Origin of the sequence: Dysosmobacter sp. Sow4_B12 (assembly GCF_052116665.1) — a bacterium.
Classification (GTDB): Bacteria; Bacillota; Clostridia; order Oscillospirales; family Oscillospiraceae; genus Oscillibacter.
On sequence record NZ_JBQKKR010000013.1, the window covers coordinates 1 to 52,851 of the forward strand.

Below are 52,851 nucleotides of genomic sequence, written 5' to 3' on the forward strand. Positions count from 1 at the left end.
GCGGAAATGGAATGACTCTGTCCATTTCCTGTTCTCAATTCTATTTCCCCGAATTTGCGCTGAAACCCCGGTTGCTGCCTAATGCACAACCGGGGTTTCTCGACAGGCTGACATTCCCCGGCCAGATGGCCGGGGAATGTTTTCATTTCAAAAATTTTTTCACCCGGCGGCTCAGCACCGCCGCCAGGGCCAGCTTGACGAGGTCGGGAACGATGTAGGGGAACACGCACCAGCCCAGAGCGGTGGTCAGGCCCACGGGCCCCACATTTCTGGCGTAGACCACCAAAAACCAGGCGGTTCCGAAGGCGTAGCACACCGCAAGGCCCAGCACGCAGGCGGCGGCGGAAACCGGCAGGGATTCCCCCAACCTGGCCGTTACCAGCCAATATACCAGCGCGGCGGCCACAAAGCCGATGATATAGCCGCCGGTGGTGTCCAGCAGGACGCCCATTCCGCCCCGGAAGCCGGAAAATACCGGCATGCCCACGGCGCCCAGCAGCAGGTAGACCACCATGGCGTACAGCCCCCGCCGTCCGCCCAGGACCAGCAGGGCCATGAACATGGCGAAGGTCTGCATGGTGAACTGCACCAGGGGCTTTGGCAGGGGAACGGTGATCCAGGCGCACACCGCCATCAGTACGGCGAACAGCGCGATGTAGGCAAGATCCAGCGTCCGGAACCGGGACGCGGCGGTATTGGCGGAAGATGTCATGTGCAATGCCTCCTTGTACTCGTTGCCCATGAGCATACACGGATACAGCCGAATTGTCAACCGTTAAAATAAACAAGGTTAACAATTCCCAAAAAGAACGCCGGGAGGGCTGCCCTCCCGGCGCACATCAAATTTCCGTATGGGTGCACAGCTCCCGCACCTTGGCCTGGATGGATTTGAGGTCCTCAAAGGTCTCCGGCCGCTTGGATACGTCCCGCAGCAGGGCGGAGGGGTGGTAGATGGCGGTCATCTGCACGCCGTTTCGCTGGAACCACTGGCCATGCTCGGAGGTGATGCGGAAGTCCTCCTTGATGATGACCTTGGCGGCGATGCGGCCCAGGCAGACGATGACCTTGGGACGCAGCAGCGCCGTCTGCCGCCGGAGCCAGCCGATGCAGGCGTCCTGCTCCACATTCAGAGGGTCACGGTTGTTGGGCGGGCGGCACTTGACGATGTTGGCGATATAGACCTTGGTGCGGTCCAGGCCGATGATCTCCAGCATGTCGTCCAGCAGTTGGCCGGCACGGCCCACGAAGGGGACGCCCTGCTCATCCTCGTGCTGGCCGGGGCCCTCGCCCACCAAAAGGATCTCGGCCTCCCGGTTTCCCACGCCGAACACCACATGGGTCCGGGTGTCCGCCAGACCGCAGGCGCGGCACTGCGTGCATGCGTGCTCCAAAGCTTCCCAATTGTCCGGCATGCGCTCACCTCCTGGATGTTTCACGGCCAGTATACCACGAAACGGCCCCGGGCGCAATGCGGAATGAAGAAGGGAAAAGTGGGGAAACTGGCGGCAGGGGGATGATGGGTATGGCGCTCTGGCGCTTTTGGCTGTATAGCTTTCTGGGGTATCTTCTGGAGAAGGCCTTCGCGGCGGCCACTGCTTCCCCCCATCAAAAGCGCAAGTGTTTTTTGCTGCTGCCGCTGTGCCCGGTGTACGGTCTTGCGGTGCTGGCGGTGCTGGCGCTGCCGGCGGAGCTTACAAATGGCTTCTGGCGCCTGGCCTTTTGGGGCGGCATGGCCGCCACCGCTGTGGAATACGCCGTCCACTGGCTGTATGAATGGGCGGCAGGCGTGCGGTTCTGGGACTACAGCGCCCTGCCCGGAAACCTCCGGGGCAGGGTGTGCCTGCCCTTTTCCGTTATCTGGGGGCTGCTGTTGGCGGCGGGACTTCCCTGGGCGGAGGGGGTGCTGGTGCCGCTTCTGGCCCGGGTGCCGCCCCTTGTCACCTACGGGCTGCTGCTGGTGTTCACGGCGGACGCCGTGTGTTCTCTCCGGTTTTTGCAGGTGACCGGCGATGTGGACGCCCTGTGAGCTTACACGGCGGCCGCCGCGGGAATATGCCGCTCCAGCCAGCGGCACACGTCCGCGTACACCGCCTTCCGGCACGCTTCGTTTAAAATCTCGTGGCGCAGGCCGGGATAGAGCTTTATGGATACCTCCCGCATCCCCGCCTTTTGAAAGCTGCGGCAGGCCCGCCGGACACCCCGGCCGAACTCGCCCACCGGGTCCATGGAGCCGGAGACGAAGAAGATGGGGGTGTTGGCGTTCATTTTCCGGAGGTTCTCCGGACGGGTCATGAAGGCGATGCCGGAGAGCATCTCCCGAAACAGGCCCATGGAGGGATTGCCTCCGCACAGGGGGTCTGCTATGTAAGCGTCCACATTGGCTCTGTCGGCGCTGACCCAGTCAAAGGCGGTGCGGTTGGGGGCGAAGGCGCGGTTGTAGGTGCCGAAGGAGAGCTTTGTCACGGCGTCACTGGGGCGGGTCTCCCCGACTCTGCGGATCTCCCGCCCGACAAACAGCCGCCCGGCGGCCACAAAGGCGGAGGTCATATGGCCTGTGCCCATAATGACGGCGCCGTCCACGGTGCCGGGGTAGCGGATGAGGTAGGCGCGGGCCAGGAAGGAGCCCATGGAGTGGCCCAGCAGGAAATAGGGCACGCCCGGGAAGCGTTTGCCCGCCAGGCACCGGCGGGTGTACAGGTCCTCCACCACCCAGTCCCAGCTTCCCCTGGGGCCGAAGTACAGCCGGGGAGCACCCTCCGCCACGGAGGCGCCGTGGCCCAGGTGGTCGTGTCCCACCACGGCGAAGCCCCGCTCCGTCAGGTAGGCGGCGAAGGGCTCGTATCGGAGTATGTACTCCGCCACGCCGTGGGAGATCTGCAAAACCGCCCGCACCGGGCCGTCCGGCAGCCACTCCACCGCGTGGATGGAAGTTCTGCCGTCGGCGGAGGGAAAAGTGAATTCGCTGCGCACCATAGAAAACCGCGCCTCCGTGTGATATAATAATAGCAATGATCTGTTATCCCTGTCTTACAATGAGCACATCATACCATACCCGGCGCCAGAATACCAGAAAAAAGTGCGTCAGCGAAATACAGAAAGGGAAGTGTCCTATGGAACCCTATGTGATCGCCCTGGACCAGGGCACCACCAGCTCCCGTGCCATCCTGTTTGACCGGGCGGGGAATATCGTCTCCCGGGCCCAGCATCCCTTCCACCAGATCTATCCCCAGCCCGGCTGGGTGGAACACGATCCCCTGGAGATCTGGGCCACGGAAAAGCGGGCCCTGGCGGAGGCGGTGGATACCGCCCACATCGACCCCAAGAAGATCGCTGCCATCGGCATCACCAACCAGCGGGAGACCACTATTTTGTGGGACGCCCGGACCGGCGAGCCGGTCCACAACGCCATTGTCTGGCAGTGCCGCCGCACCGCCGCCCTCTGCGACCGGCTGAAGGCGGAGGGGCTGGGACAGGCGGTGACGGAGAAAACAGGCCTTTTGATCGATGCCTATTTCTCCGGCACGAAGATCCGCTGGCTGCTGGACAACATCCCCGGCGTCCGCCGCCGGGCGGAGAGCGGAGAACTGCGGGCAGGCACCGTGGACAGCTGGCTCATCTGGAACCTCACCGGCGGAAAGGTCCATGTGACAGACTACTCCAACGCATCCCGGACTATGCTCTTCAACATCCATACCCTCCGGTGGGACCGGGAGCTGTGCGATGCACTGGACATTCCCATGTCCCTGCTGCCCACACCCTGCCCCAACAGCCAGGTGTACGGCACGGTGGCTCCCGGCATCCCGGGGCTGGAGGCCCTGGCGGGCATTCCCATCTGCGGCAGCGCCGGCGACCAGCCGGCGGCCCTGTTCGGTCAGGCCTGCTTCCAGCCCGGCCAGGCGAAAAATACATACGGCACCGGCTGCTTCACCCTCATGAACGTGGGAGGCGAACCGGTGCGGTCCAGCCACGGACTGGTGACCTCCGTGGGCTGGTGCCTGGAGGGGCGGACCACCTACGCCCTGGAGGGCAGTGTGTTCAACGCCGGCAGCGCCATCCAGTGGCTGCGGGACGAGCTGGGCCTCATCCAAAGCGCCCCGGAGTGTGACCGGCTGGCGGAGAGCGTGCCCTCCTCCGGCGGCGTCATCGTGGTGCCGGCCTTCACGGGCCTGGGCGCCCCCTATTGGGACATGTACGCCCGGGGCGCCATTCTGGGGCTGACCCGGGGTTCCACAAAAGCCCATGTCGCCCGGGCGGTGCTGGACTCCATCGCCTATCAAGTGACGGACCTGGTCCGGGCCATGAACGAGGACGCCCCCTGTCCCATCACCACGTTGCGGGTGGACGGCGGCGCCTCTGTCAGCGACATCATGATGCAGACCCAGGCGGACCTGCTGCGGCTGCCAGTGGACCGGCCCGCCCAGGTGGAGACCACCGCCTTCGGCGCCGCGGCCCTGGCGGGGCTGGCAGCCGGTGTCTGGAGCGGCACGGAGGAGCTGGAAGCCCTCCGCCGCAGCCAGTTCGTGTTCCGTCCCCAGCGGGACGCGGCGGCCTGTGACGCCGATTACGCACAATGGCGGCGGGCGGTGTCCCGCGCCTGCGGATGGATTGAAAACGAACTGTAAACATCTATTGAAATTTATTGCGCTTTCCCGGAAAGTGGGGTATACTGACCACAACCAGACAAATTGGAAGGAAACGGAATTCCACCTGCGCGATGAAACGAAAGGAGTTTTTCAATATGGCTTTTTTTGATGAACTGACCAAGAAGGCAAAGGATGTGGCCAACCTGGCCGCGGACAAGGCGAAGGACGCCGCCGAACTGACGAAGATCAGCGTTGCCATCGCCGGCGAGCAGAAGGAGATCGACAAGAATTACCGTACCATCGGCGAGTGGTTCGTCAACGAGTACGAGGGCGAGATCCCCGACGCGGTCCGTGACCTGGTGGAGGCTGTCGCCGCCGGCAAGGCCAAGATCGCCGAGCTGGAAGCCAGCAAGCCCGTCAAGGAGGAGGCGCCCGCTCCCGAGGAGGAAGCGCCCGCCGGTAAGAAGTGCCCCATCTGCGGCGCCGAGTCCGACAGTAAGTTCTGCCCCCAGTGCGGCGCTCCCATGGAATAAACCGTGCAGGTCCCCGGCCGACAGCCGGGGACTTTTTTTAAAAAAGTAGCATTTGCAACGGGAAAATTTTGAAAGAATCTGGTAAGATAAGCAAAAATCAATTAAAGGAGGTCCACAAAATGCCGCTGTTTGAAATGAAGTCACAGTCCGCCGCCTGCTCGCTGGAGGGAGCGGAGAGCGATTACCGTGCCGCCCGGCGGGTGGCGCAGTACCGGGTAGGGGCCCAGGCCGCCTATTTCCCCGCGTTTCCGGGCACCAAATACCTGCCCTACGCGGCGGTGGACCGGGTCATCAGCAAAAACTCCGCCCTCAGCGTCACGGGCTGCTGCGGCAAGCAGCTGCCGGTGGTGCGGGTCCGCCTGTTTTACGACGGGGAGTTTTACCAGGAGTTCATGTTTGAAAAGCAGAAGCAGGCGGACGTGTTGCTGGACGCTGTGGCCGCCGCCCGTCCGGACGTGCCCCTGGTGCGGGACACCACGCCCTTCGGCGCGTAAAGAACACGCAAAAAAGCCGCCCAAACGGGCGGCTTTTTTCTGCGGAACAGGGAAACGGCGGAAATTCCTTGCACTTTCCACCGGGGTCTGGTACAATACTATGTCGAAAATACGGCAAAGGAGATTTTGCTTTTATGAAATTAGGTATCGTGGGTCTGCCCAACGTGGGCAAGAGCACTCTGTTCAACGCTATCACCAACGCCGGCGCCGAGAGCGCAAACTATCCCTTCTGCACCATCGACCCCAACGTGGGCATGGTAGCCGTCCCCGATGAGCGGCTGGACAAGCTGGCGGAGATGTACGAGCCGGACAAAAAGACCCCCGCCGTCATCGAGTTCGTGGACATCGCGGGCCTGGTGAAGGGCGCCAGCCAGGGTGCGGGCCTGGGCAACAAGTTCCTGGCCAACATCCGGGAGACCGACGCCATCGTCCACGTGGTCCGCTGCTTTGACGACGAGAACATCATGCACGTGGTGGCGGACGCCGGCACCAACGTGCCGGTGGACCCCCTGGGGGACATTGAGACCATCGACCTGGAGCTCATCATGGCGGACCTGGAAATGGTGAACCGCCGCATCGAGAAGGCCGCCAAGGCCGCCAAGGGCGATAAGAAGTTCCTCCACGAGGTGGAGGTGTTCAAGGCCCTGGCGGAGCATCTGAACGCCGGCAAGTCCGCCCGGACCTACGAGTGCAGCGAGGACGACATGGCCCTCATCGCCACTTCTGACCTTTTGAGCCTCAAGCCCATCATCTACGCCGCCAATACCGACGAGGACGGCTTCACCGACCTGGAGCACAACCAGTATTACCAGCAGGTGAAGGCTCTGGCGGAGAAGGAGGGTGCCCAGGTGCTGCCCATCTGCGCCCGCATGGAGCAGGACATCGCCGAGCTGGAGGGCGAGGAGAAGCAGATGTTCCTGGAGGAGCTGGGTGTGCAGGAATCTGGCCTGGACCGGCTCATCAAGTGCTCCTATTCCCTGCTGGGCCTCATCTCCTTCTTGACCTACGGCAAGGACGAGTGCCGGGCCTGGACCATCAAGAAGGGCACCAAGGCGCCCAAGGCCGCCGGCAAGATCCACACGGACATCGAGCGGGGCTTCATCCGGGCGGAGGTCATCGCCTATGACGATATGATGAAGTGCGGCAGCGTCAACGCCGCCAAGGAAAAGGGCCTCCTGCGCAGCGAGGGCAAGGAGTACGTCGTCCAGGACGGCGACATGATCTACTTCCGCTTTAATGTCTGATCTGGAGCGTTTGGCGGCCTATGACCGCATGTACGCCGATTTGTTGAAAGAGCGGGACAAGGTGCTCGCCGACATGGACAAGCTCCGCGCCGCCGGGAAGAACAGAGGCGTTACCTACCAGCAGCTGCTGGCCCAGAAACTGACGGTCCAGAATCTCATCGGCAGGTTTGAGATCTACGGCATCAAAGAAACGTAAAAAGGAGGGCGGACGCCATGCGTCCGCCCCTTTTTTGTATTAATCATGGATGGTCAGCTCCAAAACGTCCGGCCGGGAATAGTGACCGCAGGCGTCGAATTCCATGCGGCTGGCGGGAACCTGCTCCATATCCAGGTCCGCGTAAATGATGGCCTCCCGGTCCCACACCGGCTCGGTCACGTAGTGGCCGTAGGGGTCCACCACGCAGCTGCCTCCCCGGCAGACGATGTCGTTCAGGCGGGCAATCTCTTCCGGGCAGTGGAGGTCCTCGGGGTACATATCCCGGGTGAAATACATGTCGCAGTTGATGAAGTAGCAGTGGCCTTCAATGGCAATATGGCGGATGGTGGCCTGCCACTCCTCGTTGTCGTTGGTGTTGGGAGAGAGATACAGGGTCACGCCCTTTTTGTACAGGGCAACCCGGGCCAGCGGCATATAGCTTTCCCAGCAGATCATACTGCCCATGGGGCCCCAGGGCGTCTGCGCAATGGGGAAGTAGTCTTTGTCCGCATCGCCCCACACCACCCGTTCGGCGCCGGTGGGTTTCAGCTTGCGGTGGACAGTGGCGAGAGCACCGTCGGGAGAGAATACCAAATTGGTGTTGTACAGCGTGGCGGAAAGGGGGTCACGTTCGGAAACACCGATGCTGACCCAGGCTCCGGCCTCTTTGGCGGCCTGGCCAAGACGATCCGTCTCCGGGCCGGGAGCCAGGATGGAGTTGTCGTAATAGCGCTTCCAGTCTTTGCGGCCGTCGGCGGTGCGGCTGCCGACGGTAAAGCCGAAGGTCATGCCGTAGGGATAACAGGGGATGAACAGCTCCGGGAATACAATGAGCTCGGCTTGATGGGCCGCTGCTTCGCGGATGAGGGACACGGCCTTTTCCACGCAGGCGTTCTTGTCAAACATGACAGGCGCGGCCTGGATCACAGCAATTTTGCAGATGTTTTTCATGTCTTTCATAGAGATGCACGTTCCTTTCCCGTTGGCGTTCTGATGTGCTTACTTTTATTTTAAATGAAATCATTTGATGGTACAAGGTCGTTTCCCAACAGGGATTATTGACTTTTTCGGGGGTCCGCTATCGAATATTTCGATAACATAACATTTCGCCCAGGAAACATTTCACTCCCGGTGGGCGTGTTATGAGTGAAAGCGCTTTTATGCAAAAGAAAGGAGACATTGCATGACTGAAGGCTTCCTGTGCAATGCCATGGCTGACTACGGCGGCGCCGTGTACCGGCTGGCCCTGTGCCGGACCCAGTCGGTGCCGGATGCTGAGGATGTATACCAGGACGTATTTTTGCGCCTTTTGGACCAGGAGGCGGAGCGCTGGGACGGAGAGCGGCTGAAGGCATGGCTGCTGCGCTCAGCCATGAACCGCTGCGCTGACCTTCACCGCTTCCGCCTGCGGCGTCCGGTGCTGGCGCTGGAGGACATCCCGGAGATGGCTCAGAGCGCGGATGAAAGGGATGCGGAACTGTGGGACGCGGTGGCCCGTCTGCCGGAGAAGCTCAGGACCGTGGTGCACCTGCACTACGCCGAGGGGTATTCCACGGAGGAGATCGCCGCGCTACTGAACATCCCCGCCGCCACGGTCCGCACCCGGCTCCGCCGGGCAAGGCTGAAACTGAAAGACCTGTTGGGAGGTAACGAAGATGAATGACTACCGCAAGCTGATGGAGGATATTTCTGTTCCCCGGGAATTGGAGGCCAGGGTGCTGCTGGCGGCCCAGCAGCGGAACACGGAGCCGGCGGCGAAAAGGAGCTGGCGCCCGGCGCTGCGGGGCGCGGTGTGTGCCGCCTGCGCCCTGGCGCTGGTGCTGGGCAGCGTGCGCCTGGTGCCCCGGGAGGGAGCCGCGCCGGGAGCGGCGCTGGACTACGCCTTTTGTCTGACGGCCTATGCCGCCGAGACGGGAGAGACCGTCATGCCCAACGCAAACGGCGGGCTGGCGCTTGCCGGTTCAAAGGGCAAAGAAGTCGTATATACAGTGCTGGACAGGGAGACCATGGAGCAGGGCATTTTCACCAGCTACCGTTTTCAAATCAGCGGTGGTAATATTCAGACGGTGGAACTGTCCGTCGACCGGGGGGGCTTATACCGCTTGAATGGCACGGGGGAGATGGAGTCCCTGGGGAGCAGCGTACGGGAGCCTTATGACCAGTCGGTCAGCTATGGGCTCTGGATAGCGCCGGAGGAGCTTCGGGAAGGAACGGCGCTTTTTGACGGCGCGGAGCTGCAAGTGACCGCTGTTTTCTCCGACGGAACGGAGAAAACAGGGAGCTACCGCCTAACCAGGGAGCGGCTGCGGGCGTTTCAAAATGAGGACGGAACTGTGACGCTGGTCCCGGGGGTGGCGGGAGACGAGCAGGCGGATACCACTGGCCTGTACGCTGCCTGGATGGATGGATGCTGGCTCCAATGGCCGGTCCGGGACAGCCGCACCGTCAGTCTCAGCTATCCCTACGGCCTCATCAACGGCAAGGCCCACAACGGCATCGACATTCTTGCCGGCCAGGGCGCCGATGTCCTGGCGGCGGCGGACGGCACGGTCACTGAAGTGGAATATGACCGGGAGCGGGGCAACTACCTGGTTTTGGACCACGGGAACGGTTTGACCACCGTGTACGCCCACTGTCTCAGCGTCGGGGTGAAAACAGGCGACACCGTGAAGGCGGGAGAAACAGTGGCCGCCGTGGGCGCAACGGGCATGGCCACCGGCCCCCACCTCCACTTTGAGGTCCGCCAGGACGGTAAGGCCCAGAATCCCGTGGCTTACTTCGACAGCGCCATCCGGGACACGCTGGCGGCGGAATGAGAGAAAATGAAGCCTTTCCATCTGGAATGGCTTCATTTTTTTGAAGAAAAAACAAAACTTGACTTTCATAAAATTAAAGTTTATATTAATTTTATGAAGGGGGGCGTGGGCATATGACGGCGATTCCCGGCTGGATGGCGGAGCTGGAGGGCGAGGACCTGGCCTTCATCAAAAAATTCGTGCTGGCCTCCGGCTCGCTGAAGGAGGTGGCGGCGCAGTACGGCGTCAGCTACCCCACAGTGCGGCTGCGGCTGGACCGGCTCATTCAGAAGATCAAGCTCAGCGAGACCGTGGAGGCGGACCCCTACGTGTCGCTGGTGAAGCGCCTGGCGGTGGACGATAAGCTGGACTTTGACACGGCCAAGCTGCTCATTACAGAATACCGAAAGACAAAGGAGGAGCCGTGAAATGCTGCTCGCAAACAAAGCGATCATTTTGATGCTGGTGCTGCTGGTGGGCGTGCCGGTCTTGCAGGTTTTTCTCTCCAGACGGGAAAATCGGTGGCCGGGGCTGCTGCTGCCGATGCTGACGTTCCTCTATTCCCTGGTGATGGTGTGCAGCGTCACGGCCTACGAGGGCGGCATCCCCTGGGGACCCATCCTGGCGTCGCTGATTTTGGGCAACATCCCCACGGCGGTGCTGCTGGTCATCTACTTTGCCTGCCGGGAGAAGTTCCGCCGGCGGAGCGAGGTGGACAAAACGCGCATTGAGGACCTGTGAAAAAAGAGACTGCGAAAGCAGCCTCTTTTTTTAATCGTGGGCCCGGGGAAGGTTCCAGCGGTAGTGGGCGGAAAGGCCCCGGATGAGGACTACCAGGCTGCCGCCCAGCAGCATGGCGGTCATCTCTCCCAGAGGGCGCCACGCCAGGGCGCAAACCAGGGCTCCCGCCAAAGAGGCGCTGGCGTAAACGTGCTTGACGAAGATATAGGGCGTGTCTCCGGCCATCATGTCCCGCAGGACCCCGCCGCCCACGCCAGTGACCACGCCCACGAACGCCAGCAGAAACACCGTGGCCTGGGGCACGAGGGTGTAAGCCGTGCGGATGGCCACTACGGTAAAGATGGCAAGGCCCGCCGTGTCCATCCAGAACATGGCCCTGTCAAACAGGACAGTGTTGTGCATCAACAGGCGGCGCACCCGGGAGAGGAACAGCACCAGCGCCGCCGCCAGGGCCACAGCGGCGTAGATGGGATTCCGAAAAGTGGCGGGCGGGGTGTTGCCCAGAATGACATCCCGGATGACGCCGCCGCCCACGGCGGTGGTGAGGCCCAGGATGCACACGCCGAAGATGTCCATGTTCTTGCGGATGCCGGTCATGGCGCCGGAGGCGGAAAAGGCCATGGTGCCCACCAGCTCTAAAATGAGAATAAATGTTTCCACGGTGCCTCCTTACGCGCCGGCGCCCTGGCGCACCATCTCCATAAAGGCGGTGGCCGCCGCCGTGGGTGCCACGTCCCGGAGGGTGCACATGTCCACGCTGCGGGCGGGAATGGTGAAGTCTGTTTTCAAAAGGCGGATGTCCCCGGCGTCCAGGGCGTCCTGGACAAATTCCAGCGTCACCCCCGCCACCCCCAGGCCGATGCGGGCCAGGGACACCAGCAGCTGCCGGGAGGAGAGCTCGATCTCCGGAGTCAATGTTACACCGCTTTTCAAAAACTCCTGCTCCAAAAACACCCGGCTGCTGGCCTTCCGCTCCAGCAGGATGAGGGGGAAGTCCGCGATCTCCTGGCGGGTATGGGCGTGGTCGAAGTCGCAGGGATACTGGCTGCCGGCCACGAACACGGAGTGGGTGGCAAAGCAGGGCCAGCTGTCCACGGCGCTGTCGGCGGGGGAGGAGGCGAAGGCGATGTCCACCGCGCCGGATTTCAGCAGGCTCAGCACCTTGGCGCTGCGGCCGCTGACGATCTTCAGCCGGATGCCGGGGTGCTGGCGGTGGAACTCGTCCAGATAGGGGGTCAGAAACCAGCTGGTGACGGTGTCGCTGGCGCCGATGACCAGGGTGCCCAGCAGCAGCTGCTGGGCCTGGGAGAGCTTGTCCTCCCCGGTGGCAATGAGCCCCAGGGCGCTGCGGACGTACTGGTAGAGCATCTGCCCCTCTCCGGTGAGGGTGACGCCTCTTGGGCTGCGGGCGAAGAGCCGGGCCTGGAGGGCGGTTTCCAGCTGCTTGATGGACTGGCTCACCGCCGATTGGGAGATATAGAGGTTTTTAGCGGCCACGGAGATGTTGCCGGTCTCGGCCACCTCCTTGAACACACGGTATAATTCCAGCTTGACTGCCATTGAGATCCCTCCAGTGATTAGAAATGCTTATTTATGATAAACCTATTATAAGCAGTCACGGAGGGAAAGGCAACAGATACCGCGAATTTTTCGGGAATCCTTTGCAAATCCCGGTGGGTTTGCTATACTAATGCACGATCGAAACGAAACGGGAGGACGCCTATGCGCTACGACAGCATCATCTGGGACTTTGACGGGACCCTGTTTGACACCTACCCGGCCATGTGCCGGGATTTGCGCCGCACCATGGAGGGCCTGGGCTTTTCCTTTACGGAGGCGGAGCTGCTGGAGCGCTTCACCGTCTCCCGGGGCGCGGTGCTGGCGTACTGCGCCGAAAGGACCGGCATGACCGCCGAGGAAGTGGACAGGGTCTACCGGGCCTGGGTGACGGAGCACGGCCAGCCCACGGCGTATCCTTTCCCCGGCGTGCCGGATTTTCTGGCCCGGTTCCAGGCGGCGGGAGGGCGGAATTTTGTCTTTACCCACCGCAGCGGCTCCGTTCATGACTACCTGGCCGGGGCGGGGCTGACCGCGTATTTCACGGAGGTCACATCCGCCGGCACCGCTTTTGCCCGGAAGCCGGACCCGGCGGGGAATCTGTACTTGATGGAAACGCACGGCCTGGACCCCCGCAGGACCCTGGCGGTGGGGGACCGGGAGCTGGACATCCTGGCGGGAAAGCGGGCTGGGGCAGACACCTGCCTGTTTTCCGCTGCGCCCGGGGAGACGGCGGCGGACTATGTCATCACGGACCTTTCGGAGCTGTACGCTCTGGTGGGCCTGGAGGAATAAAGGAGGACCCATGGAATACCACATTTTAGCGGTGGGGGACGTGGTGGGCGAGCCGGGACTCAAACACCTGGAAAAAAACCTGCGCCCACTGAAAAAGCTGAAAAACATTGCCTTTACCGTGGTAAACGGCGAAAACGCCTCCGGTGTGGGGCTGACGGAGGAGCAGGCTTGGCGCATCTATGACGCCGGCGCCGATGCCGTCACCTTGGGGAACCACACCTTCGGCAAAATGCAGATCAGAACCATGCTGGAGGACACCCCCTGGCTGCTGCGCCCTGCCAACTACTCCGGCCGGGCCCCCGGCCGTGGCTGCGGCATTTTTGACCTGGGCGGCGCCCGGGTGCGGGTGGTGAACCTCATCGGCCGCTGCGACCTGGACTGGAAGGCGGCGGACCCCTTTACCACGGCGGACCGCCTGCTGAAGGAGGGGGATGCGGACTTCACCCTGGTGGACTTCCACGCGGAGGCCACCAGCGAAAAGCTGGCCCTGGGCTATTACCTGGACGGCCGGGTGTCCGCCCTGTGGGGCACTCATACCCACGTGCCCACCGCTGACGAGGGGGTATATCCCAAGGGCACCGGCTATTTGACGGACCTGGGGATGACCGGGCCCATTGAATCTGTCCTGGGCATTGAGCCGCGGCAGTCGGTGGAGAGCTTCCTGGGGGGCCTGCCGGGCCGGTACAGGGCGGCGGAGGGGCCCTGCAAGCTGCAGGGAGCCGTGTTCACCCTGGACAGCGCCACGGGCCTGTGCACCGCCGTGGAGCGCGTCGACATCCGATAAAGCCATTTATTTATAGAGAGAAGGAACCAATCATGTCTATCCAGAAAGTCAGAGCGTATTTTGAACAGTTCGGCATTGCCGACCGCATCCGGGAGTTTGACGTCTCCTCCGCCACTGTGGACCTGGCGGCCATTGCCGTTGGCGTGGAGGGGGCCCGCATCGCCAAGAGCCTCAGCTTCAAGGTGGATGACCAGCCCATCATCATCGTGGTGGCCGGCGATGCCAAGGTGGACAACAGCGCCTACAAGAAGTATTTCCATACCAAGGCCAAGATGCTCACCCATGAGGAGGCCCACGAGCTCATCGGACACGACGTGGGCGGCGTGTGCTCCTTTGCCCTGCCGGAGAATGTGAAGGTGTACCTGGACGTGTCCTTGCGGCGGTTCAGTACCGTATTCCCTGCCGCCGGCAGCAGCAACAGCGCCATTGAGATGACCTGCGACGAGCTGGAGAAGTACTCCTCTAACTTCGTGGAATGGGTGGACGTGTGCAAGGGCTGGCGGGAAGAGGCGTGAGGAGAGCGCCTTGCCGGAGCGGACAGTGACGGAGGACTGGTGATGTTCAAATTCATCCATGGGGCGGACTTTCATCTGGACAGCCCCTTCGGCGCCCTGCCGGCGGAGCAGGCGGCCCACCGGCGGCGGGAGAGCCGGCAGATGCTGGCCCGCCTGGCGGACTATGTCCGGGAAAACGGCGTGGACCTGGTGCTGCTGGCGGGGGACCTGTTTGACGGCGCTGGCGCGTTCCGGGACACCGGAGAGCAGCTGGCCCGGGCCCTGGAGCGGATGGAGGTGCCGGTGTGCATCGCCCCCGGCAACCACGACCCCTTTGTAAGGGGCGGCGTGTGGGAGTCGGTGCGCTGGCCGGAGAATGTCTGCGTTTTCCGCAAGAACACCATGATGTCGGTGGAGCTGCCCCGGTGGAACGCCGTGGTCCACGGTGCCGCCTTTACGGGACCGGAGCAGGGCAGCAGCCTGCTGGCGGGCTTTCACGCCCCGGCGGACGGACGGGTCCACCTGGGCCTGCTCCACGGAGAGGCGGAGGCGGCGGAGGACCGCTACGACCCCCTGGGCGGCGAGGAGATCGCCGCCAGCGGCCTTGCCTACCTGGCTCTGGGCCACATCCACAAGCGGGGGCAAAAGCAGTATGGCCCTACCCTGTGCGCCTGGCCCGGCTGCCCGGAGGGGCGGGGCTTTGACGAGCTGGGGGAGAAGGGGTTTTACGAGGGCACCGTCTCTGACAGCGGTGCCGTGTCCTTGACCTTTGTGCCCTTCGCCCGGCACCGCTACGAGGTGGTGACGGTGGATGTCACCGGAAAGTCTCCCCTGGCCGCCGTGGAGGAAGCACTGCCCAAGCAGGGGACGGAGGGGGATCTGTACCGGGTGGTCCTCACCGGAGAGACCGGCGAGGGCGGCGGAGACGCCGGGGCCATCCGGACAGCCCTGGCGGAGCGGTTTTACGCCCTGGAGGTCCGGGACAACACCCGCCTGGCGGAGGATGTGTGGCGCCGTGCGGAGGAGGACTCCCTCCGGGGCCTGTTTCTGCGGTCCCTGCGGCAAAAGCTGGACAGCGCCGCGGACGAGGCGGAGCGGGAGAGTATCGCCCGGGCGGCCCGGTTCGGCCTGGCGGCCCTGGACCACCGGGATTTGGGATGAATTTTACCGCCGGGACCGGAAGCTGGAGGTGAAAAGCGATGACAGAGGCGATCATAGCAAGGCTGACTTCAAAAGACGACAAGTGCGCCTGCGCGTTTGCCGATCAGATCATATCGGAAAGCCGGGAAACAGACACGTGGTATGCGTACCTTGATGTGTTTGCCTCGCTGCTTGACGATCCCAAATCGCTGGTGAGAAACCGGGCGCTGCATATCCTCGCGGCGAATGCCCGGTGGGACGAGGAAAACCGTTTCGACTTGATCCTTCCGGATTTTCTCGCACATATCACGGATGAAAAGCCCATCACAGCCCGGCAGTGCATCCAGGCTCTCGTACAGGTGGGGCAGGCAAAGCCGCAGTATATCCCAACGATACTCTCGTCCCTGCGCCGCGCCGACCTGTCAAAATACAAGGACAGTATGCGGCCGTTGATCGAACGGGATATCGCGGAAACAGAAAGGGTGCTGACGGCCCCCGGGTCATCGGGCCGCTGAAGCGGCTTCTTTTTCACAAAACCAGCCGTTCCCCCCAAAAGCCACCCTTAAAATTAAAAGGATAACGGGATTGTGCTCTTGACAAGGACAAATCATCGTGGTATAGTAACTACCAATTTGAAAAAGCGTTGAAAAGGACGCTGCCCGGGAAGGACACCAGAGAGGAGCTGCCAGAGGCTGCAAGCGGCTCTTGCCGGAACCGGAGCCAGTCACCGCCTTGGAGCCGCCCACCGATATGTAGGCTGGGACGGGACCTCCCGTTACAGAGGACACGAGCGGCATCCCTTTGGGATGCAAGCAGGGTGGAACCGTGGAATACGTTTTCGTATCTCACCCCTGATTACCAGGGGTGAGATTCTTATTTTTTTCACCCCTCACCATAAGGAGGAACAAGATCATGTCTGAGGAAAACCTGTACACGTTTGAAAACGAAGAATACCGCCGCACCTATTGGCACACCTGCTCCCACGTGCTGGCCCAGGCCGTCAAGCGCCTGTACCCCGAGGTGAAGCTGGCCATCGGCCCCTCCATCGAGGAAGGCTTCTACTACGATATGGACTCTCCCTTCCCCTTCACCCCCGAGATCATGGAGAAGATCGAGGGCGAGATGCGGAAGATCTGCAAGGAGAAGCTGAAGCTGGAGCGGTTCGAGCTGCCCCGCGCCGAGGCCATCCAGTTCATGGAGGAAAAGGGCGAGCCCTACAAGGTGGAGCTCATCAACGACCTGCCTGAGGACGCCACCATCTCCTTCTACAAGCAGGGCGAGTTCACCGACCTGTGCGCCGGTCCCCACCTGGACTCCACCGGCCGCATCAAGGGCAACGGCATCAAGCTGACCGCCTGCAACGCCGCTTACTGGCGGGGCGACTCCAACCGGGAGACCCTGCAGCGCATCTACGGCATCGCCTTCCCCAAGAAGGAGGAGCTGGACGCGTATCTGGAGCGCATTGAGGAGGCCAAGCGCCGGGATCACCGGAAGCTGGGCAAGGAGCTGGGCCTGTTCATGCTGTGCGATGAGGGCCCCGGTTTCCCCTTCTTTCTGCCCAAGGGCATGGTGCTGCGGAACACTCTGATCGACTACTGGCGCCAGGTGCATAAGCGCTACGGCTATGTGGAGATCTCCACTCCCATTATCCTGAACCAAGAGCTGTGGCACCGCAGCGGCCACTGGGATCACTACAAGGACAATATGTACACCACCGTCATCGACGGTGAGGACTATGCCGTGAAGCCCATGAACTGCCCCGGCGGCATGCTGGTCTACGCCAGCGAACCCCATTCCTACCGCGACCTGCCCCTGCGGGTGGGTGAGCTGGGCCTGGTCCACCGCCACGAGCTCTCCGGTGCCCTTCACGGACTGTTCCGCGTCCGCTGCTTCACCCAGGACGATGCCCACATTTTCATGACCTGGGGTCAGATGAAGGACGAGATCAAAAATGTCATGAAGCTGTTCGATGAGGTCTATTCCGTCTTTGGTCTCAGCTATAAGATCGAACTGAGCACCATGCCCGAGGACCATATCGGCGACGTGAAGGACTGGGATTTCGCCACGGAGACGCTGAAGGAAGCTGTTATGGAAGTGGGCAAGGACTTTGAGGTCAACGAGGGCGACGGCGCCTTCTATGGTCCCAAGCTGGACTTCCATCTGGCGGATTCCCTGGGCCGGACCTGGCAGTGTGGTACGATCCAGCTGGATATGCAGATGCCCGAGCGCTTCGAGCTGGAGTATGTGGGCGAAGACGGTCAAAAGCACCGCCCCGTCATGATCCATCGTGTGGTGCTTGGCTCCATTGAGCGGTTCATTGGCGTCATCACCGAGCACTATGCCGGCGCCTTCCCCACCTGGCTGAGCCCTGTCCAGGTGAAACTGCTGCCCATCACCGACCGCGCCGCCGAATATGCCGACCAGGTTGCCGCCAAGCTGGATGCCGCCGGCTACCGCGTTGAGGTGGACCACCGCAACGAGAAAATCGGCAAAAAGATCCGCGAGGCCCAGCTGGAGAAGGTCCCCTACATGCTGGTCATCGGCGACAAGGAGGCCGAGTCCGGCACCGTCTCCGTCCGGCACCGGGCCGACGGCGACCTGGGCGTCATGGAGATCGACGCCTTTATGGCCCAGCTGAAGGAGCTGGTGGATACCAAGGCGAACAAGTAAGAGAGCTACGCGGCAAAAGCGCCGCGCCCAGCCGGGCGCGGCGCTTTTTTGTCCCATATCGTGAGCGCTTATAGGGGACATATGTCCTGCTGAAATGAACAAACCTGCTTCCCGGCTTGCCGGAAATTTCTGCGGCTTCTCCGAAAATGCACACAGCAGGCAGGATACCGTTGCAACCGGCGGCGGGAGAGGATTATACTGAAGCGAACGGTACAAATCCGCCAATTGGCGGAAGAAGGAGGAAGCATCATGAGCCGAAGCTTTAAGAAGGTGCTGGTAGCCAACCGCGGCGAGATCGCCATGCGTGTTTTCCGGGCCTGCCATGACCTGGGGCTGCAGACCATCGCCATTTATTCCAACGAGGATACATACAGCCTGTTCCGTACGGCTGCGGATGAATCCTATCTCATCGGCGAAAACGAAAGCCCCCTGGGGGCCTATTTGAACATTCCCCGCATCATCCAACTGGCCAAAAAGCACGGCGCCGACGCCATCCACCCCGGCTATGGTTTCCTGTCTGAAAACGGCGACTTTGCCCGGGCCTGCGAGGAGGCCGGCATCCAGTTCATCGGACCCAGCTCCCGGGTGCTGGACATGATGGGCGACAAGCTCTCCGCCAAGCAGATGGCCCTGGAGTGCGGCGTGCCCACCACGCCCGGCACTGCCAAGCCGCTGGAGAGCCGCCAGGCCGCCCAGAAGCTGGCCATGGAGTTCGGCTTTCCCGTTATTTTAAAGGCTGCCGCCGGCGGCGGCGGACGGGGTATGCGCCGGTGCGACACCGTGGAGGAAGTGGGCGTCAACTTCGACCTGGTGAAGGCGGAGGCCAAAAAGGCCTTCGGCAACGATGACATTTTCATGGAGAAATTCCTGGTGGAGCCCAAGCACATCGAGGTCCAGGTGCTGGGCGATGAATTCGGCAACGTGGTCCACCTGTACGAGCGGGACTGCTCCCTCCAGCGCCGCTACCAGAAGGTGGTGGAGTTTGCCCCCGCCTTCTCCGTGGACCCGACGGTGCGGGAGGCCCTGTGCGCCGACGCGGTGAAGATCGCCAAGCACGTGGGCTATGTGAACGCCGGCACCCTGGAGTTCCTGGTGGACAGGGATGGGCACCACTATTTCATCGAGATGAATCCCCGTATCCAGGTGGAGCACACCGTCACGGAGATGGTGACGGGCATCGACCTGGTGCGCTCCCAGATCCTCATCGCGGAGGGCAAGCCCCTCAGCGACCCCCGGATCGGCATCTCCGGCCAGGACTCCGTCCACCGCAGCGGCTATGCCATCCAGTGCCGGGTCACCACGGAGGACCCTGCCAACAATTTCGCCCCCGACACCGGCAAGATCACCGCCTACCGCTCCTCCGGCGGCTTCGGCGTCCGGCTGGACGGCGGCAACGCCTATACCGGCGCCGTCATCTCCCCCTACTATGACTCCCTGCTGGTGAAGATCACCACCTGGGACAACACCTTCGAGGGCGTGTGCCGCAAGGCCAGCCGCGCCATCAACGAGGTCCATGTCCGGGGCGTCAAGACCAACATCGCCTTTGTCACAAATATCTTGAAAAATCCCGCCTTCATCGCCGGCAAGTGCCACACGAAGTTCATCGACGAGACCCCGGAGCTGTTCCAGATGAGCGAGAGCCAGGACCGGGCCACCAAGATGCTCAAATACATCGGCAACATCGTGGTGAAGGAGCAGGGAGAGCACAAGTTTTACGATGCGCCCCGCTTCCCGCCGGTCACGGGGAACCGTCCCGACGGCCTCAAGCAGCTGCTGGACGCCAAGGGCCCCAAGGCCGTGTGCGACTGGGTGAAGGACCAGAAGAAGCTGCTCATCTGCGATACCACCACCCGGGATGCCCACCAGTCCCTGCTTGCCACCCGGGTCCGCACCCGGGACATCGTCAAGGGCATGGAGGGCACCTCTGAGATCCTCTCCGACGCCTTTTCCCTGGAATGCTGGGGCGGCGCCACCTTCGACGTGGCCTACCGCTTCCTCCACGAGTCTCCCTGGGAGCGGCTGGACCTCATTCGGCAAAAGGCACCCAACCTGCTTTTGCAGATGCTTCTCCGGGGCGCCAACGCAGTGGGCTACACCAACTACCCCGACAACGTCATCCGGGAGTTCATCAAGGAGGCCGCCCGGTCCGGCATCGACGTGTTCCGGGTGTTCGACTCCTTGAACTGGCTGCCGGGCATGGAGGTGGCCATGGACGAGGTGCTCAAGCAGGATAAGATCTGCCAGGCCACCATCTGCTACACCGGCGACATCCTGGACCCCAAGCGGGACAAATACCCCCTGGCGTATTACGTGAAGCTGGCCAAGGAGCTGGAGCACCGGGGCGCCCACATGCTGTGCATCAAGGACATGTCCGGCGTGCTGAAGCCCTATGCCGCCAAAAAGCTCATCTCCACTTTGAAGCAGGAGGTGGGCCTGCCCATCCAGCTCCACACCCACGACACCTCCGGCAACCAGGTGGCCACCTACCTCTGCGCCGCCGAGGCCGGCGTGGACGTGGTGGACTGCGCCATCTCCTCCATGGCCTCTCTCACCAGCCAGCCCTCCATGAACGCGGTGGTGGCGGCCCTCCAGGGCACGGAGCGGGATACCGGCCTGGACCTGGGCCGGCTGCAGTACCTCACCGATTACTGGGAGGATGTCCGCAAGCGGTATGATTCCTTTGAGAGCGGCATCAAATGCCCCGCCACGGATATTTACCGCTACGAGATCCCCGGCGGCCAGTACACGAACCTCAGGCCCCAGGTGGAATCCCTGGGCTTGGGCAGCCGCTTCCAGGAGGTCAAGGAGAATTACCGCAAGGTCAACGACATGCTGGGCGACATCATCAAGGTGACGCCCTCCAGCAAGATGGTGGGGGACCTTGCCATCTTCATGACCCAGAACGACTTGACCCCTGAGACCATTGTGGAAAAGGGCGAGGGCCTGGCCTTCCCGGACAGTGCCGTCACCTACTTCTCCGGCATGATGGGCCAGCCCCAGGGCGGCTTCCCGGAGGAGCTGCAAAAGGTGGTCCTCAAGGGGAAGGAGCCCATTACCTGCCGCCCCGGCGAGCTGCTGGAGCCGGTGGACTTTGAGGCCAAGAAGCGGGAAATGGCCGCCTTTGACCCGGACCCCTCCTGGCGGGCCGTCCTCAGCTACTGCCTGTATCCCAAGGTAGTGGAGGAGTATGTGAAAAACCAGAAGGAGTACGGCTATATCATGCGGCTGGGCAGCCACGTATTCTTCCACGGCCTGGCGGTGGGCGAAACCAACAAGGTCAATATCGCCGACGGCAAGACGCTGGTCATCAAGTACCTGGGTCTGGGCGAGGTGGACGAAGAGGGCATGCGGACCGTCACCTTTGAGCTCAACGGCATCCGCCGGGATGTGAAGGTGCCGGACGAGAAGGCCCAGAAGAACATCGTCAAGGTGCCCATGGCGGACCCGGAGGACAAGAGCCAGATCGGCGCCTCCATCCCCGGCGCTGTGAGCAGGGTGTCTGTCAAGGCCGGCGACCGGGTGGAAAAGAACCAGACCCTGCTGACCATCGAGGCCATGAAAATGGAGACAGCTGTGACTGCCCGTATGGCGGGAACGGTGGAAAGCGTTTTGGTCCGCGAAGGGGAGACTGTCAAAGGAGGCCAACTCCTCATCACATTAAAGTGAATTGTGAACTTTCACAAACAGGGTCCGCCGGGAACGGCGGACCCTGCTGTTTCTCCTAAAAAAACAGACAAAGATGGGTGTCCGCCGCTGGCGGATGTTTGTACAACTTGACGCCACTTGACGGAAATCTGTCAAAAAAATGCAGAACGGTCAATAATTTGCAAGATGGCAAATGGAGACTTGCAGAAAAATGCATAAAAAGCGAAAAAAGCTCTTGAAAAATGACGGCGGTTGGGGTATTATATGCAGCAAGTACTGCAAGACCCGCACTTTAAATGGAAAGAGGATTTGAGAGATGAAAAAGTTTCTGTCTTTGCTCATGGCCACTTTGATGTTGGCCAGCGTTCTCACCGCCTGCGGCGGGAAGAAGGAAGAGGCTCCCGCCCAGACCGCTACCGAGGCCCCCGCTGAGGCGCCCGCCGCTACCGGCAGCGAGCTGACCTTCACCACCGGCGGCTCTTCCGGCACCTATTACGCCTTCGGCTCCGTTCTGGCCGGCCAGGTCTCCAGCTCCACCGGCACCAAGGTCACCGCTGTGGAGGGCAAGGGCTCCCAGGGCAACATCGAGCTGATGGATATGGACGGCGCCCAGCTGGGCCTGGTCCAGTCCGACGTGATGAGCTATGCCTATGAGGGCACCAACCTGTTTGCTGATTTTGGCAAGGTGGATTGCTTCTCCACTGTGGCCGCCCTGTACATGGAGCAGGTCCAGATCGTCACCTGCGATCCCAGCATCAAGACCGTGGCCGACCTGAAGGGCAAGAATGTCTCTGTGGGTGACTCCGGTTCCGGCGTGTTCTATAACGCTGTGGACGTGCTGGGCGCCTATGGCCTGGACATCGAAAAGGACATCAACCCCACCTATCAGGGCTTCGGTGACAGCGCCGAGGCGCTGAAGGACGGCAAGATCGACGCTGCTTTCGTGGTTGCCGGCGCGCCCACCACCGCCATCACCGAGCTGTCCAGCGCCAAGCCCACCTACCTGGTGAGCCTGGACGATGAGCACATCGACGCGCTGCTGGCCCAGTCCCCCTATTACAGCAAGTATGTCATCCCCGCCGAGACCTACGGCCTGGAGTCCGACACCACCACCGTGGCTGTGGGCGCCGTGGTCATCGCCCGTGACGATGTCTCCGAGGACGATGTGTACAACTTCTGCGCCGGCGTGTTCGACAACATTGACGCCATCACTGCCGTGCATGCCAAGGGCGGCGAGCTGGACCTGGGCTTTGCCACCTCCGTCACCTCCGTGCCCTATCATCCCGGCGCTGCCAAGTACTTCGCCGAGCAGGGTATCACGGTTCCCACCAAGTAAAACCGCGTTCAGATCCCGTTCAGAAACCGCGAGTGTCTCAAGGAGACTGCGGTGGGCAGCGCCCACCGCAGTCCCTTGTCGGTTTTTGGCAGGGTGGTAAAAGCATAGAAACCGTTTGATAACGGGAAGGAAGATAGTTACGAAAGAAACCCAGGAGGGGTGTCTTTCGTTTGTAATCAAAGCTTTTCAGACTTGAAAAGCTTACACAGCTCGAAGAGCTGTGCGGTGGGCAGCGCCCACCGCAGTCCCTTGTCGGTTTTACGAGACGGATGAGTCCGCGCCCAAGGCGGCGGGGAGTCATGCGTTTCGTGAGGAAATACCTGTTAGGAAGAGAGGAAACTGCATGAGCTTTTGGAAGAAAGAGACAAAGGCTCCCGTGAATACCGCCCCCGCGGACGACGGCGCCGTTGGCACCGCCGCCGATGTGGAGCAGGTCATGAAGAAGTATGACCGGGAGTCCAATACCCGCGTGTGGGAGGGAGTGCCCAAAGAGGTGGTCCGCTGGATCATGGTGGCCTTCTCCCTGTACAGCATTTATGTGACGCTGTTCTCCACGGCCCTGCCGGAGTTCCGGCTGTCCGTGTTTTTGGCGTCCATCCTTATCATGGGCTATTTGAACTTCCCCCTGCGCAAGGGCACCGTCCGGGTGAACCACATACCCTGGTACGATATTGTCATCATGGTGCTGGGCTCCGGAGCCTTTTTGTATTACGCCTTCAACGCCGAGCGGATCATCAAGCTGTCTCTGCGGGCGGCCAAGGACCCCTTCCTGCTGGCGGTGGGCGTGGTGGGCATCCTGGCCCTCATCGAACTGTGCCGCCGCAGCGTGGGCCTGCCCATTTTGTGCGTGGTGGGGGCCCTGCTGGTGTATACCTTTACCCAGGTCCAGCCCCGCATCGCCATCTATAACCTGTTCTACACCACCTCCGGCGTCATGAACACCCCCATCAACGTCTGCGCCAAGTACATCGTGGTGTTCATCATCTTCGGTGCCTTCCTGGAGCGCACCGGCATCGCCCAGTTCTTCATCGACCTTGCAAACTCCGTGGCCGGCGCCTCCGCCGGCGGCCCCGCCAAGGTGGCGGTCATCTCCTCCGCCCTGTGCGGCATGGTGTCCGGCTCCTCTGTGGGCAACACCGTCACCACCGGCTCCGTCACCATCCCCATGATGAAGAAAACCGGCTACAAGGCGGAATTCGCCGGCGCCGTGGAGGCCGCCGCCTCCACCGGCGGCCAGATCATGCCCCCCATCATGGGTGCCGCCGCCTTCCTCATGGCGGAGTACATGGGCGTCAGCTACGCCACCGTGGCTGTCACCGCCATTCTGCCCGCCGTGCTGTACTTCACCGGCATTTATATCGCCGTTCACCTGGAGGCCCGAAAGCTGGGCTTGAAGGGCATTCCCAAGGACCAGCTGCCCAAGCTCCGCGTCCTTATGAAGAAGATCTACCTGCTGGCGCCCCTGGTGGTGCTGGTGGTGCTGGTATCTACCAATATGAAGACCATGCAGTTCTCCGCCGCTGTGGCCATTCTGGTGGCCATCCTGGTGGGTGCCATCAACAAGGATGACCGCATCACCCCCACCAAGATCATCGACGCCCTGGAGGCCGGCGGCAAGGGCACCATCACCGTGGCCGTGGCCTGCGCCATGGCCGGCATCGTGGCCGGCTGCATCACCGTCACCGGCCTTGCCTCCAAGCTCATCACCGCCATCGTCTCTGTCTCCGGCGGCCATACCATGATCGCCTTGGTTTTGACTATGCTGTGCTGCATCGTGCTGGGCATGGGCGTGCCCACCACCGCCAACTACTGCATCATGGCCGCCACCTGCGCCCCCATCCTCATGAATCCCCAGATCGGCGTCCCCGCCATGGCCGCACACTTCTTTGTGTTCTACTTCGGCATCGTGGCGGACATCACGCCCCCCGTGGCCCTGGCGGCTTACGCCGGCAGCGCCATCGCCAAGGCGCCGCCTATGAAAACGGCCTTCAACGCCACGAAGCTGGCCATTGCCGCCTTCATCGTGCCGTATATCTTCGCCATGAACCCGGCCATGCTGCTGGTGAACGTGGAGAATCCCTTCCAGGTGGTACAGATCGTCCTCAGTGCCCTCATCGGTCTGTTCGGCGTGGCTGCCGCACTGAACGGCTTCCTGTATCGCCCCATCAATTTCCTGTTCCGCCTGGCTCTGGTGGCCGGCGGCCTGAGCATGATGATCCCCGGTACCTTGACCGACGTCATCGGCCTGGCTGTTGTAGTGGCCGTGGTGGTGCTCCAGCGCCTTGCCGCCAAGCGGGAAGCCGCCGTATAACAACTCCCCTGCCGCGCATCCGCTTCCGGAACCGTTCCGGAAGCGGATTTTTTTCGCGCCTTTCGAAAAAACCTTCGAAAAACGGTAACCTTTCGACAGGTTTCTTCGTCTGAAAGGGAAGAATACCATTCTTTGGAGAAGCGGCAAAAATCTGTTACCGATTTGTTGTTGCTTTGCGGAAGTAACTGTTCTAGCATGGGCCATACAGTTATAAGGATTGACGGAAAAGAGGAGAATCGACCGATGGCTGAAGTCAAAGATCTGGAACGGGCGGCTCCGGCCCAGGAGCCCGCGCCGGAGACCCCGGCGCAGAGCGCTCCCAAGGAGAGCGTGAAGTCCAAGTGGAAGAACATGCCCCGGAAAAAACGGCGGAAGATCATCCGCTGGGGGGTCCTGCTGGTGCTCCTGGCGGCTGCCGCCGGGGCCGGCTGGAAATTTTTCGGCGGTAAGAAAGAGGCGGAGGCCCAGGTGGTGACGGACATGGTGTCCTACGGCTCCATCACCTCCACCGTGGAGGGCAGCGGCCTCACCAAGGCGAAAAACAGCGAGACCATCATGCTGACCACCGCCGGCGTGGTCCAGGAGGTGCTGGTCACCGAGGGCCAGCAGGTGACGGCGGGCACGCCGCTGTTCGTCATTGAGTCCGAGGCGGCCCGGACAGCGGTGGAGAAGGCCCGGAAGAACGTGGAGGGCTACGAAAAGCAGCTGAACACCCTGCGCAAGGACATCGCGGGGCTGAACCTCTCCGCCGGCTATTCCGGAAAGATCATGGACGTGGCCACGCTGAATCCCGGGGACACCATCTCCAAGGGCGAGAAGGTGGCCACCCTGGCGGACGACACCCGGCTGCGGCTGGAGCAGTATTACAGCTACGCCTATGAGGGCGCCATCAAGGCCGGCCAGACCATGGAGGTCTCCATCCCCGCTCTCATGACCACCATTGACGGCACGGTGGAAAACGTCCACATGGTCAGCCGCATCACGCCGGAGGGGTCCAAGCTGTTCTGCGCGGAGATCATCGTAAAGAATCCCGGCTCTCTGACAGCGGACATGGCCGCCTCCGCCACCACCACGGTGAACGGGGAAGTGGTGTACCCCTACGAGGCCGGCAAGCTGGAGTATTACCGCACCGGCGATCTGTGTTCCACCGTCAGCGGCACCGTGATCTCCAGCGACCTGGTGGATTACCTGCAGGTGTCCGCCGGCCAGGTGCTGGTCCGCATTGACGGCGAGGACAGCGAAAGCGAGATCTTCACCGTGGAGCAGAGCCTGGAGGAGGCGCAGAAGGAGCTGGAGACCGCCCAGAAAAATCTGGACAACTGCAGCGCCGTGGCGCCCATTGACGGCACGGTCATCGGCCTTGCCCTGCAGGAGGGCATGGAGGTGGAGGCCAACAGCGCCGTCATCACCATTGCCGACACCTCCACCATCGTGGTGGACGCCACCGTGGACGAGCGGAACGTCAGCTATGTCAAGCCCGGCATGATGGTGGACATCGACCAGTGGGGCAGCACCTACATGGGCGTCGTGGAATCTGTCAGCCTGAACTCCAAGGCGGAAAACGGCGTTGCCAGCTATCCCATGGTCATCTCCGTGGACAACTATGATGGCACCCTCATGACCGGCAGCTACATCAACTACTCCCTGGTGGCCAGTGAAAACGACAACTGCCTGGTGGTACCCATCCAGTGCGTGAAGACCGTTCCCCTGGAGGACGGCACCACCGGCAACGTGGTGTTCGTCAAGGGCGACCGGCCGGACAACGCCATCGACTTGACGGTCCCTGTGGACGGCGTGCCGGAGGATTTCTGGGCCGTGCCGGTGGAGATCGGCATTTCCGATACCTATAACGTGGAGATCAAGTCCGGTGTGGAGGAAGGGACCGAGGTCTTTACCCAGCTGCAGACCTCTGACGTGTGGATGTGACGCTATGCTGGTTACACTGAAAAACGTTTATAAGATTTACGGCGAGGGTCTGGAGAGTGAGGTCCGGGCGCTGGACGGCGTATCCCTGGACATCGACCGGGGCGAGTTCGTGGCCATCGTGGGCCAGTCGGGCTCCGGCAAGTCCACCATGATGAACGTGCTGGGCTGCCTGGATATTCCCACCCGGGGCGACTATTTCCTGGACGGCACCGATGTCCGGGAACTGACGGACAAGGAGCTCTCCCACATCCGCAACCGCCAGATCGGCTTTATTTTCCAGCAGTACAACCTGATCCAGAGCTTGACGGTGCTGGAAAACGTGGAGCTGCCCCTTATTTACCAGGGCATCAAGGCCGACGACCGCTATGACATGGCCATGGAGGCCCTGGAGCGGGTAGGCCTTGCGAACCGGGTGAAGCACAAGCCCACGGAGATGTCCGGCGGCCAGCAGCAGCGGGTGGCCATCGCCCGGGCCATCGCCACCCGGCCGCCCATCATCATGGCCGACGAGCCCACCGGCGCTCTGGACTCCCACACGGGCCTGGAGGTGCTGGGCTTTTTGCAGCAGCTGAACAAGGAGGGCACCACCGTCATCCTCATCACTCACGACAACGGCATCGCCGCCACGGCCCGGCGGGTCGTGCGCCTGGCGGACGGGAAGATCGTGGACGACCACGAACAGGAGGTGGATTGGCTGTGAATATCCGGCAGGCTGTGAAAATGGCCTTCAAGTCCATCCTGGGCAACAAAGGCCGGTCCTTTCTTACCATGCTGGGCATCATCATCGGCATCGCCTCCGTCATGACCATTGTCTCCACCGTCAACGGCATGAACCAGGAGTCCATGAAGCAGTTCGAGGCCATGGGCACCAATAAAATCAATGTCTCCGCCATGCGCTACGACGGCCAGGATGTGTTTGACGACCTGTATGACTACTGCAGCTCCCTGGGCACGGACCTGGTGCTGGGCATTACCCCCAACGCCAATCTCTGGGACATAACGGTGGTGTACGGCTCCAAGAGCAGTAAGGCCATGGAGAAAAACCAGGAAAATATGTGGAACGGAGACGGGCAAAGCGGCGATATGGCTTTGCCGCCGGACTGCTATCTGGGCAGCGACCAGTACGCCGTGTGCAATAACTTCCAGCTGGCCAAGGGCCGGGACATCAGCAATATCGACATCAAAAATTATAACCAGGTGTGCGTCCTGGGGGCCCGGGCGGCTAAGAACTTTTTCAACTACGCCGACCCGGTGGGACAGGTCATGCAGGTCAACGGCCTGCCCTTCACGGTGGTGGGCGTCTATGCCGCGAAGGATACCAGCGAAAGTCCGTATTCCATGGACAACATCATCGTCTTCCCTTATACCGTCAAGCGGATGCTGAATCCAAATACGGACATCAATGAATTCGTGGTGAAGGCCGCCTCCGGCGAGGCCACCACGGAGGTCATTTCCCGCTTGAGCGGCTTTTTGGCGGGCCTCACCAACAACGGCCAAAGCGGCAGCGGCGGCGCGTACAGTGAGAACCAGTGGCAGGAGTCTCAGAACGAGTATCTGACCATGATCTCCATGGTGCTGGGCGGCATCGCCGCCATCAGCCTGCTGGTGGGCGGCATCGGCATCATGAACATCATGCTGGTGACTGTCACGGAGCGCACCCGGGAGATCGGCATCCGCCGGGCCATCGGCGCCGAGCGCGGCGCCATCGTCACTCAGTTTTTGATCGAGGCGGCCATGCTCTGCGGCATCGGCGGCGTCATCGGCATCGGCATCGGCACCCTGGGCACCCGGGCGGCCGGAAGGCTTTTGATGCAGATCGATATCTGGCCCTCGGCGGGTATCACCCTTTGCGCGTTTTTGCTGTCGGTGGTGCTGGGCATCCTGTTCGGCATCTACCCGGCGGCCAAGGCATCCAAGCTCCAGCCTGTGGAAGCCCTGCGGGCGGAATGAGAGGAAGAGAACTATGAAAAAACGACTGTTGAGTTTGCTGCTGGCGGTGTGTCTGGCGGCGTCGGTGCTGGCGCTGCCGGTGTCGGCGGCGGAGACCGTCCGCTTTTCCGATGTCACGGACCGGGACACCGCCATGGCGGTGGAGTCCCTGCGCCTTCTGGGCGTGCTGGACGGCTACGGCGACGGCTCCTTCCGCCCCAATGCGGTACTGACCCGGGCCCAGTTCTGTAAAATGGCGGTGTACGCCATGGACGGCGAGAGCGAATTGGGCCTGTACCGCACCGTCACCGTGTTTCCGGATGTGAAGCCCTCCCACTGGGCGTCCGCCTATATCAACATGGCCGCCAAGGGCAAGGGCGTCATCGCCGGCTATGCCGACGGCCGCTTCCACCCGGAAAAAACCGTCACGGTGGGCCAGGCGGTGACCATTCTGCTGCGGCTTTTGGGCTATACGGATGAAAACGTGGGCGGCATCTGGCCCCACGGCTATATGGCCGTGGCCCAGACCATCGGCTTGACCGACGGCGTCAGCGGCGACGGCTATACCGCCCTGACCCGGGGCCAGGCTGCCCGGCTTTTCTTGAACCTGCTGCGCTCTGATATGCGGGAGGGCGGCAAATACCTGGACACCCTGGGCACCACCGTGCCCAACACTATGCTGGTGTCCGCCAGTGCCACCGGCCCCGATGGTAGGGACAACGCCCTCCAGACCGCCGGCGGCGAGGTGTACCAGCTGGCCTCCGGCAAGGCCTCCAACGGACTTTTGAACGGCTACAAGGGCACACTGCTGCTGAACAAATACGGCAAGGCCCTGACCTTTGTGCCTGACGCTTTGGGCAGCAGCCGCACCGTCATCCTCGCCAGCAAGACCGCCACCCAGATCGTGGATGCCGGCGGCGTCAAGTACACCCTCAAGGCCAGCACCCCCGCCTACTATAACGGGGAGGAGAGTGACTGGGGCGACGTGTACAGCTGGCTCCACGCCGGCATGAGCGTGACGCTGTACCTCAGCGAGGCGGGCAGCGTGGATTACGTGTTCGTGGGCGGCGGAACGGTCACCGCGGCGGTCATCGTGGACCAGGACCGCTCCGGCGCGGGCTTTGACAGCCTTACCGGCGGCATGACCGGCTACGCTATTTACAAAAACGGCGCGCCCGCCACCCTGGGCGACCTGCGCAAATACGACGTGGCGGTGTATTCCGCCGCGGAAAACGCTATCCGTGTCTGCGACACCCGGGTCACTGTCTACTATGAAAGCTGCTATCCCAACCCGGCGGAGCCCACCACCATCACCGTGCTGAACGGCACGGAGCTGACGGTGCTGCCCACCGCCATGGAGAGCCTCTCCGCCTTTAAGCCCGGCCAGCGGATGACGCTGCTGCTGACGGAGGACGGCCAGGTGGCCGGCGCCGTGGACACCGGCTCCGGCGCCAAGGGCAATGCTGTGGGCATCGTCAGCGGCGGCAAGGTGCAGCTGCTGTGCGGCACCGCCAAAATTTTGCTGGACGCCGGCGCCTCCGGGGAGTTGGAGGGCCAGCTGGTCCGCGTCTCCGCCGGCAGCAAGGGCAAGGTGGACCTGTCCCGCCTCAGCGGCGGCGCCTCCGGTGAGCTGAGCGTGTCCGGCCGGACCCTGGGCAAGACGCCCCTGGCGGACAACGTCATGGTGTTCCGGGACGGCGAGGACATCAGCCTCAGCCAGCTGACCCATGACCGCGTTGGCGCCGGCGACATCCGCTACGCCCGGACCAACTGGGCCGGCCAGGTGGACCTCATCGTCCTGGGCGGCTCCGAGAGCGGCACGGTGTATTACGGCGTGGCCGTGGTGAAGCGCAGCGAGTTCCAGGTGCAGGATGAAAACGGCAGGTATCCCGGCGATGATGGCTATGTGGTGACCACCAAGACCACCCAGACCATAGCGGTGGAATACGGCACGGGCCTGCGGACGGAGCCCATCCAAAACGCCTCCCTGGTAGCCAATGGTGCCTTTGTGGAGGCGCGGATCAAGGATGGCCGCATCACCAGCCTGGAAACGCTGACCAAGCTCTCCAACGTGCCCAACAGCGCCTGGAGCGGCAAGACCGCCGTCACCGTGGGCGGCCGGACCTACACGGTCCCCGAGGACGTGGCCTGCTACAACAGCGCCGCCAAGAGCTGGCTGACGCTGTCCCAGGCCCATGGCTACGCGGACACCGCCAACCTGTATGTCTCTGACGGCGTGGTCCGTGTCATTGAGGTCGGGAAGTAAGCGACTTTCGAAACAGCAAACAACCGGGAGGACGGCAGCTGCCGTCCTCCCGGTTGTTTTGGCAAAACCCTATACAAAACGGATTGTGTGTGCGAAATTATACGATTTGGAACAGATAGAACTTCAGATAATTCGTTTCATCCACGCCCCAGAGGATGGGGTGGTCGCAGCACTGCTGCCGGGCCTCGATCTGCCGCAGCTGCACGCCGGCGTCTTTGGCCGCGTCGTGGAGCATGGCCACGAATTTTTCCTCGGAGGCGAAGTGGGAGCAGGAGCAAGTGGCCAGGTATCCGCCCCGGGGCAGCAGCTGCATGGCCCGGTAGTTGATCTCCTTGTAGCCGGTCATGGCGTTTGCCACGGTCTTACGGCTTTTGGTGAAGGCCGGCGGGTCCAGGATGATGAAGTCGTATTGCACAGGCTCCTTTGCCAGCTGAGGCAGCAGGTCGAACACATTGGCGGCCACGCAGTCCATCACTCTGTCCAGCCCGTTGCGCGCCGCGTTGGCCCGGGCCATCTCCACGGCGGCTTCGGACACATCCACGGCGGTGACGTGTTTCGCCCCGCCACGGGCGGCGTTCAAGGCGAAGGAGCCGGTGTGGGTGAAGCAGTCCAGCACCGTCTTTCCCCGTGCCAGACGGGCCACGGCTCGGCGGTTGTACTTCTGGTCCAGGAAGAAGCCGGTCTTCTGGCCGTTTTCCACGTCCACCAGATAGCGGATGCCGTTTTCCGTGATCTCCACCACCGGGGAATCCGGCGCCGTCTCGCCGGGCAGGGGGAACCACCCCTTGTACTGGGCAAGGCCCTCCTTTTCCCGCAGGGCCACGTCGTTGCGCTCAAACACGCCCCGGACGGCTTGGCCGTCCTCCCGGAGGATGCGGACCAGCATGGGAAGCAGCATGCCTTTGATGGCCTCCATGCCCACGGACAGGATCTGCACGCTTAAAAGGTCGTGGAATTTGTCCACCGTCAAACCGGGGAAGGCGTCCGCCTCGCCGAAGATGATGCGGCAGGCGTCCAGGTCCTCCGGCTCCATGACGCTTTTGCGGTACTCCCAGGCCCAGCGGAGCTTTCGCTCCCAGAAAGCCTCGTCAAAGCGGTCGTTGGCGTTGCGGGAGAGGAGGCGGACGCGGATCTTGGACTGCTGGGACAAAAAGCCCGTGCCCAGATACCGGCCCTTTTTGCTCAAGACGTCCACCAGACCGCCGTTTTCCGGTGTGCCCTCCAGGGACAAAACCTCCGCGTCGTAGACCCAGGGGTGTCCCCGGAGGATGGCGGCTTCCGCCTTGGGGGTGACGGTGCATTTGGGATAGGTGCGCTCTGCTTTCATAAACAAGGTCCTTTCCGTCGGGAATGAGTTTTCGGAACAAGTCTATCACACTTTTTCCCGGATTGCCATATAAATAGGTGGGAAGGAGGGGTCTATCATGCCCATTATTTATCTGAGCCCGTCCACGCAGGACTGGAATATGTATGTCACCGGCAGCGGTTCCGAGGAGTACAACATGAACCTGCTGGCGGACGCCCTGGTCCCTTACCTCATGTCCAACGGCATCCGCTACAAGCGCAACAGCCCGTCCATGACCGCGGCCTCCTCCATCCGGGAGGCCAACACCGGCTGGTACGACCTGTACCTGGCCCTGCATTCCAACGCGGCACCGGAGGGACGGTACGGGGAGGAGCGGGGCATCATCGCCTTTTATTATCCCGGCAGCACCAAGGGCCGCCGGGCGGCGGAGCTCATTGCGGCGGAGCTGCGGAAGATCTATCCCCTGCCCAACCAGGTCACCACCCGGGCCACCACCTCCCTGGGAGAGGTGCGCCTGCCCCGGTTCCCGGCGGTGCTGGTGGAGATCGGCTATCACGACAATTACGAGGACGCCACCTGGCTGGAGGGACATATGGACGCCATTGCCCAGCAGCTGGCCCGGGCGCTGACGGAGTTTTTCGGTCTGCCCTTCATCTATCCCATCACGCCCATGGAGGGAACGGTGGAGGTCCGCTACGGCACGCTGAACCTGCGGGAGACGCCCTCCGCCTCCGGCACCGTCATCGCCAACCTCCCCGACGGCGCCGCCGTCACCATCTACGGCGAGTGGCAGGGGTGGTATGTGGTCCATTACGGAGAGCTGGTGGGGTACGCGGCAGCGGCGTATATTGACACATGACGCAGCGAGCCGCCGGAAAACGGGTGGGACATTCACCAGGTTTTGGTCAAATGTTCGGTTTTTCCTTGACAGAGTAACTGTAAATGATTAAACTAGAAAAGGATGATTATCGGCGGACAAAGGGGTGTCCTCCGATTGTTTTCTAGCCGTGCGGCCGCGCCGGCATTGCGGCGCGGTCTGCATATACAGCACCCATACCGAATATTAGGAGGTTGAACCAATCGTGACACAAGCCATCATTACCGGCGTTATTGCCCTGGTGATCGGCCTGGCGGTGGGCTTCCCTCTCGGTATTCGCTACCGGAAGAACGTATCTGAAAAGGAAATCTCCAGTGCCGAGGAAGAAGGCACCCGCATTATCAACGAGGCGATCAAGAGCGCGGAATCCAAGAAGCGCGAAGCCCTGCTGGAAGCAAAAGAAGAGATCCTGAAAAACCGCAGCGAGTATGAGAAGGAAGTAAAGGAACGCAGAGCCGATCTGCAGCGGCAGGAAAACCGCCTGCAGCAGAAGGAAGAGAACCTGGACCGCAAGACCGAGGCCATCGAGAAAAAAGAAGAGTCCCTGGCCCAGAAGCACGCGGCCATCGACAAGGAAAACGAAGAGATCAAGGTCATCAAGCGCAGCCAGACGGAAATGCTGGAGCGCATCTCCGGCTTCACCGCCGAGGAGGCCAAGCAGTATCTGATCTCCCAGGTGGAGTCCGAAGTAACTCACGAGACCGCCCTCAAGATCAAAGAGGTCGAGTCCCGCATGAAGGAAGAGTGTGAAGCCCGCGCCCGCGAGGTGGTGGCCCAGGCCATCCAGCGCTGCGCCGCGGACCAGGTGGCCGAAATGACCGTCAGCGTGGTTCCCCTGCCCAATGACGAGATGAAGGGCCGCATCATCGGCCGCGAGGGCCGCAACATCCGCACCATTGAGACGCTCACCGGTGTGGACCTCATTATCGATGACACGCCGGAGGCCATCACCGTTTCCTGCTTTGAGCCTGTCCGCCGGGAGATCGCCCGGCTGGCCCTGGAAAAGCTCATCGCCGACGGCCGCATCCACCCCACCCACATCGAGGAGATGGTGGAGAAGGCCCGCCGGGAGGTGGAGGCCACCATCAAGGCCGAGGGCGAGCGCGCCGTGTTCGAGTGCGGCGTCCGCAGCCTGCATCCCGAGATTGTAAAGATGCTGGGTCGCCTGCACTACCGCACCAGCTACGGCCAGAACGTCCTGCAGCACTCCATCGAGGTCAGCCATATCGCCGGCATGATGGCGGCGGAGCTGGGCGCCGATGTTCAGGCTGCCAAGCGGGCCGGCCTGCTCCATGACCTGGGCAAGTCCGTTGACCATGAGATGGAGGGCACCCATGTGGCCCTGGGCGTGGAATTCGCCCGGAAGTACAAGGAGCGGGAGGACATCATCCACGCCATCGAGGCCCACCACAACGATGTGGAGCCCCGCACCATCGTGGCCTGCCTCATCCAGGCGGCGGATGCCATTTCCGCGGCCCGGCCCGGCGCCCGCCGCGAGAACCTGGAGAACTACATCAAGCGCCTGGAGCAGCTGGAGACCATCACCGGCAGCCACCCCGGCGTGGAGAAGGCCTACGCCATCCAGGCCGGCCGCGAGGTCCGCGTCATGGTGAAGCCCGAGCAGGTCAGCGAAGACCAGATGGTCATTCTGGCCCGGGACCTGGCCAAGAAGATCGAGGAAGAGATGGAGTACCCCGGCCAGATCAAGGTCCACTTGATCCGGGAGACCAAGGTCGTCGAGTACGCCAAGTGAGCAAGCGCATAAAAAGACACGGAACGCACAGCGTTCCGTGTCTTTTTTACATGTCCAGCTTGATGATGTCGTTGGGTGTGCAGTTTAAAAGCTGGCAAATCGCCTCAATGTTTTCGTAGCGGATGGATGTGGTTTCGTTGTTGACCATTTTATTAAAATTCTGATAGCTCATGCCCAACTGCTTGTACAGCCAGTATTTTGTTTTGCCTTGCTGTTCCAGCAGCGGGAAAATATCTAACTTTGCCATATGATACCTTCTCATTATCTTCTTTTTACATCCAATCATTATTGTTGCAATAATTGTTCAGCTGGGTGCGCTGTAATTCCGCGCGGTGGCAGAGCTTGTTTTTACTGATGCCGGATTTTTTGATAAGTTCGTCCAGCTGGATGACAATTGTACCGAAATTTTCCATAGACAATCCCTCAATCACGCAGGTATCGTTCTTGACAGGTATAGTCTAAAATGGTTAGAAGGGGTTTATAAGATGTAATATATTACAGTTGATTTCTTACAGGTGGGTATATGGATATGGATTACCAAAAGCTGTACCACATCCTGTTCAACGTCGTCACGGATTCCCTGGAAAGCATGGCGGCGCAGAATTTCGGACAGGCTGCCGCCTGCCTGCGGCAGGCCCAGCAGACCTGCGAGGAGCTTTACATAGAGGGGGAGGAGGACCCCGCCCAATAAGAAACGAGCGCTGGAAAACCAGCGCTCGTTTCTTATGCCTGTACATGCTCCAGGTAATCGGACATAGTGATACGGTAGCGGAACAGCCGCTCGTCCCGGTGCTCGCAGCTGAAGCCGCAGGCACGGACGGCACGGATGGAGCGGGTGTTTCCGGCGTAGACCCGGGCGAGGACCTGCCTGGCCCGCCAGTCAAAAAAGGCGGTGGACAGGGCGGTGCGGATGGCGGCCTCCCCGTAGCCGTTGCCCCAGAGGGCTTCCTCGCCGATGACGTACACGATCTCATAGGCGCCGGGAGAGGAGGAGAGGACTTTCAGCTTCACAAAGCCGATGGCGGAGCCGTCCGGAACGCATACCATGAAAAACCGGCCCCACTGGTTGAACTGGAACGTCAGCATGGGCGCCGGTACCGTGACAAGGACCCGCCGCAGGGTTTGGACCACGTCCGCCTCCTCATGGAGATACCGGGTGACCTGGGGATTGCCCATCCACCGGATGAGGGCCTTTACGTCCTGGGGATTGATTTCCGCACGCAAAAAAATAGAAGCGGCTTTCTTCATATCGCTTACCTCACAGTAAAAATACTTAAAAGCCCTTCTATGCATACCGCATCAACGGTTCTTTTATATGAAATTATCATTAGTATACCGGAACAGGCGGGAAATGTCAAGCTGAGGGACGTATTTATGCTCCAAAGAGGAAACTTGCGGGGCAACCCGGCGGCGAACAGTTGACAATTCTTCCCGGAATGGATACAATAAGAATCCAGTGAAAACCACGCCAAGGGATACATTATATAATATAGATGCAAAGGATTTGAGACTATGGCACAGGATAAAAGACAGGTAGACGCCATCACCGCACGGGACGCTGATTTCGCCCAGTGGTATACGGACGTCTGCAAAAAGGCGGAGCTCATCGACTACACCTCCGTCAAGGGCATGTTCATCTACCGCCCCTATGGCTACGCCATCTGGGAGAACATCCAGAAGGAGCTGGACCGGCGGTTCAAGGAGACCGGCCATGAGAACGTGTATCTGCCCGTTCTGATCCCCGAGTCCCTGCTGCAGAAGGAAAAGGACCACGTGGAGGGCTTTGCCCCCGAGTGCGCCTGGGTCACCATGGGCGGCAGTGAAAAGCTGGAGGACCGCCTGTGTGTCCGCCCCACCTCCGAGACCTTGTTCTGCGAGCACTACGCCAACATCATTCACTCCTGGCGGGACCTGCCCAAGAAGTACAACCAGTGGTGTTCCGTCCTGCGGTGGGAAAAGACCTCCCGCCCCTTCCTGCGCCACCGGGAATTCCTGTGGCAGGAGGGCCACACCATGCACGCCACCGAGGAAGAGGCCCGGGAAGAGACCATGCAGATGCTGAACATCTACGCCGACTTCATGGAGAACTATCTGGCCATGCCCGTTATCCGGGGCCGCAAGACCGAGAAGGAGAAGTTCAAGGGCGCTGAGGAGACCTACACCGTGGAGTGCATGATGCACGACCACAAGGCCCTCCAGGCCGGCACCAGCCACTATTTCGGCGACGGCTTCGCCAAGGCCTTCGACATCACCTTTACCGGCAAGGACAACCAGCTCCACCATCCCCATCAGACCTCCTGGGGCGTGTCCACCCGCATGATCGGCGGCATCATCATGACCCACGGCGATGACAACGGCCTGGTGCTGCCTCCCCGGGTGGCGCCCATCCAGGCGGTGGTCATCCCCGTGGCCCAGCACAAGCCCGGCGTCCTGGACGCTGCCGCCGCCCTGCGGGACCGTCTGAGTGCCGCTGGCATCCGCAGCAAGATGGACGATTCTGACAACTCTCCCGGCTGGAAGTTCGCGGAGTATGAGATGAAGGGCGTGCCCCTGCGGGTGGAGATCGGCCCCAAGGACATGGAGAAGGAGCAGTGTGTCATCGCCCGCCGGGATACCGGCGAGAAGGTGTCCGTGCCCCTCGCCCAGCTGGAGGAGAAGGTCAAGGAGCTGCTGGACGCTGTCCATGACAATATGTACGCCATGGCCCTCCGGAACCGGGAGGAGAACACCTTCGACATCAAGACCCCCGAGGAGGCCAAGGCCATCGCCGAGGGCAAGGGCGGCTTCCTGCGGTCCAAGTGGTGCGGCAGCCTGGAGTGCGAGCTGGCCATGAAGGAGCGGGCCGGCGTCAGTTCCCGCTGCATGCCTCTCAGCCAGTCCGGCACCGAGGGCGTGTGCCCTGTGTGCGGCAAGAAGTGCACCACGGATATTTACTGGGGCGTCGCTTATTGATCCGGAAAGCTCCCTTTTCGCGAAAAAAGCGGGAGTTTGGCGGATTTTGGGCGTGTCCGCCGCGGGCGCATGCCTGTGTTCGGAACGCCAAAAAAATCTTCAGAATTTCATGAAAAACAGAGAAAATCCTCTTGACATCAAGAGGATTTTCTTTTATTATAAAGAAGCTGTGCGGCAGGGTGAACCTTGCCCATGGTACTGCGATGAACCGGGAGATTGCTCCGAGAGGAGGTAACTTCCGGGGAGTATGTCCGATAATCGGGCGGCTGAGAAGGATCTGTACGTTGCGTAGATCGCCACGCCATGATCATGGTACCGGCCGGAAGGGTGACCTTGCGCCGGTATTTTTCATGAGCGGGAATGATACGCACGGATAAGCGTATAGAAAAATCTCTCGCCGTACGTCGTCGAGACTCCGCGACAAAACTACGTACGAATTCAGGAGGAAACAACCATGGCACAGAAAGAAATGATCCGCATCCGGCTGAAGGCCTATGACCACCAGGTGATCGACCAGAGCGCTGAGAAGATCGTCGAGACCGCCAAGCGCACCGGCGCTGAGGTGTCCGGCCCCATCCCTCTGCCCACCAAGAAGGAAGTCGTCACCATCCTGCGCGCCGTCCATAAGTACAAGGACAGCCGCGAGCAGTTCGAGCGCCGCACCCACAAGCGTCTGATCGACATCACCAAGTCCACTCCCAAGACCGTCGAGGCTCTGATGGCCCTGGAGCTGCCCGCTGGTGTGGAGATCGAGATCAAGCTGTAATCCCCCGCACACATTAAAAAGTTTGCTGTCCATGTCCGCTGTCTTGCGAAGCGGACGGGTCATGTCGGCAGAGCAATGCCACGGAAACCCAAACGTGTGTATCTAAGCCGACCAATAACCTTTAAGGAGGAACATACATGAAAGCAATCATCGGCAAAAAAGTGGGCATGTCTCAGATTTTTGACGAGAACGGCCATGTGATCCCCGTCACTGTCATCGAGGCGGGTCCCTGCGTGGTCACTCAGAAGAAGACTTCCGAGAAGGAAGGCTATGAGGCTGTCCAGCTGGGCTTTGAGGACGTTGCGGAGCGCAAGCTCAGCAAGCCCGAGATGGGCCACCTGAACAAGGCCGGCGTGTCTCCCAAGAAGCACCTGCGCGAATTCAACCTGGAAAATGCCGCCGAGCTGAACGTGGGCGACATCGTCAAGGCTGACACCTTCAAGGTCGGCGACTTCGTCGACATCACCGGCACCAGCAAGGGCCACGGCTACGCTGGCGTCATCAAGCGCTGGGGCGCTCAGCGCACCCCCACCACCCACGGCGGCGGTCCCGTGCACCGTCACGCCGGCTCCATGGGCTCTTCCACCGATCCCTCCCGCATCTTCAAGGGTAAGATCGGCGCCGGCCACATGGGTGTTGACCAGGTCACTGTCCAGAACCTGTCCGTTGTGAAGGTGGATCCCGAGCTGAACATGCTGGTTGTCTGCGGCGCCGTTCCCGGCCCCAAGGGCGGTCTGGTCACCATCAAGAGCACTGTGAAGGTCCACAAGGTCAAGCAGGCTGGTGCCGACATCAGCAAGAACCCGCAGAAGGCTTCCGGCCGCAACCCGCAGAAGGCCTCTGCCAGAAACCGCTAAGAAAGGGGTGTTTCAGTAATGTCTACCATGAAAGTTTTGAACATGGCCGGCGCAGAAGTCGGCACTGTGGAACTGTGCGACGCCATCTTTGGCATCGAGCCCAACGAAGTCGTCGTCCACGAGGTCGTCAAGAACCACCTCGCCAACTGCAGACAGGGCACCCAGAGCGCCTTGACCCGCGCCGAAGTTTCCGGCGGCGGCAAGAAGCCCTGGCGCCAGAAGGGCACCGGCCACGCTCGCCAGGGTTCCACCCGCGCTCCCCAGTGGACCCACGGCGGCATCGTGTTCGCACCCAAGCCCCGTGATTACAGCTATGTGCTGAACAAGAAGGTCAAGCGCCTGGCTCTGAAGTCTGTCCTGTCCGCCAAGGCGGCCGAGGGTAAGCTGGTCGTGATCGACGCCATCAAGATGGACGCCATCAAGACCGCCGACTTCCGCAAGTTCCTGACCGCCGTCCAGGTGGAGGGCAAGGCCGTTGTGGTCACTCCCGCTGTGGACGAGATCGTGGTCAAGAGCGCCCGCAACATCCCCGGCGTGCTGACTACCCCCGCCACCAACCTGAACGTCTATGACATCATCAACGCTCAGTACCTGGTCGTGGATCAGACCGCCCTCGCAAAAATCGAGGAGGTGTACGCATAATGGCTACCGCATACGACATCATTATCCGTCCCATCATCACCGAGCGTGCTATGGCCGGCGCTGCCGACAAGAAGTACGTGTTCGAGGTTGCTAAGACTGCCGGCAAGATCGAGATCAAGAAGGCCGTCGAGGAGATCTTCGGCGTGAAGGTCGCTTCCGTCAACACTGTGACGGTGCCCGGCAAGGAAAAGCGCATGGGCGCCGGCCGTCCCGGCATGACCAAGACCTGGAAGAAGGCCTATGTCCAGCTGGCGGCTGATTCCAAGACCATCGAGTTCTTCGAAGGCATGGTCTGATAACGGAAGGAGAGTAAAGCGATATGTCTATCAAAACTTTTAAGCCGACGACTCCCTCCAGACGTCAGATGACGGTCTCCGGTTTCGACGGCATCGACAAGAAGGCCAAGCCCGAGCCCAGCCTGACCGAGCCTCTGAAGAAGAGCTCCGGCCGCAACAGCTATGGCCGCATCACCGTCCGTCATCGCGGCGGCGGCAACAAGCGCAAGTACCGCGTCATCGACTTCAAGCGGGACAAGATCGGCTCCGCCGTGGTCCTGCGCCTGGAGTATGACCCCAATCGCAGCGCCAACATCGCCCTCATCGAGTATGAGGACGGCGAGAAGCGCTACATCCTGGCTCCCGTCGGTCTGAAGGCCGGCCACAAGATCATGACCGGTCCCGAGGCCGATATTCTGCCCGGCAACGCGCTGCCCCTGGCCAACATCCCCGTTGGTACTGTGATCCACAACATCGAGCTGCATCCCGGCAACGGCGCCCAGCTGGTCCGCGCCGCCGGCACCGCCGCTCAGCTGATGGCCAAGGAAGGCACGGACGCTCAGATCCGTATGCCCTCCGGCGAGGTCCGCATCGTGCGCACCAACTGCTACGCCACCATCGGCCAGGTGGGCAACATCGAGCACGAGAACATCAACATCGGCAAGGCCGGTCGTAAGCGCCACATGGGTTGGCGTCCCACCGTCCGCGGCTCTGTCATGAACCCCAATGACCACCCCCACGGCGGCGGCGAGGGCCGCGCTCCTGTCGGCCGTCCCGGCCCTGTCACTCCTTGGGGCAAGCCCGCTATGGGTTACAAGACCCGCAAGGGCAAGAATCCCACCAACAAGTTCATCGTGAAGCGTCGCAACGAGAAGTAAGGGAGGCAAGTTAATATGAGCAGATCCATTAAAAAAGGCCCGTATGTTGCCCCTGAGCTTCTGAAGCGGGTCGAGGAAATGAACGCCAAGAACGAGAAGAAGGTTCTGAAGACCTGGAGCCGCAGCTCCACCATCTTCCCCGCCTTCGTCGGTCACACCATCGCTGTCCACGACGGCCGCAAGCACGTGCCCGTCTATGTCCAGGAGGACATGGTCGGCCACAAGCTGGGTGAGTTCGCGCCCACCCGCACCTTCCGCGGCCACCGCAAGGATAACTAAGTAAAGGAGGATGCAGAACATGGAAAAGAAAGTTGCTAAAGCGTATCTGCGCTATGTCCGCATTTCTCCCCGCAAGGTCCAGATCGTCTGCGATCTGATCCGCGGCAAGGACGCCGGCACCGCCATGGCGATCCTGATGCAGACCCCCAAGTCCGCCTCTGAGCCTCTGATGAAGCTCCTCAAGAGCGCGGTCGCCAACGCCGAGAACAACTTCGGCATGGACCCCGCCAAGCTGGTGGTGTCCGAGGTGTTCGCCACGCCCGGCCCCATTCTGAAGCGGATGATGCCCCGGGCTCAGGGCCGCGCCTATCGTATCAACAAGCGCACTTCTCACGTCACCCTGGCTGTGACGGAAAAGGCATAAGAGGGAGGAGAACAGTTTATGGGACAGAAAGTTAATCCCCACGGCCTGCGCGTGGGCGTCATCAAAGACTGGGATTCCCGTTGGTATGCCAGTGATGAGAAGGTCGGCGATCTGATCGTCGAGGATCAGAAGATCCGCAAGTATCTGAAGAAGACCCTGTACGGTGCCGGCGTTCCCAAGATCGAGATCGAGCGCAGCAGCGATGTGGTCACCATTTATCTTCACTGCGCCCGTCCCGGTGTGGTCATCGGCAAGGGCGGCGAGCAGATCGAGCAGTATCGTCTGGCCGTGGAGAAGATGATCGGCAAGAAGGTGAAGCTGAACATCGTCGAGGTGAAGAACCCCGACATGAACGCTCAGCTGGTGGCTGAGAACATCGCTCAGCAGCTGGAGAAGCGTATCTCCCACCGCCGTGCCATGAAGAACGCCATGGCCCGTGCCATGCGCGCCGGCGCCAAGGGCATCAAGACCTGCTGCTCCGGCCGTCTGGGCGGCCGCGAGATCGCCGGTGTTGAGCATTATCACGAGGGCACCATCCCCCTGCAGACCATCCGCGCCGACATCGAGTACGGCTTCGCGGAGGCTGCCACCACCTTCGGCCGCATCGGCGTGAAGGTGTGGATCTACAAGGGCGAGGTCCTCTCTCAGACCCTGCGCACCACCCCCCGCACCATGGACACCTCCAAGCCCTACCAGGAGCGTCGTGAGCGTCGTCCCCGCCGTGATGGCGACCGCCGCCAGGGCGGCTTCAACCGCGGCGGCCAGGGCGGTTTCAACCGCGACCGCCAGAACGGCGGCTTCAACCGCGGCGGCCAGGGCCGTCCTCAGGGCGGTTTCAACCGCAACAACACCCGTCCGGCTGCCCCCGCAGCCCCTGCTAAGGAAGGAGGAGCGCAGTAATGCTTCTGCCGAAGAGAGTTAAGTATCGCCGCATGCAGCGCGGCCGTATGACCGGCAAGGCCACCCGCGGCAACACCGTCGCCTATGGCGAGTGGGGCCTGGTGGCTGAGGAGCCCGGCTGGATCAAGAGCAATCAGATCGAGGCCGCTCGTATCGCCATGACCCGTTACACCAAGCGTGGCGGCCAGGTCTGGATCAAGATCTTCCCCGATAAGTCCGTTACCATGAGAGCCGCCGACTCCCGTATGGGTTCCGGTAAAGGTAACCCCGAGTACTGGGTTGCCGTTGTGAAGCCCGGCCGTGTCATGTTCGAGATCGCCGGCGTGTCCGAAGAAGTTGCCCGCGAGGCGCTTCGTCTGGCCAGCCACAAGCTGCCCATCAAGACGAAGATCATCGCCCGCACCGAGGAAGCAGGTGAGTAAAGATGAAGGCAAGTGAAATTCGTAAGATGACCCCTGAGCAGCTGAATGAGAAGCTGGCAGGCTTGAAGAAGGACCTGTTCTATCTGCGTATGCAGCATGCTACCAATCAGCTGGACAATCCCCTGAAGATCCGGGAGACCAAGCACGACATTGCCCGCATCAAGACCGTGCTGGCGGAACTCTCCGCTTCTGACAAGCAGTGAGAAGGAGGTAAGCGAAGATGAACGAAGAGATGAGAACTTCCTCCCGCAAGACCCGGGTCGGTAAGGTCGTTTCTGACAAGATGGACAAGACCGTGGTCGTCGCCATCGAGGACCGCGTCGCCCATCCCCTGTATAAGAAGATCGTCGGCCGTACCTACAAGCTGAAGGCTCATGACGAGCAGAACGCCTGCGGTATCGGCGATAAGGTCAAGGTGATGGAGACCCGCCCCCTGTCCAAGGACAAGCGTTGGCGCGTGGTCGAGATCATTGAAAAAGCGAAGTAAGGAGGTGCCGAGTTATGATTCAGCAGGAAACTTTTCTGAAGGTTGCCGATAATACCGGCGCCAAGGAGATCAAGTGCATCCGCGTTTTGGGCGGTTCCAAGCGTAAGTTCGGCAACATCGGTGATGTGATCGTGGCCTCTGTCCGCAAGTCCACTCCCGGTGGCACCGTGAAGAAGGGTGAGGTCGTCAAGGCCGTCATCGTCCGCAGCGCCAAGGGCGTCCGTCGTGCCGACGGCACCTATGTCCGCTTCGATGACAACGCCGCCGTCCTGATCAAGGACGACAAGAACCCCAGAGGTACCCGTATCTTTGGGCCTGTGGCTCGCGAGCTGCGCGACAAGGATTACATGAAGATCCTGTCCCTCGCCCCCGAAGTGATTTGAGGAGGGCAGCGAAATGGCTATGAATATCAAGAAGGGCGATACCGTTGTCGTCCTGTCCGGTAAGGACAAGGGTAAGCAGGGCAAGGTGCTGGGCACCGTCCCCGGCTCCCTGAAGGTCGTTGTGGAGGGCATCAACATGGTGACCTGCCACGTCAAGCCCCGCCGTCAGGGCGAGGAGGGCGGCATCGTCAAGCGCGAGGCTGCCATCGCCAGCTGCAAGGTGCAGGTCGTCTGCCCCAAGTGCGGCAAGGGCACCCGCATCGCCCACAAGGTCGAGGGCGACAAGAAGACCCGCGTGTGCAAGCACTGCGGCGCTGAGCTGTAAGAAAGGAGCGAGAACAAATGGCTAGACTGAAAGAAAAGTACACCGCCGAAGTCGCTCCCGCTCTGATGAAGCAGTTCGGCTACAAGAGCGTCATGCAGATCCCCAAGATCGACAAGGTCGTCGTGAACGTGGGCTGCGGCGAGGCTCGTGAGAACGCGAAGGTGCTGGAGAACGTTGTGGGCGACCTCAGCAAGATCACCGGCCAGAAGCCCATCATCACCCGGGCCCGCAAGTCCATCGCCAACTTTAAGTTGCGCGAGGATATGCCCATCGGCGCCAAGGTCACCCTGCGGGGCGACAAGATGTGGGAGTTCCTGGACCGTCTGTTCAACGTGGCTCTGCCCCGTGTCCGCGATTTCCAGGGCATCAACCCCAACTCCTTTGATGGCCGCGGCAACTACGCCCTGGGCATCAAGGAGCAGCTGATCTTCCCCGAGATCGAGTACGACAAGATCGACAAGATCCGCGGTATGGATGTGGTCATCTGCACCACCGCGCACACCGATGAAGAGGCCCGCGCCCTGCTCCAGCAGGTCGGCGCTCCCTTCGCCCGCTAAGGAGGAAGAGAAGAATGGCTAAGAAATCTATGATCCTGAAGCAGCAGGGCCCCGCCAAGTACTCCACTCGGAAGTACAACCGCTGCAAGCTCTGCGGCCGTCCCCACGCTTACCTGCGTGATTACGGCGTGTGCCGTATCTGCTTCCGGGAGCTGGCCTATAAGGGCGAGATCCCCGGCGTGCGCAAGGCCTCTTTCTGAGAAAAAAACTGAATTGGCGCGGCGAAAAACCTTGACGAACCTCGGTTCTTCTGGTACGCTAAATTAGTGGGGCATTTTTTCGGAAATGTGCCCACTGCGCCATGTTCAGATTTGTTTTCCCGGGGAATCGAGCCTGGCACAATTCCATTTTTGTAACCAGGGCCTGTGATATGGGGGCCTGGCGATATACGGATGGCGAAAGGTCATGACCAATTGGGCACCATGCGCGAGCAGACTGCTCCATTGGCCATGATACCTCGCTGCCGGAGCGGTCAAATGACCGCAACTCTAAAAATAGGAGGATTTACCATGCATATCACCGATCCTGTTGCGGATATGCTCACCCGCATCCGCAACGCCAACAGTGCGAAGCACGACACCGTTGATGTTCCCGCCTCCAACATGAAGAAGAGCATCGCTCAGATCCTGCTGGATGAGGGCTACATCAAGAACTTCCAGATCGTGGATGATGGCACCCAGGGTGTCATTCACATCACGCTGAAGTACAACGCTGGCAAGGAAAAGGTCATCACTGGCCTGCGCCGCGTTTCCAAGCCCGGCCTGCGCGTCTATGTGGGCGCCGATGAGCTGCCCCGCGTGCTGCGTGGCCTGGGTATCGCAATCATCTCTACGTCCAAGGGCGTCATGACCGACAAGAAGGCTCGCGAGCTGCATGTCGGCGGCGAGGTCCTGGCATTCGTCTGGTAAGGAGGGCAAACGAACAATGTCTAGAATTGGCAGAATGCCCATTACCGTTCCCACCGGCGTCACCGTTTCCATTGCCGAGGGTAATGTGGTTACCGTTAAGGGACCCAAGGGCGAGCTGCAGTGCGCGCTGCGCCCCGAGATGATCATTAAGCAGGAAGGCAGCACGATCACCGTTGAGCGTCCTTCCGACGACAAGCTGCACCGCAGCCTCCACGGCCTGACCCGCACTCTGCTCCACAACATGATCGTCGGTGTGACCGACGGCTTCAAGAAGGAGCTGGAGGTCAACGGCGTCGGTTACCGTGTGGCCAAGGAGGGCAAGAACCTGGTCATGAACCTGGGCTTCTCTCACCAGGTGATCGTTCCTGAGATCGAGGGCATCACCATCGATGTCCCCGCTCCCAATAAAATCGTTATCAACGGATGTGACAAGCAGGCTGTCGGCCAGTTCGCTGCCGAGGTCCGCGAGAAGCGTCCTCCCGAGCCTTATAAGGGCAAGGGCATCAAGTATGCCGACGAAGTGATCCGTCGCAAGGTCGGCAAGACCGGCGCTAAGAAGTAAGGAGGTGTGCCGATATGATTAAGAGACCCAATACCAACGCTCAGCGCCTCAAGCGCCATAAGCGTGTCCGCGCCAAGATCTCCGGCACCCCCGAGATGCCGCGTCTGAATGTGTTCCGCAGCGAAGCCAACATCTACGCCCAGGTCATCGATGATGTCAACGGCGTGACCCTGGTTTCCGCTTCCTCTCTGGATAAGGCCATCGAAGGTTACGGCGGCAACGTTGCCGCTGCCACCGCTGTTGGCAAGCTGGTCGCTGAGCGCGCCCTGGCCAAGGGTATCGAGAACGTGGTCTTCGACCGCGGCGGTTACCTGTATCACGGCCGTGTGCAGGCTCTGGCCGAGGGTGCCCGTGAGGGCGGCTTGAAGTTTTAATCGGAGGGAGGAACAACAAAATGCCTAGATTTGAAAGAGAACAGAGCGAGTATATCGAGAAAGTTGTGTCCTTGAACCGTGTTTCCAAGACCGTCAAGGGCGGCCGCGTGATGAAATTCTCTGCCCTGGTCGTCGTTGGCGACGGTAAGGGCAAGGTCGGCTATGGCCTGGGCAAGGCCGCTGAGGTCCCCGAGGCTATCCGCAAGGGCATCGAAGCCGCCAAGAAGAACATGATCACCGTGACCCTGTCCGGCACCACCATTCCCCACGAGACCATCGGTGTGGCCGGCGCCGGCCGCGTGCTGATGAAGCCCGCTGCTCCCGGTACCGGTGTTATCGCCGGCGGCGCTGTCCGTGCCGTCGTCGAGGCCGCAGGCATCAAGGATATCCGCTCCAAGTGCCTGCGTTCCAACAACCCCAACAACGTTGTCGCCGCCGCTTTCCAGGGCCTCAAGAGCATGCGTGGTCCTGAGGAAGTCGCCCGCATCCGCGGTAAGAGCGTCGAAGAGATCGTGGGTTAAGGAGGCGCTGAACATGGCAAACTTGAATATTAAGCTCGTCAAGAGCCTGAATGGCCGCCTGGAAAAGCAGGTTGCCACCGCTCATTCCCTGGGTCTGCGTAAGATCGGTGATGTCACCGTGCAGCCCGACAACGACCAGACCCGCGGCAAGATCGCCAAGATCGGCTTCATGCTGCAGGTCACTGAAGTGAAGTAAGGAGGCACGGAATTATGAAACTGAGCGAACTGTCTCCCGCCGAGGGCTCCGTCCGCGAGGCCTACCGCAAGGGCCGCGGTGCCGGCTCCGGCAATGGCAAGACCGGCGGCCGTGGCCACAAGGGCCAGAAGGCCCGCAGCGGCGGCAAGGTCCGCGTGGGCTTTGAGGGCGGCCAGATGCCTCTGGCCCGCCGTATCCCCAAGCGCGGCTTCAACAACATCTTTGCAAAGCCCCTGGAGATCATCAACCTGAGCGCTCTGAACGCCTTCGAGGACGGTGAGACCGTCACCGCCGAGGCGCTGCTGGCCAAGGGCATCCTCTCCAAGTGCGAGTACGGCTACAAGGTCCTGGGCAACGGCAAGCTGTCCAAGAAGGTCACCGTCAAGGCTTCTGCTTTCTCCGCTTCTGCCAAGGAGGCTATCGAGGCAGCTGGCGGAAAGGCAGAGGTGATGTAACGTGATCCAGACGATTCGCAAGGCATGGGGCATCCCCGAGCTGCGGAAGAAGATCATCTTTACACTCCTCATTCTGCTGATCTTCCGGATCGGCAACGCCATCACGGTTCCCTATGTCAATACTGACGCTTTGAAGCTGCAGCTGGACATGATGGGCGCCACCATCCTGGGCCTGTACAACGTGATGTCCGGCGGCGCTTTCGCCAACGCGACGGTGTTCGCCTTGAGCATCCAGCCCTATATCAACGCATCCATTATCATCCAGCTGCTGACCGTCGCCATTCCCGCCCTGGAGCGGCTGGCACGGGACGGCGGTGAGGAAGGCAAGAAGAAGATCCAGTCCATCACCCGCTACACCACTGTGGGTATCGCGGTGCTGCAGGCCATTGGCTACTATATGATGATGAAGAATTACAACCTGCTGGTATCTGATGCCACCGGCATCTGGCCCGCACTGGTCATTATTGTGACCTTCATTGCCGGTTCTTCCTTCGTCATGTGGATGGGTGAGCAGGTCACGGAGTTCGGTGTCGGCAACGGTATTTCCATCATCCTGTTTGCCGGCATCCTGTCCCGGGTCCCCGTTATGGTCTCCCAGGGTGTTGCCTTTGGTATGCAGAAGGCCACCAACTGGCTGTGGGTCGCTCTGCTGATCGTGGCCATGCTGGCTCTGGTGGTGTTTATTGTCTTTATCAATGACGCCGAGCGCCGCATCCCCGTTCAGTATGCCAAGCGCCAGGTGGGCCGCAAGATGTATGGCGGCCAGAGCACGCATCTGCCCATGAAGGTGAATATGTCCGGCGTTCTGCCTGTCATCTTCGCCCAGAGCATTGCGTCCTTGCCCATCACCATCTGGACCTTCATCGGCATTCCCACCCAGGACAAGAGCCCTGTTGCGTATGCCATTTATCAAGCCATTGATACCAAGTCCGTCATCTATATGGTGGTGTACTTCATCATGATCATTGGCTTCAGTTATTTCTATTCCAGCATTCAGTTCAACCCCGTTGAGATCGCCAACAACCTGAAAAAGCAGGGCGGCTTCATCCCTGGCTTCCGGCCCGGCAAGCCCACTGTTGACTTCATCAAGAAGGTCCTCAACAAGATCACCCTGTTCGGTGCCATCTATCTGGGTATTGTCGCCATCTGCCCCTTGATCCTGGGCAAGCTCGTCGGCAATTCCTCCCTGGCCATCGGCGGCACTTCCGTCATCATCGTGGTGGGTGTTGCTCTGGAGACTGTGAAGGCTCTGGAGTCCCAGATGCTGATGCGGCAGTACAAGGGTTTCCTGGAATAAGGAAGGGATTCTCATGAAACTGATTCTGCTGGGCGCCCCCGGCGCCGGCAAGGGTACACAGGCCGACATCCTGTGTAAAGAGCTGAATATCCCCACCATCTCCACCGGCAACATCCTCCGTGCCGCCATCAAAAACGGCACGCCCGTCGGCATGCAGGCGGAAGCCTACATGAAGGCCGGGAAGCTGGTGCCCGATGATGTCATCATCGACATCATTCACGAGCGCGTGGCTGAGGCGGATTGCGCTGACGGCTATATCCTGGACGGTGTGCCCCGCACCATCGCCCAGGCGGAGGCCCTGGAGAAGGCCGGGATCGTGTTTGACGACGTGATCTCCATTGAGATCTCCGATGAGACCATCATGGAGCGCATGACCGGCCGCCGGGTCTGTGAGCACTGCGGCACCAGCTACCATCTGGTGGCTGTCCCGCCCAAGACCCCCGGTGTCTGCGACAAGTGCGGCGGCAAACTGATTCAGCGCCATGATGATGAACCCGAGACGGTGAAGCACCGCCTTGAGGTCTATCATAAGGAGACGGAGCCCTTGAAGGACTTCTACGCAAAGCGCGGTCTCCTAAAGTCTGTGGAGAACCAGCCCACCGTGGCTGCCACCTCCCAGGCCATCCTCCACGCACTGGGGAGATGAGCGTATGATTACACTCAAATCTCCTCACGAGATCGAACTGATGCGCCGTGCCGGAAAAATTACCGCGGCTGCCCGTGCGTTAGCAGGGGAAATGGTAAGGCCCGGCGTAACAACCCAGGAGATCGACCGTGCGGTGGAGCATTTCATCCGCAAGCAGGGCGCGGTCCCGTCCTTCCTCCACTACAATGGCTATCCGGCCAGCGCCTGCATCAGCGTCAACGATGAGGTCATCCACGGCATCCCGGGCAAACGGGTGCTTGCCGAGGGCGATATCGTCAGCGTGGATGTGGGAGCGTATATCGGAGGATTCCACGGCGATTGCGCGGCCACCTTCCCCTGCGGGAAAATCACTCCCGAGGCCCAGGACCTGATCGACGTGACCAGGCAGAGCTTCTTCGAGGGAATCCGCTACGCGAAGGAGGGCCACCGGCTGCTGGATATTTCCGCAGCCATTCAGCAGTATGTGGAAAGCCACGGGTACTCCATCGTCCGGGAATACGTCGGTCACGGCGTCGGCCAGGCGATGCATGAGGCCCCGGAGATTCCCAACTACGGCCATCCCGGCCGGGGACCACGGCTGCTGCGCGGTATGACCCTTGCAATCGAACCCATGGTGAACGCCGGCAGCGCCGCCATCCAGCAGCTCTCCGACGGCTGGACCGTCAAGACCCTGGACGGCAAGTGGGCGGCCCACTATGAGAATACGATCCTGATTACCGATGGCGAGCCTGAGATATTGACGGCTCCCGCCATCTGATGGGTAAGAAGAAACGTATGGAAATTGCAAAATCAAATATCGTCCGTTCCGATGCCGGCAGAGACAAGGGAAAGCTCTTCGTCGTTCTTGCGGTGGAGGGGGAGTACCTTCTGCTGGCTGACGGAAAATGCAGGAAAGTGGAATCGCCCAAGCGCAAAAAGCGCAGACATGTGCTGTTTGTGGCGGAGGACGATACCCGCCTTTCCAACAAGATCAAGTGCGAAGAAAAAATCACCAACAGTGAACTTCGCAGGACCCTCGCGAGCTACCGCGAGGAGGTTTATCCGGACCAGGAGGGATAACGTTTGGCAAAATCCGACATGATTGAAGTGGAAGGCGTTGTGGTGGAATCCCTGCCTAACACGACGTTCCAGGTAGACATTGGAAATGGACACACGATTCTGGCGCATATTTCCGGAAAACTCAGAATGAATTTCATCAGGATTCTGCCCGGCGACAAGGTCACGGTGGAGATGTCCCCGTACGACTTGACCCGCGGCCGGATCACCTGGCGCAGCAAGTAAGCTGTGTCCGGCGAAAGAAATGACTTGAAACCGCTGAAAGGAATGGTTTAGAACTATGAAAGTAAGACCGTCCGTGAAGCCCATGTGCGAAAAGTGCAAGGTCATTCGCCGCAAAGGCCGTGTCATGGTCATTTGCGAGAACCCCAAGCATAAGCAGAGACAGGGCTAACATTTAATTGGAGGTGCTTTAAGAGTATGGCACGTATTGCCGGTATTGACCTGCCGAAGGATAAGCGCATTGAGATCGGCCTCACCTATATCTACGGCATTGGCAGAAAGAGCGCCAAGGACATCCTGGCGCAGACGGGCATCAACCCCGACACCCGCGTCAAGGACTTGACCGATGCTGAGGAGCAGCAGCTCCGTGACGCCATCGACGCTTATACCGTCGAAGGCGACCTGCGCCGCCAGACCGCCCTGGACATCAAGCGCTTGAGTGAGATCGGCTGCTATCGCGGCATCCGTCACCGCAAGGGCCTGCCTGTCCGCGGCCAGCGCAGCAAGACCAACGCAAGAACCCGCAAGGGTCCCAAGAAGACCATTGCGAACAAGAAGAAGTAAGGAGGGAGAACGAAAATGGCAACTGCAAAAGCTTCCGGCAAGAAAGTTATCCGCCGCCGGCGCGAAAAGAAGAACATCGAGCGTGGCCAGGTCCATATCCGTTCTTCTTTCAACAACACCATGGTGACTGTCACCGACACCCAGGGCAACGCCCTGTCTTGGGCTTCTTCCGGCGGCCTCGGCTTCCGCGGCAGCAAGAAGTCCACTCCCTTCGCCGCTCAGACCGCCGCCGAGACGGCTGCCCGCGCCGCGATGGAGCACGGCTTGAAGACCGTTGAGGTCTTCGTCAAGGGCCCCGGCCAGGGCCGTGAGGCTGCTATCCGCGCCCTGCAGGCCGTGGGCCTGGAAGTGACCATGATCAAGGACGTCACTCCCATCCCCCACAACGGCTGCCGTCCCCCCAAGCGTCGTCGCGTCTAATCAAAAGAGGAGGTAACAAGCAATATGGCAAGATATACCGGCGCAGTCTGCCGCCTTTGCCGCAGAGAGGGCCAGAAGCTCTTCCTGAAGGGCGACCGCTGCTACACGGACAAGTGCTCCATCGAGCGTCGTGGTTACGCTCCTGGCATGCACGGCAATGCGAGAAAC

The 52,851-nt window shown here is 61.0% G+C and carries 67 protein-coding genes (1 of these 67 only partly in view); 57 read left to right on the plus strand and 10 right to left on the minus strand.

Annotation, left to right across the window (positions count from 1 at the left end):
* Positions 1–142: 142 nt before the first annotated feature.
* Positions 143–712 carry a biotin transporter BioY gene (locus ACTQ4R_RS10515; protein ID WP_441628452.1) on the minus strand — a complete coding sequence of 190 codons (570 nt, stop codon included), beginning with the start codon at positions 710–712 and terminating at the stop codon, positions 143–145.
* A gap of 127 nt (positions 713–839) precedes the next feature.
* Positions 840–1,412, minus strand: a complete 573-nt coding sequence (locus ACTQ4R_RS10520; RefSeq protein WP_441628454.1) for a uracil-DNA glycosylase — start codon at positions 1,410–1,412, stop codon at positions 840–842.
* 101 nt (positions 1,413–1,513) lie between these two features.
* Here ACTQ4R_RS10520 and ACTQ4R_RS10525 point away from each other — a divergent pair, with 101 nt between their 5' ends.
* Positions 1,514–2,026 (plus strand): putative ABC transporter permease, encoded by a 513-nt coding sequence (locus ACTQ4R_RS10525; RefSeq protein WP_441628456.1) that lies wholly within the window; start codon positions 1,514–1,516, stop codon positions 2,024–2,026.
* Positions 2,027–2,028: 2 nt separating this feature from the next.
* On the opposite strand, the gene ACTQ4R_RS10530 is transcribed toward ACTQ4R_RS10525, so the two are convergent.
* A complete protein-coding gene (locus ACTQ4R_RS10530) occupies positions 2,029–2,973 on the minus strand; it encodes an alpha/beta fold hydrolase (RefSeq protein WP_441628458.1) in 945 nt (314 codons plus the stop codon).
* 137 nt (positions 2,974–3,110) lie between these two features.
* On the opposite strand from ACTQ4R_RS10530, the gene glpK reads away from it, so the two are divergent.
* From glpK to ACTQ4R_RS10555, 5 genes are all read left to right on the plus strand, one after another.
* Entirely contained in the window at positions 3,111–4,622 is a 1,512-nt protein-coding gene (glpK, locus tag ACTQ4R_RS10535; protein ID WP_441628460.1) for a glycerol kinase GlpK, read from the plus strand.
* Between the two features lie 116 nt (positions 4,623–4,738).
* Positions 4,739–5,116 carry a zinc ribbon domain-containing protein gene (locus ACTQ4R_RS10540; RefSeq protein WP_441628462.1) on the plus strand — a complete coding sequence of 126 codons (378 nt, stop codon included), beginning with the start codon at positions 4,739–4,741 and terminating at the stop codon, positions 5,114–5,116.
* Between the two features lie 119 nt (positions 5,117–5,235).
* Positions 5,236–5,610 carry a hypothetical protein gene (locus tag ACTQ4R_RS10545; RefSeq protein WP_441628464.1) on the plus strand — a complete coding sequence of 125 codons (375 nt, stop codon included), beginning with the start codon at positions 5,236–5,238 and terminating at the stop codon, positions 5,608–5,610.
* 134 nt (positions 5,611–5,744) lie between these two features.
* Positions 5,745–6,854, plus strand: a complete 1,110-nt coding sequence (gene ychF, locus ACTQ4R_RS10550) for a redox-regulated ATPase YchF (protein ID WP_441628466.1) — start codon at positions 5,745–5,747, stop codon at positions 6,852–6,854.
* Positions 6,847–7,050, plus strand: a complete 204-nt coding sequence (locus ACTQ4R_RS10555) for a hypothetical protein (RefSeq protein WP_441628468.1) — start codon at positions 6,847–6,849, stop codon at positions 7,048–7,050. The genes ychF and ACTQ4R_RS10555 overlap by 8 nt, the downstream gene beginning before the upstream one ends.
* Before the next feature lie 39 nt (positions 7,051–7,089).
* Here ACTQ4R_RS10555 and ACTQ4R_RS10560 read toward each other — a convergent pair whose 3' ends face one another.
* Entirely contained in the window at positions 7,090–8,010 is a 921-nt protein-coding gene (locus tag ACTQ4R_RS10560) for a carbon-nitrogen hydrolase family protein (RefSeq protein WP_441628470.1), read from the minus strand.
* 223 nt (positions 8,011–8,233) lie between these two features.
* Here ACTQ4R_RS10560 and ACTQ4R_RS10565 point away from each other — a divergent pair, with 223 nt between their 5' ends.
* The 4 genes from ACTQ4R_RS10565 (at position 8,234) to ACTQ4R_RS10580 (ending at position 10,586) form a co-directional block, all read left to right on the plus strand.
* Positions 8,234–8,713: an RNA polymerase sigma factor gene (locus tag ACTQ4R_RS10565; protein WP_441628472.1), complete on the plus strand. Its 480-nt coding sequence runs from the start codon at positions 8,234–8,236 to the stop codon at positions 8,711–8,713.
* Positions 8,706–9,866: a M23 family metallopeptidase gene (locus ACTQ4R_RS10570; RefSeq protein ID WP_441628474.1), complete on the plus strand. Its 1,161-nt coding sequence runs from the start codon at positions 8,706–8,708 to the stop codon at positions 9,864–9,866. The genes ACTQ4R_RS10565 and ACTQ4R_RS10570 overlap by 8 nt, the downstream gene beginning before the upstream one ends.
* 113 nt (positions 9,867–9,979) lie before the next feature.
* Positions 9,980–10,273 (plus strand): DUF2089 family protein, encoded by a 294-nt coding sequence (locus ACTQ4R_RS10575; protein WP_441628476.1) that lies wholly within the window; start codon positions 9,980–9,982, stop codon positions 10,271–10,273.
* 1 nt (position 10,274) lies between these two features.
* Complete coding sequence (locus ACTQ4R_RS10580) at positions 10,275–10,586, plus strand: hypothetical protein (protein ID WP_441628478.1); 312 nt, start codon at positions 10,275–10,277, stop codon at positions 10,584–10,586.
* Between the two features lie 30 nt (positions 10,587–10,616).
* Here ACTQ4R_RS10580 and ACTQ4R_RS10585 read toward each other — a convergent pair whose 3' ends face one another.
* Together ACTQ4R_RS10585 and ACTQ4R_RS10590 are read right to left on the minus strand one after the other, a co-directional pair.
* Positions 10,617–11,246 (minus strand): trimeric intracellular cation channel family protein, encoded by a 630-nt coding sequence (locus tag ACTQ4R_RS10585; RefSeq protein WP_441628480.1) that lies wholly within the window; start codon positions 11,244–11,246, stop codon positions 10,617–10,619.
* Positions 11,247–11,255: 9 nt separating this feature from the next.
* Positions 11,256–12,146 (minus strand): LysR family transcriptional regulator, encoded by an 891-nt coding sequence (locus ACTQ4R_RS10590; RefSeq protein WP_441628482.1) that lies wholly within the window; start codon positions 12,144–12,146, stop codon positions 11,256–11,258.
* A gap of 162 nt (positions 12,147–12,308) precedes the next feature.
* Between ACTQ4R_RS10590 and ACTQ4R_RS10595 the strand changes: the two genes are divergently transcribed.
* The 13 genes from ACTQ4R_RS10595 to ACTQ4R_RS10655 all read left to right on the plus strand — a co-directional run bounded on the left by ACTQ4R_RS10595 (position 12,309) and on the right by ACTQ4R_RS10655 (position 31,439).
* The gene (locus ACTQ4R_RS10595) at positions 12,309–12,938 is read left to right on the plus strand and encodes an HAD-IA family hydrolase (protein ID WP_441628484.1); all 630 of its coding nucleotides are present in this window, start codon (positions 12,309–12,311) and stop codon (positions 12,936–12,938) included.
* A gap of 10 nt (positions 12,939–12,948) precedes the next feature.
* Positions 12,949–13,722: a TIGR00282 family metallophosphoesterase gene (locus ACTQ4R_RS10600; protein WP_441628486.1), complete on the plus strand. Its 774-nt coding sequence runs from the start codon at positions 12,949–12,951 to the stop codon at positions 13,720–13,722.
* A gap of 32 nt (positions 13,723–13,754) precedes the next feature.
* On the plus strand, positions 13,755–14,237 hold the full coding sequence (locus ACTQ4R_RS10605; RefSeq protein WP_441628488.1) for a YbaK/EbsC family protein: 483 nt from the start codon (positions 13,755–13,757) through the stop codon (positions 14,235–14,237).
* A gap of 42 nt (positions 14,238–14,279) precedes the next feature.
* Positions 14,280–15,377: a metallophosphoesterase family protein gene (locus ACTQ4R_RS10610; protein WP_441628490.1), complete on the plus strand. Its 1,098-nt coding sequence runs from the start codon at positions 14,280–14,282 to the stop codon at positions 15,375–15,377.
* Positions 15,378–15,415: 38 nt separating this feature from the next.
* Complete coding sequence (locus ACTQ4R_RS10615) at positions 15,416–15,871, plus strand: SufBD protein (protein ID WP_441628492.1); 456 nt, start codon at positions 15,416–15,418, stop codon at positions 15,869–15,871.
* Between the two features lie 397 nt (positions 15,872–16,268).
* Positions 16,269–18,026: a threonine--tRNA ligase gene (gene thrS / locus ACTQ4R_RS10620; RefSeq protein ID WP_441628494.1), complete on the plus strand. Its 1,758-nt coding sequence runs from the start codon at positions 16,269–16,271 to the stop codon at positions 18,024–18,026.
* A gap of 249 nt (positions 18,027–18,275) precedes the next feature.
* The gene (locus ACTQ4R_RS10625) at positions 18,276–21,692 is read left to right on the plus strand and encodes a pyruvate carboxylase (protein WP_441628496.1); all 3,417 of its coding nucleotides are present in this window, start codon (positions 18,276–18,278) and stop codon (positions 21,690–21,692) included.
* A 295-nt stretch (positions 21,693–21,987) separates the two neighbouring features.
* Positions 21,988–23,007: a TAXI family TRAP transporter solute-binding subunit gene (locus ACTQ4R_RS10630; protein WP_441628498.1), complete on the plus strand. Its 1,020-nt coding sequence runs from the start codon at positions 21,988–21,990 to the stop codon at positions 23,005–23,007.
* Between the two features lie 343 nt (positions 23,008–23,350).
* Positions 23,351–25,318 (plus strand): TRAP transporter permease, encoded by a 1,968-nt coding sequence (locus ACTQ4R_RS10635; RefSeq protein ID WP_441628500.1) that lies wholly within the window; start codon positions 23,351–23,353, stop codon positions 25,316–25,318.
* Positions 25,319–25,561: 243 nt separating this feature from the next.
* On the plus strand, positions 25,562–27,244 hold the full coding sequence (locus ACTQ4R_RS10640) for an HlyD family efflux transporter periplasmic adaptor subunit (protein ID WP_441628502.1): 1,683 nt from the start codon (positions 25,562–25,564) through the stop codon (positions 27,242–27,244).
* A gap of 4 nt (positions 27,245–27,248) precedes the next feature.
* A complete protein-coding gene (locus ACTQ4R_RS10645) occupies positions 27,249–27,944 on the plus strand; it encodes an ABC transporter ATP-binding protein (protein WP_441628504.1) in 696 nt (231 codons plus the stop codon).
* A complete protein-coding gene (locus ACTQ4R_RS10650; RefSeq protein ID WP_441628506.1) occupies positions 27,941–29,194 on the plus strand; it encodes an ABC transporter permease in 1,254 nt (417 codons plus the stop codon). Before ACTQ4R_RS10645 ends, ACTQ4R_RS10650 begins: the two co-directional genes overlap by 4 nt.
* A gap of 13 nt (positions 29,195–29,207) precedes the next feature.
* Positions 29,208–31,439, plus strand: a complete 2,232-nt coding sequence (locus ACTQ4R_RS10655) for an S-layer homology domain-containing protein (RefSeq protein WP_441628508.1) — start codon at positions 29,208–29,210, stop codon at positions 31,437–31,439.
* 97 nt (positions 31,440–31,536) lie between these two features.
* On the opposite strand, the gene ACTQ4R_RS10660 is transcribed toward ACTQ4R_RS10655, so the two are convergent.
* Positions 31,537–32,766 carry a class I SAM-dependent rRNA methyltransferase gene (locus ACTQ4R_RS10660; protein WP_441628510.1) on the minus strand — a complete coding sequence of 410 codons (1,230 nt, stop codon included), beginning with the start codon at positions 32,764–32,766 and terminating at the stop codon, positions 31,537–31,539.
* 97 nt (positions 32,767–32,863) lie between these two features.
* Between ACTQ4R_RS10660 and ACTQ4R_RS10665 the strand changes: the two genes are divergently transcribed.
* Both ACTQ4R_RS10665 and rny read left to right on the plus strand, forming a co-directional pair.
* Positions 32,864–33,604 carry an N-acetylmuramoyl-L-alanine amidase gene (locus tag ACTQ4R_RS10665; RefSeq protein WP_441628512.1) on the plus strand — a complete coding sequence of 247 codons (741 nt, stop codon included), beginning with the start codon at positions 32,864–32,866 and terminating at the stop codon, positions 33,602–33,604.
* 223 nt (positions 33,605–33,827) lie between these two features.
* Positions 33,828–35,375: a ribonuclease Y gene (rny, locus tag ACTQ4R_RS10670; protein ID WP_441628514.1), complete on the plus strand. Its 1,548-nt coding sequence runs from the start codon at positions 33,828–33,830 to the stop codon at positions 35,373–35,375.
* Between the two features lie 46 nt (positions 35,376–35,421).
* Here the strand turns inward: rny and ACTQ4R_RS10675 are convergent, their stop codons facing one another.
* A complete protein-coding gene (locus ACTQ4R_RS10675; RefSeq protein ID WP_441628516.1) occupies positions 35,422–35,622 on the minus strand; it encodes a helix-turn-helix domain-containing protein in 201 nt (66 codons plus the stop codon).
* Positions 35,623–35,647: 25 nt separating this feature from the next.
* Entirely contained in the window at positions 35,648–35,788 is a 141-nt protein-coding gene (locus ACTQ4R_RS10680; RefSeq protein WP_441628518.1) for a helix-turn-helix domain-containing protein, read from the minus strand.
* 116 nt (positions 35,789–35,904) lie between these two features.
* Between ACTQ4R_RS10680 and ACTQ4R_RS10685 the strand changes: the two genes are divergently transcribed.
* Positions 35,905–36,066, plus strand: a complete 162-nt coding sequence (locus ACTQ4R_RS10685; protein WP_441628520.1) for a hypothetical protein — start codon at positions 35,905–35,907, stop codon at positions 36,064–36,066.
* A 32-nt stretch (positions 36,067–36,098) separates the two neighbouring features.
* On the opposite strand, the gene ACTQ4R_RS10690 is transcribed toward ACTQ4R_RS10685, so the two are convergent.
* The gene (locus tag ACTQ4R_RS10690) at positions 36,099–36,623 is read right to left on the minus strand and encodes a GNAT family N-acetyltransferase (protein ID WP_441628522.1); all 525 of its coding nucleotides are present in this window, start codon (positions 36,621–36,623) and stop codon (positions 36,099–36,101) included.
* A gap of 264 nt (positions 36,624–36,887) precedes the next feature.
* Here ACTQ4R_RS10690 and proS point away from each other — a divergent pair, with 264 nt between their 5' ends.
* From proS to rpsD, 31 genes are all read left to right on the plus strand, one after another.
* Positions 36,888–38,327, plus strand: a complete 1,440-nt coding sequence (gene proS, locus ACTQ4R_RS10695) for a proline--tRNA ligase (protein ID WP_441628524.1) — start codon at positions 36,888–36,890, stop codon at positions 38,325–38,327.
* A 454-nt stretch (positions 38,328–38,781) separates the two neighbouring features.
* Positions 38,782–39,093 carry a 30S ribosomal protein S10 gene (rpsJ, locus tag ACTQ4R_RS10700; RefSeq protein WP_235221213.1) on the plus strand — a complete coding sequence of 104 codons (312 nt, stop codon included), beginning with the start codon at positions 38,782–38,784 and terminating at the stop codon, positions 39,091–39,093.
* A gap of 137 nt (positions 39,094–39,230) precedes the next feature.
* Entirely contained in the window at positions 39,231–39,950 is a 720-nt protein-coding gene (gene rplC, locus ACTQ4R_RS10705) for a 50S ribosomal protein L3 (protein ID WP_441628526.1), read from the plus strand.
* Between the two features lie 18 nt (positions 39,951–39,968).
* Positions 39,969–40,592, plus strand: a complete 624-nt coding sequence (rplD, locus tag ACTQ4R_RS10710) for a 50S ribosomal protein L4 (protein WP_441628528.1) — start codon at positions 39,969–39,971, stop codon at positions 40,590–40,592.
* The gene (gene rplW, locus ACTQ4R_RS10715) at positions 40,592–40,888 is read left to right on the plus strand and encodes a 50S ribosomal protein L23 (protein WP_441628530.1); all 297 of its coding nucleotides are present in this window, start codon (positions 40,592–40,594) and stop codon (positions 40,886–40,888) included. The genes rplD and rplW overlap by 1 nt, the downstream gene beginning before the upstream one ends.
* 23 nt (positions 40,889–40,911) lie before the next feature.
* Complete coding sequence (gene rplB, locus ACTQ4R_RS10720) at positions 40,912–41,745, plus strand: 50S ribosomal protein L2 (protein WP_441628531.1); 834 nt, start codon at positions 40,912–40,914, stop codon at positions 41,743–41,745.
* Positions 41,746–41,760: 15 nt separating this feature from the next.
* Positions 41,761–42,024 carry a 30S ribosomal protein S19 gene (gene rpsS / locus ACTQ4R_RS10725; protein WP_235221218.1) on the plus strand — a complete coding sequence of 88 codons (264 nt, stop codon included), beginning with the start codon at positions 41,761–41,763 and terminating at the stop codon, positions 42,022–42,024.
* A gap of 19 nt (positions 42,025–42,043) precedes the next feature.
* Positions 42,044–42,388, plus strand: a complete 345-nt coding sequence (gene rplV, locus ACTQ4R_RS10730; protein ID WP_441628534.1) for a 50S ribosomal protein L22 — start codon at positions 42,044–42,046, stop codon at positions 42,386–42,388.
* Positions 42,389–42,406: 18 nt separating this feature from the next.
* A complete protein-coding gene (rpsC, locus tag ACTQ4R_RS10735; RefSeq protein WP_441628536.1) occupies positions 42,407–43,288 on the plus strand; it encodes a 30S ribosomal protein S3 in 882 nt (293 codons plus the stop codon).
* Positions 43,288–43,710 (plus strand): 50S ribosomal protein L16, encoded by a 423-nt coding sequence (gene rplP / locus ACTQ4R_RS10740; protein ID WP_418724942.1) that lies wholly within the window; start codon positions 43,288–43,290, stop codon positions 43,708–43,710. Before rpsC ends, rplP begins: the two co-directional genes overlap by 1 nt.
* Before the next feature lie 2 nt (positions 43,711–43,712).
* On the plus strand, positions 43,713–43,913 hold the full coding sequence (gene rpmC, locus ACTQ4R_RS10745; RefSeq protein ID WP_418724943.1) for a 50S ribosomal protein L29: 201 nt from the start codon (positions 43,713–43,715) through the stop codon (positions 43,911–43,913).
* A 17-nt stretch (positions 43,914–43,930) separates the two neighbouring features.
* A complete protein-coding gene (rpsQ, locus tag ACTQ4R_RS10750; protein ID WP_433413866.1) occupies positions 43,931–44,197 on the plus strand; it encodes a 30S ribosomal protein S17 in 267 nt (88 codons plus the stop codon).
* Between the two features lie 14 nt (positions 44,198–44,211).
* Entirely contained in the window at positions 44,212–44,580 is a 369-nt protein-coding gene (gene rplN / locus ACTQ4R_RS10755; RefSeq protein ID WP_016321001.1) for a 50S ribosomal protein L14, read from the plus strand.
* Between the two features lie 13 nt (positions 44,581–44,593).
* On the plus strand, positions 44,594–44,905 hold the full coding sequence (gene rplX, locus ACTQ4R_RS10760) for a 50S ribosomal protein L24 (protein ID WP_441628539.1): 312 nt from the start codon (positions 44,594–44,596) through the stop codon (positions 44,903–44,905).
* A 17-nt stretch (positions 44,906–44,922) separates the two neighbouring features.
* Positions 44,923–45,462 (plus strand): 50S ribosomal protein L5, encoded by a 540-nt coding sequence (rplE, locus tag ACTQ4R_RS10765; RefSeq protein ID WP_441628541.1) that lies wholly within the window; start codon positions 44,923–44,925, stop codon positions 45,460–45,462.
* A 14-nt stretch (positions 45,463–45,476) separates the two neighbouring features.
* Entirely contained in the window at positions 45,477–45,662 is a 186-nt protein-coding gene (locus ACTQ4R_RS10770) for a type Z 30S ribosomal protein S14 (RefSeq protein ID WP_326185740.1), read from the plus strand.
* Positions 45,663–45,971: 309 nt separating this feature from the next.
* Positions 45,972–46,370 (plus strand): 30S ribosomal protein S8, encoded by a 399-nt coding sequence (gene rpsH / locus ACTQ4R_RS10775; protein ID WP_325196020.1) that lies wholly within the window; start codon positions 45,972–45,974, stop codon positions 46,368–46,370.
* Between the two features lie 16 nt (positions 46,371–46,386).
* The gene (rplF, locus tag ACTQ4R_RS10780) at positions 46,387–46,932 is read left to right on the plus strand and encodes a 50S ribosomal protein L6 (protein WP_441628544.1); all 546 of its coding nucleotides are present in this window, start codon (positions 46,387–46,389) and stop codon (positions 46,930–46,932) included.
* A 14-nt stretch (positions 46,933–46,946) separates the two neighbouring features.
* Complete coding sequence (gene rplR, locus ACTQ4R_RS10785) at positions 46,947–47,306, plus strand: 50S ribosomal protein L18 (RefSeq protein ID WP_441628546.1); 360 nt, start codon at positions 46,947–46,949, stop codon at positions 47,304–47,306.
* A 20-nt stretch (positions 47,307–47,326) separates the two neighbouring features.
* Positions 47,327–47,827: a 30S ribosomal protein S5 gene (rpsE, locus tag ACTQ4R_RS10790; protein WP_441628548.1), complete on the plus strand. Its 501-nt coding sequence runs from the start codon at positions 47,327–47,329 to the stop codon at positions 47,825–47,827.
* A gap of 13 nt (positions 47,828–47,840) precedes the next feature.
* The gene (gene rpmD / locus ACTQ4R_RS10795) at positions 47,841–48,023 is read left to right on the plus strand and encodes a 50S ribosomal protein L30 (RefSeq protein ID WP_441628550.1); all 183 of its coding nucleotides are present in this window, start codon (positions 47,841–47,843) and stop codon (positions 48,021–48,023) included.
* A 14-nt stretch (positions 48,024–48,037) separates the two neighbouring features.
* A complete protein-coding gene (gene rplO / locus ACTQ4R_RS10800; RefSeq protein WP_441628552.1) occupies positions 48,038–48,478 on the plus strand; it encodes a 50S ribosomal protein L15 in 441 nt (146 codons plus the stop codon).
* 1 nt (position 48,479) lies between these two features.
* The gene (gene secY, locus ACTQ4R_RS10805) at positions 48,480–49,775 is read left to right on the plus strand and encodes a preprotein translocase subunit SecY (RefSeq protein ID WP_441628554.1); all 1,296 of its coding nucleotides are present in this window, start codon (positions 48,480–48,482) and stop codon (positions 49,773–49,775) included.
* 13 nt (positions 49,776–49,788) lie between these two features.
* Positions 49,789–50,421 carry an adenylate kinase gene (locus tag ACTQ4R_RS10810; protein WP_441628556.1) on the plus strand — a complete coding sequence of 211 codons (633 nt, stop codon included), beginning with the start codon at positions 49,789–49,791 and terminating at the stop codon, positions 50,419–50,421.
* Between the two features lie 4 nt (positions 50,422–50,425).
* Positions 50,426–51,178, plus strand: coding sequence for a type I methionyl aminopeptidase (gene map / locus ACTQ4R_RS10815; RefSeq protein ID WP_441628558.1), 753 nt, complete (start codon positions 50,426–50,428; stop codon positions 51,176–51,178).
* 17 nt (positions 51,179–51,195) lie between these two features.
* Entirely contained in the window at positions 51,196–51,480 is a 285-nt protein-coding gene (locus tag ACTQ4R_RS10820; RefSeq protein WP_441628560.1) for a KOW domain-containing RNA-binding protein, read from the plus strand.
* A 3-nt stretch (positions 51,481–51,483) separates the two neighbouring features.
* A complete protein-coding gene (infA, locus tag ACTQ4R_RS10825; protein WP_021858709.1) occupies positions 51,484–51,702 on the plus strand; it encodes a translation initiation factor IF-1 in 219 nt (72 codons plus the stop codon).
* 55 nt (positions 51,703–51,757) lie between these two features.
* Positions 51,758–51,871 carry a 50S ribosomal protein L36 gene (gene rpmJ, locus ACTQ4R_RS10830; protein WP_014116882.1) on the plus strand — a complete coding sequence of 38 codons (114 nt, stop codon included), beginning with the start codon at positions 51,758–51,760 and terminating at the stop codon, positions 51,869–51,871.
* A gap of 26 nt (positions 51,872–51,897) precedes the next feature.
* Positions 51,898–52,263: a 30S ribosomal protein S13 gene (rpsM, locus tag ACTQ4R_RS10835; RefSeq protein ID WP_298024377.1), complete on the plus strand. Its 366-nt coding sequence runs from the start codon at positions 51,898–51,900 to the stop codon at positions 52,261–52,263.
* A 15-nt stretch (positions 52,264–52,278) separates the two neighbouring features.
* On the plus strand, positions 52,279–52,683 hold the full coding sequence (gene rpsK, locus ACTQ4R_RS10840) for a 30S ribosomal protein S11 (RefSeq protein ID WP_441628564.1): 405 nt from the start codon (positions 52,279–52,281) through the stop codon (positions 52,681–52,683).
* Positions 52,684–52,707: 24 nt separating this feature from the next.
* Positions 52,708–52,851 carry the start of a 30S ribosomal protein S4 gene (gene rpsD, locus ACTQ4R_RS10845; protein WP_441628566.1) on the plus strand. It continues 483 nt past the right edge of the window, so 144 of the gene's 627 nt are visible here — the first part of the coding sequence; its start codon is at positions 52,708–52,710; its stop codon lies off the right edge, out of view.

Excerpts from the sequence above, each read along its gene's own strand:
- ACTQ4R_RS10515 (WP_441628452.1), bottom strand. The coding sequence starts at position 712 with ATGACATCTTCCGCCAATACCGCCGCGTCCCGGTTCCGGACGCTGGAT.
- ACTQ4R_RS10520 (WP_441628454.1), bottom strand. The coding sequence starts at position 1,412 with ATGCCGGACAATTGGGAAGCTTTGGAGCACGCATGCACGCAGTGCCGC.
- ACTQ4R_RS10525 (WP_441628456.1), top strand. The coding sequence starts at position 1,514 with ATGATGGGTATGGCGCTCTGGCGCTTTTGGCTGTATAGCTTTCTGGGG.
- ACTQ4R_RS10530 (WP_441628458.1), bottom strand. The coding sequence starts at position 2,973 with ATGGTGCGCAGCGAATTCACTTTTCCCTCCGCCGACGGCAGAACTTCC.
- glpK (WP_441628460.1), top strand. The coding sequence starts at position 3,111 with ATGGAACCCTATGTGATCGCCCTGGACCAGGGCACCACCAGCTCCCGT.
- ACTQ4R_RS10540 (WP_441628462.1), top strand. The coding sequence starts at position 4,739 with ATGGCTTTTTTTGATGAACTGACCAAGAAGGCAAAGGATGTGGCCAAC.
- ACTQ4R_RS10545 (WP_441628464.1), top strand. The coding sequence starts at position 5,236 with ATGCCGCTGTTTGAAATGAAGTCACAGTCCGCCGCCTGCTCGCTGGAG.
- ychF (WP_441628466.1), top strand. The coding sequence starts at position 5,745 with ATGAAATTAGGTATCGTGGGTCTGCCCAACGTGGGCAAGAGCACTCTG.
- ACTQ4R_RS10555 (WP_441628468.1), top strand. The coding sequence starts at position 6,847 with ATGTCTGATCTGGAGCGTTTGGCGGCCTATGACCGCATGTACGCCGAT.
- ACTQ4R_RS10560 (WP_441628470.1), bottom strand. The coding sequence starts at position 8,010 with ATGAAAGACATGAAAAACATCTGCAAAATTGCTGTGATCCAGGCCGCG.
- ACTQ4R_RS10565 (WP_441628472.1), top strand. The coding sequence starts at position 8,234 with ATGACTGAAGGCTTCCTGTGCAATGCCATGGCTGACTACGGCGGCGCC.
- ACTQ4R_RS10570 (WP_441628474.1), top strand. The coding sequence starts at position 8,706 with ATGAATGACTACCGCAAGCTGATGGAGGATATTTCTGTTCCCCGGGAA.
- ACTQ4R_RS10575 (WP_441628476.1), top strand. The coding sequence starts at position 9,980 with ATGACGGCGATTCCCGGCTGGATGGCGGAGCTGGAGGGCGAGGACCTG.
- ACTQ4R_RS10580 (WP_441628478.1), top strand. The coding sequence starts at position 10,275 with ATGCTGCTCGCAAACAAAGCGATCATTTTGATGCTGGTGCTGCTGGTG.
- ACTQ4R_RS10590 (WP_441628482.1), bottom strand. The coding sequence starts at position 12,146 with ATGGCAGTCAAGCTGGAATTATACCGTGTGTTCAAGGAGGTGGCCGAG.
- ACTQ4R_RS10595 (WP_441628484.1), top strand. The coding sequence starts at position 12,309 with ATGCGCTACGACAGCATCATCTGGGACTTTGACGGGACCCTGTTTGAC.
- ACTQ4R_RS10600 (WP_441628486.1), top strand. The coding sequence starts at position 12,949 with ATGGAATACCACATTTTAGCGGTGGGGGACGTGGTGGGCGAGCCGGGA.
- ACTQ4R_RS10605 (WP_441628488.1), top strand. The coding sequence starts at position 13,755 with ATGTCTATCCAGAAAGTCAGAGCGTATTTTGAACAGTTCGGCATTGCC.
- ACTQ4R_RS10610 (WP_441628490.1), top strand. The coding sequence starts at position 14,280 with ATGTTCAAATTCATCCATGGGGCGGACTTTCATCTGGACAGCCCCTTC.
- ACTQ4R_RS10615 (WP_441628492.1), top strand. The coding sequence starts at position 15,416 with ATGACAGAGGCGATCATAGCAAGGCTGACTTCAAAAGACGACAAGTGC.
- thrS (WP_441628494.1), top strand. The coding sequence starts at position 16,269 with ATGTCTGAGGAAAACCTGTACACGTTTGAAAACGAAGAATACCGCCGC.
- ACTQ4R_RS10625 (WP_441628496.1), top strand. The coding sequence starts at position 18,276 with ATGAGCCGAAGCTTTAAGAAGGTGCTGGTAGCCAACCGCGGCGAGATC.
- ACTQ4R_RS10630 (WP_441628498.1), top strand. The coding sequence starts at position 21,988 with ATGAAAAAGTTTCTGTCTTTGCTCATGGCCACTTTGATGTTGGCCAGC.
- ACTQ4R_RS10635 (WP_441628500.1), top strand. The coding sequence starts at position 23,351 with ATGAGCTTTTGGAAGAAAGAGACAAAGGCTCCCGTGAATACCGCCCCC.
- ACTQ4R_RS10640 (WP_441628502.1), top strand. The coding sequence starts at position 25,562 with ATGGCTGAAGTCAAAGATCTGGAACGGGCGGCTCCGGCCCAGGAGCCC.
- ACTQ4R_RS10645 (WP_441628504.1), top strand. The coding sequence starts at position 27,249 with ATGCTGGTTACACTGAAAAACGTTTATAAGATTTACGGCGAGGGTCTG.
- ACTQ4R_RS10655 (WP_441628508.1), top strand. The coding sequence starts at position 29,208 with ATGAAAAAACGACTGTTGAGTTTGCTGCTGGCGGTGTGTCTGGCGGCG.
- ACTQ4R_RS10660 (WP_441628510.1), bottom strand. The coding sequence starts at position 32,766 with ATGAAAGCAGAGCGCACCTATCCCAAATGCACCGTCACCCCCAAGGCG.
- ACTQ4R_RS10665 (WP_441628512.1), top strand. The coding sequence starts at position 32,864 with ATGCCCATTATTTATCTGAGCCCGTCCACGCAGGACTGGAATATGTAT.
- ACTQ4R_RS10675 (WP_441628516.1), bottom strand. The coding sequence starts at position 35,622 with ATGGCAAAGTTAGATATTTTCCCGCTGCTGGAACAGCAAGGCAAAACA.
- ACTQ4R_RS10680 (WP_441628518.1), bottom strand. The coding sequence starts at position 35,788 with ATGGAAAATTTCGGTACAATTGTCATCCAGCTGGACGAACTTATCAAA.
- ACTQ4R_RS10685 (WP_441628520.1), top strand. The coding sequence starts at position 35,905 with ATGGATTACCAAAAGCTGTACCACATCCTGTTCAACGTCGTCACGGAT.
- ACTQ4R_RS10690 (WP_441628522.1), bottom strand. The coding sequence starts at position 36,623 with ATGAAGAAAGCCGCTTCTATTTTTTTGCGTGCGGAAATCAATCCCCAG.
- proS (WP_441628524.1), top strand. The coding sequence starts at position 36,888 with ATGGCACAGGATAAAAGACAGGTAGACGCCATCACCGCACGGGACGCT.
- rpsJ (WP_235221213.1), top strand. The coding sequence starts at position 38,782 with ATGGCACAGAAAGAAATGATCCGCATCCGGCTGAAGGCCTATGACCAC.
- rplC (WP_441628526.1), top strand. The coding sequence starts at position 39,231 with ATGAAAGCAATCATCGGCAAAAAAGTGGGCATGTCTCAGATTTTTGAC.
- rplD (WP_441628528.1), top strand. The coding sequence starts at position 39,969 with ATGTCTACCATGAAAGTTTTGAACATGGCCGGCGCAGAAGTCGGCACT.
- rplW (WP_441628530.1), top strand. The coding sequence starts at position 40,592 with ATGGCTACCGCATACGACATCATTATCCGTCCCATCATCACCGAGCGT.
- rplB (WP_441628531.1), top strand. The coding sequence starts at position 40,912 with ATGTCTATCAAAACTTTTAAGCCGACGACTCCCTCCAGACGTCAGATG.
- rpsS (WP_235221218.1), top strand. The coding sequence starts at position 41,761 with ATGAGCAGATCCATTAAAAAAGGCCCGTATGTTGCCCCTGAGCTTCTG.
- rplV (WP_441628534.1), top strand. The coding sequence starts at position 42,044 with ATGGAAAAGAAAGTTGCTAAAGCGTATCTGCGCTATGTCCGCATTTCT.
- rpsC (WP_441628536.1), top strand. The coding sequence starts at position 42,407 with ATGGGACAGAAAGTTAATCCCCACGGCCTGCGCGTGGGCGTCATCAAA.
- rplP (WP_418724942.1), top strand. The coding sequence starts at position 43,288 with ATGCTTCTGCCGAAGAGAGTTAAGTATCGCCGCATGCAGCGCGGCCGT.
- rpmC (WP_418724943.1), top strand. The coding sequence starts at position 43,713 with ATGAAGGCAAGTGAAATTCGTAAGATGACCCCTGAGCAGCTGAATGAG.
- rpsQ (WP_433413866.1), top strand. The coding sequence starts at position 43,931 with ATGAACGAAGAGATGAGAACTTCCTCCCGCAAGACCCGGGTCGGTAAG.
- rplN (WP_016321001.1), top strand. The coding sequence starts at position 44,212 with ATGATTCAGCAGGAAACTTTTCTGAAGGTTGCCGATAATACCGGCGCC.
- rplX (WP_441628539.1), top strand. The coding sequence starts at position 44,594 with ATGGCTATGAATATCAAGAAGGGCGATACCGTTGTCGTCCTGTCCGGT.
- rplE (WP_441628541.1), top strand. The coding sequence starts at position 44,923 with ATGGCTAGACTGAAAGAAAAGTACACCGCCGAAGTCGCTCCCGCTCTG.
- ACTQ4R_RS10770 (WP_326185740.1), top strand. The coding sequence starts at position 45,477 with ATGGCTAAGAAATCTATGATCCTGAAGCAGCAGGGCCCCGCCAAGTAC.
- rpsH (WP_325196020.1), top strand. The coding sequence starts at position 45,972 with ATGCATATCACCGATCCTGTTGCGGATATGCTCACCCGCATCCGCAAC.
- rplF (WP_441628544.1), top strand. The coding sequence starts at position 46,387 with ATGTCTAGAATTGGCAGAATGCCCATTACCGTTCCCACCGGCGTCACC.
- rplR (WP_441628546.1), top strand. The coding sequence starts at position 46,947 with ATGATTAAGAGACCCAATACCAACGCTCAGCGCCTCAAGCGCCATAAG.
- rpsE (WP_441628548.1), top strand. The coding sequence starts at position 47,327 with ATGCCTAGATTTGAAAGAGAACAGAGCGAGTATATCGAGAAAGTTGTG.
- rpmD (WP_441628550.1), top strand. The coding sequence starts at position 47,841 with ATGGCAAACTTGAATATTAAGCTCGTCAAGAGCCTGAATGGCCGCCTG.
- rplO (WP_441628552.1), top strand. The coding sequence starts at position 48,038 with ATGAAACTGAGCGAACTGTCTCCCGCCGAGGGCTCCGTCCGCGAGGCC.
- ACTQ4R_RS10810 (WP_441628556.1), top strand. The coding sequence starts at position 49,789 with ATGAAACTGATTCTGCTGGGCGCCCCCGGCGCCGGCAAGGGTACACAG.
- map (WP_441628558.1), top strand. The coding sequence starts at position 50,426 with ATGATTACACTCAAATCTCCTCACGAGATCGAACTGATGCGCCGTGCC.
- ACTQ4R_RS10820 (WP_441628560.1), top strand. The coding sequence starts at position 51,196 with ATGGAAATTGCAAAATCAAATATCGTCCGTTCCGATGCCGGCAGAGAC.
- rpmJ (WP_014116882.1), top strand. The coding sequence starts at position 51,758 with ATGAAAGTAAGACCGTCCGTGAAGCCCATGTGCGAAAAGTGCAAGGTC.
- rpsM (WP_298024377.1), top strand. The coding sequence starts at position 51,898 with ATGGCACGTATTGCCGGTATTGACCTGCCGAAGGATAAGCGCATTGAG.
- rpsK (WP_441628564.1), top strand. The coding sequence starts at position 52,279 with ATGGCAACTGCAAAAGCTTCCGGCAAGAAAGTTATCCGCCGCCGGCGC.